49 protein-coding genes (1 of these 49 running past the window's edge) are annotated in these 57671 nt (G+C 58.8%); 32 read left to right on the plus strand and 17 right to left on the minus strand.

All coding sequences use genetic code 11. The features are described from left to right. Positions 1–65 precede the first annotated feature (65 nt). On the minus strand, positions 66–1391 hold the full coding sequence (locus ACW9IR_RS07770) for a sigma-54 dependent transcriptional regulator (RefSeq protein ID WP_016983762.1): 1326 nt from the start codon (positions 1389–1391) through the stop codon (positions 66–68). Positions 1392–1745: 354 nt separating this feature from the next. Here ACW9IR_RS07770 and ACW9IR_RS07775 point away from each other — a divergent pair, with 354 nt between their 5' ends. The 4 genes from ACW9IR_RS07775 (at position 1746) to nhaB (ending at position 6353) form a co-directional block, all read left to right on the plus strand. After that, a complete protein-coding gene (locus tag ACW9IR_RS07775; protein ID WP_095118783.1) occupies positions 1746–2012 on the plus strand; it encodes a hypothetical protein in 267 nt (88 codons plus the stop codon). Positions 2013–2290: 278 nt separating this feature from the next. Further along, complete coding sequence (locus ACW9IR_RS07780; protein ID WP_457462555.1) at positions 2291–3592, plus strand: hypothetical protein; 1302 nt, start codon at positions 2291–2293, stop codon at positions 3590–3592. A 143-nt stretch (positions 3593–3735) separates the two neighbouring features. Then, entirely contained in the window at positions 3736–4671 is a 936-nt protein-coding gene (locus ACW9IR_RS07785; protein WP_457462557.1) for a hypothetical protein, read from the plus strand. Between the two features lie 179 nt (positions 4672–4850). Continuing rightward, complete coding sequence (gene nhaB, locus ACW9IR_RS07790) at positions 4851–6353, plus strand: sodium/proton antiporter NhaB (RefSeq protein ID WP_102900986.1); 1503 nt, start codon at positions 4851–4853, stop codon at positions 6351–6353. Between the two features lie 124 nt (positions 6354–6477). Here nhaB and ACW9IR_RS07795 read toward each other — a convergent pair whose 3' ends face one another. The 3 genes from ACW9IR_RS07795 to gnd are packed head-to-tail and all read right to left on the minus strand — an operon-like array spanning position 6478 to position 9796. Continuing rightward, positions 6478–7299, minus strand: a complete 822-nt coding sequence (locus ACW9IR_RS07795; protein WP_102900985.1) for an HAD family hydrolase — start codon at positions 7297–7299, stop codon at positions 6478–6480. Next, a complete protein-coding gene (gene zwf / locus ACW9IR_RS07800; RefSeq protein ID WP_457462560.1) occupies positions 7296–8819 on the minus strand; it encodes a glucose-6-phosphate dehydrogenase in 1524 nt (507 codons plus the stop codon). Before zwf ends, ACW9IR_RS07795 begins: the two co-directional genes overlap by 4 nt. Further along, positions 8816–9796, minus strand: a complete 981-nt coding sequence (gnd, locus tag ACW9IR_RS07805; RefSeq protein WP_095118777.1) for a phosphogluconate dehydrogenase (NAD(+)-dependent, decarboxylating) — start codon at positions 9794–9796, stop codon at positions 8816–8818. Before gnd ends, zwf begins: the two co-directional genes overlap by 4 nt. A 272-nt stretch (positions 9797–10068) precedes the next feature. Between gnd and ACW9IR_RS07810 the strand changes: the two genes are divergently transcribed. The 3 genes from ACW9IR_RS07810 to ACW9IR_RS07820 all read left to right on the plus strand — a co-directional run bounded on the left by ACW9IR_RS07810 (position 10069) and on the right by ACW9IR_RS07820 (position 15051). After that, positions 10069–10251 (plus strand): DUF6026 family protein, encoded by a 183-nt coding sequence (locus tag ACW9IR_RS07810; protein WP_016983768.1) that lies wholly within the window; start codon positions 10069–10071, stop codon positions 10249–10251. 209 nt (positions 10252–10460) lie between these two features. Then, complete coding sequence (locus ACW9IR_RS07815; protein WP_110718580.1) at positions 10461–12209, plus strand: phosphoethanolamine transferase CptA; 1749 nt, start codon at positions 10461–10463, stop codon at positions 12207–12209. Positions 12210–12465: 256 nt separating this feature from the next. Then, a complete protein-coding gene (locus ACW9IR_RS07820; RefSeq protein WP_457462563.1) occupies positions 12466–15051 on the plus strand; it encodes a carbohydrate binding domain-containing protein in 2586 nt (861 codons plus the stop codon). Positions 15052–15074: 23 nt separating this feature from the next. On the opposite strand, the gene ACW9IR_RS07825 is transcribed toward ACW9IR_RS07820, so the two are convergent. Continuing rightward, the gene (locus ACW9IR_RS07825; protein WP_102900977.1) at positions 15075–15284 is read right to left on the minus strand and encodes a hypothetical protein; all 210 of its coding nucleotides are present in this window, start codon (positions 15282–15284) and stop codon (positions 15075–15077) included. Between the two features lie 192 nt (positions 15285–15476). Here ACW9IR_RS07825 and ACW9IR_RS07830 point away from each other — a divergent pair, with 192 nt between their 5' ends. The 5 genes from ACW9IR_RS07830 to ACW9IR_RS07850 all read left to right on the plus strand — a co-directional run bounded on the left by ACW9IR_RS07830 (position 15477) and on the right by ACW9IR_RS07850 (position 22045). Continuing rightward, entirely contained in the window at positions 15477–18176 is a 2700-nt protein-coding gene (locus ACW9IR_RS07830; RefSeq protein ID WP_457462565.1) for a hypothetical protein, read from the plus strand. Between the two features lie 485 nt (positions 18177–18661). Beyond that, positions 18662–18937, plus strand: a complete 276-nt coding sequence (locus ACW9IR_RS07835; RefSeq protein WP_457462567.1) for a DUF3077 domain-containing protein — start codon at positions 18662–18664, stop codon at positions 18935–18937. After that, positions 18934–19200: a short-chain dehydrogenase gene (locus ACW9IR_RS07840; protein ID WP_457462569.1), complete on the plus strand. Its 267-nt coding sequence runs from the start codon at positions 18934–18936 to the stop codon at positions 19198–19200. The genes ACW9IR_RS07835 and ACW9IR_RS07840 overlap by 4 nt, the downstream gene beginning before the upstream one ends. Before the next feature lie 220 nt (positions 19201–19420). Then, entirely contained in the window at positions 19421–21649 is a 2229-nt protein-coding gene (locus tag ACW9IR_RS07845) for a TonB-dependent siderophore receptor (protein WP_457462571.1), read from the plus strand. 186 nt (positions 21650–21835) lie between these two features. Beyond that, positions 21836–22045, plus strand: coding sequence for a hypothetical protein (locus tag ACW9IR_RS07850; protein WP_457462573.1), 210 nt, complete (start codon positions 21836–21838; stop codon positions 22043–22045). Between the two features lie 427 nt (positions 22046–22472). Here the strand turns inward: ACW9IR_RS07850 and ACW9IR_RS07855 are convergent, their stop codons facing one another. The 5 genes from ACW9IR_RS07855 to ACW9IR_RS07875 form a co-directional block, all read right to left on the minus strand. Continuing rightward, a complete protein-coding gene (locus tag ACW9IR_RS07855) occupies positions 22473–22970 on the minus strand; it encodes a GNAT family N-acetyltransferase (RefSeq protein ID WP_110718584.1) in 498 nt (165 codons plus the stop codon). A gap of 116 nt (positions 22971–23086) precedes the next feature. Next, positions 23087–23668 carry a DinB family protein gene (locus tag ACW9IR_RS07860; RefSeq protein ID WP_110718707.1) on the minus strand — a complete coding sequence of 194 codons (582 nt, stop codon included), beginning with the start codon at positions 23666–23668 and terminating at the stop codon, positions 23087–23089. A 17-nt stretch (positions 23669–23685) separates the two neighbouring features. Next, on the minus strand, positions 23686–24801 hold the full coding sequence (zapE, locus tag ACW9IR_RS07865) for a cell division protein ZapE (protein WP_457462575.1): 1116 nt from the start codon (positions 24799–24801) through the stop codon (positions 23686–23688). Between the two features lie 22 nt (positions 24802–24823). Continuing rightward, on the minus strand, positions 24824–25165 hold the full coding sequence (locus tag ACW9IR_RS07870; RefSeq protein ID WP_457462577.1) for a nuclear transport factor 2 family protein: 342 nt from the start codon (positions 25163–25165) through the stop codon (positions 24824–24826). A gap of 51 nt (positions 25166–25216) precedes the next feature. Continuing rightward, positions 25217–25933 (minus strand): helix-turn-helix transcriptional regulator, encoded by a 717-nt coding sequence (locus ACW9IR_RS07875; protein WP_457462579.1) that lies wholly within the window; start codon positions 25931–25933, stop codon positions 25217–25219. 201 nt (positions 25934–26134) lie between these two features. Between ACW9IR_RS07875 and ACW9IR_RS07880 the strand changes: the two genes are divergently transcribed. The 4 genes from ACW9IR_RS07880 (at position 26135) to ACW9IR_RS07895 (ending at position 30055) form a co-directional block, all read left to right on the plus strand. Continuing rightward, positions 26135–27187 carry an aldo/keto reductase gene (locus ACW9IR_RS07880; RefSeq protein ID WP_150708804.1) on the plus strand — a complete coding sequence of 351 codons (1053 nt, stop codon included), beginning with the start codon at positions 26135–26137 and terminating at the stop codon, positions 27185–27187. A 263-nt stretch (positions 27188–27450) separates the two neighbouring features. Beyond that, positions 27451–28917, plus strand: coding sequence for a nucleobase:cation symporter-2 family protein (locus ACW9IR_RS07885; RefSeq protein WP_016982855.1), 1467 nt, complete (start codon positions 27451–27453; stop codon positions 28915–28917). 65 nt (positions 28918–28982) lie between these two features. After that, positions 28983–29456, plus strand: a complete 474-nt coding sequence (locus ACW9IR_RS07890) for an LEA type 2 family protein (protein ID WP_102900966.1) — start codon at positions 28983–28985, stop codon at positions 29454–29456. 53 nt (positions 29457–29509) lie between these two features. Further along, positions 29510–30055: a GNAT family N-acetyltransferase gene (locus tag ACW9IR_RS07895; RefSeq protein ID WP_457462582.1), complete on the plus strand. Its 546-nt coding sequence runs from the start codon at positions 29510–29512 to the stop codon at positions 30053–30055. A gap of 136 nt (positions 30056–30191) precedes the next feature. Here the strand turns inward: ACW9IR_RS07895 and ACW9IR_RS07900 are convergent, their stop codons facing one another. Then, the gene (locus tag ACW9IR_RS07900) at positions 30192–31115 is read right to left on the minus strand and encodes a carbon-nitrogen hydrolase family protein (RefSeq protein WP_102900964.1); all 924 of its coding nucleotides are present in this window, start codon (positions 31113–31115) and stop codon (positions 30192–30194) included. Between the two features lie 84 nt (positions 31116–31199). On the opposite strand from ACW9IR_RS07900, the gene ACW9IR_RS07905 reads away from it, so the two are divergent. After that, complete coding sequence (locus tag ACW9IR_RS07905) at positions 31200–32108, plus strand: LysR family transcriptional regulator (protein WP_457462585.1); 909 nt, start codon at positions 31200–31202, stop codon at positions 32106–32108. A 4-nt stretch (positions 32109–32112) separates the two neighbouring features. Here the strand turns inward: ACW9IR_RS07905 and ACW9IR_RS07910 are convergent, their stop codons facing one another. Further along, the gene (locus ACW9IR_RS07910) at positions 32113–32367 is read right to left on the minus strand and encodes a hypothetical protein (RefSeq protein WP_007917411.1); all 255 of its coding nucleotides are present in this window, start codon (positions 32365–32367) and stop codon (positions 32113–32115) included. Positions 32368–32521: 154 nt separating this feature from the next. On the opposite strand from ACW9IR_RS07910, the gene ACW9IR_RS07915 reads away from it, so the two are divergent. Continuing rightward, the gene (locus ACW9IR_RS07915; protein WP_007917413.1) at positions 32522–32839 is read left to right on the plus strand and encodes a DUF883 family protein; all 318 of its coding nucleotides are present in this window, start codon (positions 32522–32524) and stop codon (positions 32837–32839) included. 173 nt (positions 32840–33012) lie between these two features. On the opposite strand, the gene ACW9IR_RS07920 is transcribed toward ACW9IR_RS07915, so the two are convergent. Beyond that, positions 33013–34071, minus strand: a complete 1059-nt coding sequence (locus ACW9IR_RS07920; protein ID WP_095118758.1) for an Ldh family oxidoreductase — start codon at positions 34069–34071, stop codon at positions 33013–33015. Positions 34072–34277: 206 nt separating this feature from the next. Between ACW9IR_RS07920 and ACW9IR_RS07925 the strand changes: the two genes are divergently transcribed. Further along, positions 34278–39149 carry a dermonecrotic toxin domain-containing protein gene (locus ACW9IR_RS07925; protein WP_457462588.1) on the plus strand — a complete coding sequence of 1624 codons (4872 nt, stop codon included), beginning with the start codon at positions 34278–34280 and terminating at the stop codon, positions 39147–39149. 55 nt (positions 39150–39204) lie between these two features. On the opposite strand, the gene ACW9IR_RS07930 is transcribed toward ACW9IR_RS07925, so the two are convergent. Then, positions 39205–39474 (minus strand): PepSY domain-containing protein, encoded by a 270-nt coding sequence (locus ACW9IR_RS07930; RefSeq protein WP_102900961.1) that lies wholly within the window; start codon positions 39472–39474, stop codon positions 39205–39207. A 152-nt stretch (positions 39475–39626) separates the two neighbouring features. Between ACW9IR_RS07930 and ACW9IR_RS07935 the strand changes: the two genes are divergently transcribed. Next, positions 39627–40628 (plus strand): FecR family protein, encoded by a 1002-nt coding sequence (locus ACW9IR_RS07935; RefSeq protein WP_102900960.1) that lies wholly within the window; start codon positions 39627–39629, stop codon positions 40626–40628. 56 nt (positions 40629–40684) lie between these two features. On the opposite strand, the gene pvdQ is transcribed toward ACW9IR_RS07935, so the two are convergent. Further along, complete coding sequence (gene pvdQ / locus ACW9IR_RS07940; protein WP_258014184.1) at positions 40685–43039, minus strand: bifunctional acylase PvdQ; 2355 nt, start codon at positions 43037–43039, stop codon at positions 40685–40687. Between the two features lie 251 nt (positions 43040–43290). Here pvdQ and ACW9IR_RS07945 point away from each other — a divergent pair, with 251 nt between their 5' ends. After that, positions 43291–43668 carry a fe2+ zn2+ uptake regulation protein gene (locus ACW9IR_RS07945; protein WP_095118754.1) on the plus strand — a complete coding sequence of 126 codons (378 nt, stop codon included), beginning with the start codon at positions 43291–43293 and terminating at the stop codon, positions 43666–43668. A gap of 18 nt (positions 43669–43686) precedes the next feature. Here ACW9IR_RS07945 and ACW9IR_RS07950 read toward each other — a convergent pair whose 3' ends face one another. Then, positions 43687–43875, minus strand: a complete 189-nt coding sequence (locus ACW9IR_RS07950) for a hypothetical protein (protein WP_016985231.1) — start codon at positions 43873–43875, stop codon at positions 43687–43689. Between the two features lie 157 nt (positions 43876–44032). Here ACW9IR_RS07950 and ACW9IR_RS07955 point away from each other — a divergent pair, with 157 nt between their 5' ends. The 6 genes from ACW9IR_RS07955 to ACW9IR_RS07980 all read left to right on the plus strand — a co-directional run bounded on the left by ACW9IR_RS07955 (position 44033) and on the right by ACW9IR_RS07980 (position 51495). Continuing rightward, complete coding sequence (locus ACW9IR_RS07955) at positions 44033–44173, plus strand: hypothetical protein (RefSeq protein WP_016985230.1); 141 nt, start codon at positions 44033–44035, stop codon at positions 44171–44173. A gap of 262 nt (positions 44174–44435) precedes the next feature. Next, positions 44436–45683, plus strand: coding sequence for an MFS transporter (locus ACW9IR_RS07960; protein ID WP_457462592.1), 1248 nt, complete (start codon positions 44436–44438; stop codon positions 45681–45683). Between the two features lie 10 nt (positions 45684–45693). Further along, the gene (locus ACW9IR_RS07965; protein ID WP_457462594.1) at positions 45694–46824 is read left to right on the plus strand and encodes a LuxE/PaaK family acyltransferase; all 1131 of its coding nucleotides are present in this window, start codon (positions 45694–45696) and stop codon (positions 46822–46824) included. Position 46825: 1 nt separating this feature from the next. After that, positions 46826–49228, plus strand: a complete 2403-nt coding sequence (locus ACW9IR_RS07970) for an aldehyde dehydrogenase family protein (RefSeq protein ID WP_457462596.1) — start codon at positions 46826–46828, stop codon at positions 49226–49228. Between the two features lie 43 nt (positions 49229–49271). Further along, positions 49272–50582, plus strand: coding sequence for a phenylacetate--CoA ligase family protein (locus ACW9IR_RS07975; protein WP_102900956.1), 1311 nt, complete (start codon positions 49272–49274; stop codon positions 50580–50582). Continuing rightward, the gene (locus tag ACW9IR_RS07980) at positions 50560–51495 is read left to right on the plus strand and encodes a GNAT family N-acetyltransferase (protein ID WP_102900955.1); all 936 of its coding nucleotides are present in this window, start codon (positions 50560–50562) and stop codon (positions 51493–51495) included. Before ACW9IR_RS07975 ends, ACW9IR_RS07980 begins: the two co-directional genes overlap by 23 nt. 64 nt (positions 51496–51559) lie before the next feature. On the opposite strand, the gene ACW9IR_RS07985 is transcribed toward ACW9IR_RS07980, so the two are convergent. Beyond that, positions 51560–52087: a hypothetical protein gene (locus ACW9IR_RS07985; protein ID WP_102900954.1), complete on the minus strand. Its 528-nt coding sequence runs from the start codon at positions 52085–52087 to the stop codon at positions 51560–51562. Between the two features lie 378 nt (positions 52088–52465). Here ACW9IR_RS07985 and ACW9IR_RS07990 point away from each other — a divergent pair, with 378 nt between their 5' ends. From ACW9IR_RS07990 to ACW9IR_RS08010, 5 genes are all read left to right on the plus strand, one after another. After that, entirely contained in the window at positions 52466–54457 is a 1992-nt protein-coding gene (locus tag ACW9IR_RS07990; protein WP_457462599.1) for a methyl-accepting chemotaxis protein, read from the plus strand. Positions 54458–54696: 239 nt separating this feature from the next. After that, positions 54697–55143 carry a DUF411 domain-containing protein gene (locus tag ACW9IR_RS07995; RefSeq protein WP_077572718.1) on the plus strand — a complete coding sequence of 149 codons (447 nt, stop codon included), beginning with the start codon at positions 54697–54699 and terminating at the stop codon, positions 55141–55143. After that, positions 55143–55577, plus strand: a complete 435-nt coding sequence (locus ACW9IR_RS08000) for a YqaA family protein (protein ID WP_095119026.1) — start codon at positions 55143–55145, stop codon at positions 55575–55577. Before ACW9IR_RS07995 ends, ACW9IR_RS08000 begins: the two co-directional genes overlap by 1 nt. An 87-nt stretch (positions 55578–55664) precedes the next feature. Beyond that, positions 55665–56714 (plus strand): alpha/beta fold hydrolase, encoded by a 1050-nt coding sequence (locus tag ACW9IR_RS08005; RefSeq protein ID WP_102900952.1) that lies wholly within the window; start codon positions 55665–55667, stop codon positions 56712–56714. A 13-nt stretch (positions 56715–56727) separates the two neighbouring features. After that, a protein-coding gene (locus tag ACW9IR_RS08010; RefSeq protein WP_457462602.1) for a D-2-hydroxyacid dehydrogenase family protein crosses the window boundary here: on the plus strand, positions 56728–57671 show its 5' portion. It continues 10 nt past the right edge of the window; the window shows 944 of its 954 coding nt (coding positions 1–944); the start codon lies at positions 56728–56730; its stop codon lies off the right edge, out of view.

A 57671-nucleotide genomic window follows, 5' to 3' on the forward strand; every position in this document is an offset into this window, starting at 1 on the left:
TACAGGGATTACCCAAATCCGATGTAGGAGCTGCCGAAGGCTGCGATCTTTTGATCTTCAGGTATCTAGCGGATCTGGTGCTTGTGCAGCAAACGGTAAAACGTCGGCCGCGACACGCCGAGTACTTTGGCTGCAACACTGAGGTTATCGCTGTGCCGGTTCAGCACATCGCACAGTGCCTGGCGCTCGGCGCGGGTCTTGTAGTCTTCCAGCGTGCCCATGGGTGTCGCGATCGAGTGCTGGCTGATCAGCCCCAGGTCTCGGGCCTCGATCTGCCGCCCTTCGGCCAGCACCAGTCCGCGCCTTACACGGTTGGCCAGTTCCCGGACATTGCCCGGCCAGTCGTGTTTGCCCATGGCAATCAGCGCATCTTCGCTGAAACTGCGTGGGCGTCGGCCGGTTTCATGGCTGTAGAAATGGGAAAAGTGGTTGGCCAGCATCGAGAGATCACCATGGCGTTCACGCAACGGCGCAGTGACCACCTGCAGGACGTTGAGCCGGTAATACAGGTCTTCGCGAAAACGCTTCTTCTCGATGGCCGCCTCAAGGTCGACGTGGGTCGCCGCCAGCACACGTACATCCACCGGAATCGGCTGACTGCCGCCGACGCGCTCGATGTGTTTTTCCTGCAGAAAGCGCAACAGATTGGCTTGCAGTTCCAGCGGCAGATCACCGATCTCATCGAGAAACAGCGTGCCGCCATTGGCCGCTTCAATGCGCCCGACCTTGCGCTGATGCGCGCCGGTGAACGCACCCTTCTCGTGACCGAACAGCTCGGATTGAATCAAATGCTCGGGAATCGCCCCGCAGTTGATTGCCACAAACGGTTTGCTGTGGCGCTGGGATTGCCGGTGCAGCGTGCGCGCAACGAGTTCTTTACCGGTACCGCTTTCGCCGCGGATCAACACAGGCGATTCGGTGGGTGCCAGTTTGCTGAGTAACTTGCGCAGTTCACGGATCGGTTTGCTGTCGCCGAGCAGTTCATGTTCCGGCTGATCGACGTGAATCGTGCCCTGCCCGCGCAAACGCGCCATGCCGAATGCGCGGCCGAGGGTGACCTGCACCCGCGATACGTCGAACGGCAAGGTGTGGAAATCAAAAAACCATTCGCAGACGAAATCGCCGACGTTTTGTAGACGCAGGACTTCCTGATTGAGTACGGCGATCCATTCGGTGCCGCTACGGCTGATCAGTTCCTTCACGGCTTCGGGTCGTTCGAGGTGAAACGGTTGCAATCGCAACAAGCCGACATCACAACTTCGATCGGCGGCATTTTCCAGGGTACAGCTATCAACATCCCAACCTACGGCGCGTAATCCGGGCAATAAGCGGTGGCAGTCGTCGCAAGGATCGACCACCAATAAACGTCGTAACGCAGGCGCTTCGCTCATGACTGTTCCTTGGCGCCAAATTATTAGAAATGATTGTAAAAACAGTCATTTGGCAGACCCGACTGTAACATTAGCAAGATTTTGACAGGGCCTTGTATCGATTGCTTATAGGTGTACAAGCAAACACGTTATAAGAACAGAAGTTGTTAGTAAGCTATCGACTAATCCCAGCCTTAACCTTTCAGAAAGCTTTCAAAAACCTGTCGGTAAAGCAAAGCCATGAAAGAAAGTTGAAATTTCTTTGTTTCCTGTGTGACCTGCCTACGGGTTCGGTGCATCAGTACAAGTACCAGCCGAACGGTAAGCCCAACCGACGGCACATCACTTGATTGGGCACGACAGAGAGAAAACCCCATGACCGCCCCGCTCCGTATCAACGAAGCTGTTTTGATTGCCAACCATGCGTTCAAACCGTTCCAGTGCGTGGCCTGGGCGCCACAAGACGGCAATGGCGAGCTCAGCCTGACCGTAATCGACCGGACCAATTCGCACATCGGTCGCAAACAGATCCCGAGCAGCGCCTACTCCGATCCAGCGCAACTCGAGCAACTGCTGCAGCAGGCTCGCGCTGAACTCAGCGAAGAAGGCTACAGCCTGCAATCCTGGTCGATGCCACACTAACAGCCGGGCGATGCGGATGACGTTCAGGTCATCCGCCCTACTCTGTTAGTTCTAATCTTTTAACTCTTCGTACTTTTGTACAACTATTTGCAACTTGTTCAGGCTTAACTGCTTGGGCGGCTTGCTATTGGTTCAAAAAGACACTGTTCTGGCACAGTGCGACCCTCCACCTGTTAGTTCTTACAGTTGTACTTCTCCCGGTTCAGGGATTGAATGTTTCGCTCATGCAGTTACCCCTCCGGTTTCCGGTAAAGGTCAACTCGCAAGGAGATGCGTGCATGTCCACCCTGAACACTTTTGCGCTGCCGGCATTACCGACGACGTTGTCGAATCAGGCCGGTCAACTCGACAGAACGTTTGCCGCCACCGGCGTCGCCCAAGTGTATTTCGCGGGCAGCGTGTCCAGCCTGACGGAAGATATCTCGCTCGATGCTCAGGGGCGGATCCTTGTCGCCGCCAAAGTCGGCACCGCCGCCGGCAGCCGTTTCGGCCTGGCCCGCATGCTCGCCGATGGCTCGGCCGACCTGGCCTTTGGCGATCAAGGCAGCGTGATCGATACCTTCGCCCCGGGCTTCGAAGCCACCGCCGGCAAAGTCCAGGCACTGCCCGACGGGCGCATCCTGCTCGCCGGCCTGCATTATGAAAACACGCATCGCACCTTGCCCGCGCTGGCCTTGTTCGATGCACAGGGCAAACCGGACCAGAGCTTCGGTGACAACGGTCGTCAGGTGGTGCGCCTGCCGGGCGATCTGTCCATGGGCAGCCGTGACTCATGGCTGCCACCGGGCGTACCCGGCGCCGAAGCCTGCGACTTTGTCGTCCAGGACGACGGGCATATTCTGTTGATCGCCAATCACCACTTCGAACTCGCCGACCATGCCGGCATGCTGATTCGCCTCAAGCCTGACGGCAGCCTCGATGAAACCTTCAACGGCCGCGGCTTCGTGATGATTCGCCACTTGCTGCTTAACACCTGGCTCAGCAGCCTGCTGTTGCAGAAGGATGGGCGGATTGTGGTGGCCGGTTCCATCGATTTTCCGCAGGAAGGTCTGTTGGCGCGCTACCTGCCCGACGGCCACCTCGACGAGCGTTTCGCCGTGGATGGATTCATGGCCTTCAAGGCACACGGCAAAAGCGCTCTGGTCAGTCAGGTCCTTGAGTCCGCCGACGCGCTGCACTGTTTCGGCAGCAGTCGCGACCCGATTCGTTGCATGGCCTACAGCGTGCACACCAATGGCCGCCCGAACCTGCACAACCATGGCGGGCAACCACAGCTGCTGGAAATCGGCCCCAGCGGCTGTCAATGGAGCGCCGCCCAACGCATGGCGGACGGCCGCATCATCGCAGTCGGTGCAACCATTGGCGGGATCGAAGCGGATTTTATTGTTGCCCGCTACCTGAGTGACGGCAGCCTGGATCACAGCTTCGGCGATGGCAAAGGCTGGCTGCGCACGCGCCTGGGTCGCAGCCTGGATACGGCCAACTCGCTGGCCGTGGAAGCGGATGGCGCCATCCTCGTTGGCGGTTATTCGCTCGATTGCAACTACCGGGCAATGGTGGCGCGGTATTTCAATCACTAGTCAAACGAAGGGCCGCAGCGCTGCCACTCATCGGATTTAGCCCTGGACCTGTAATTTCTGACAGTAGACGCAGCCATTGATCGGCGCTCAGATAGCGACACGCGCAGATGGCTGCGCGTTGAACCTGAAAAAGGAATTTTTGAATGACTGACCAACAGAAACTATCTGGACAACTGACGCAAGTTGAAGCCTCGAGCACGCGTGCTAGCAAGATCGAACCGCGGATCCTCGAACTCACCGATCTGGATGGGAATTACATCGAACCCGACAGTGTTGTCACGGTTAGCGACTTTTTTATCAAAGGCGTGGCCACTCCGGCGAGACCGGCGGACATTCTGGATAGCCGAACCCCGATTGCCGCTGTTCATGTAGACGCGACTGGCCACTTTACAACAGAACTTTTTAACCAGTCGCTCGGTACTCATGTATACACCGTGCTAGACGAGTCTGGACAAGAATCATCGCCCTGGGTGGTTACTATTGCTGCACTAGATCAGCTATTAATCGAATCTATAAAAGGGCCGGACGACCAGCCCATCGGAAACGGTTCAAGTACAGTTCATACCGACCTGAGGTTTATCGGCAAGGGCGTACCTGGCCAGGTGGTGGATCTTGTGGATAACGGTATTGTGCTTCGCTTGCTCAATGTCGATAACAGCGGGCACTGGAGCGCCCACCTCACAGGCCTTAAGCCAGGCAAGCATAATTTCGTCGCTCGAGAGTTAAACGGCAAAGAATCAGCCCCCTGGCATGTAGAGATCGAAAAACCGGCATTGTTGAGTATTCAATTTGGATACGGCCTGGGAAATTATCAGCCCATCAAAGATGGCGAAACCACGACGCAGACAGCAGTAGTTCTGATTGGCACGGCCAAGCCGCACGAATTTGGCCGGATCCTCAGTGATGCCCATGAAGGGGTTGTCTTCGACGCAAATGAATACGGGGTTTTCATTACCCCTATTAAGGACTTACTCCCCGGCAATAGTTATACGTTCATCTGCCGATCTGAATCCGAACCGGATCGCCACTCGGAACCTTGGATGATCCATGTAGCGTCTGAGAAACTGCCGCAACGGTAGTTCTGTTTCATCGTCAACATGACCCGTCGAGCGATAACTCGGCGGGTCTTGTTGTTTGCCCCGCGAATCGTCTAAAAAAACCTGCATCAACGTCGACGACGCGGATTAAATCGACGAGCAGCTTGATCTTCCCCGACACATCCGGCAACTTTCGCGCTTCTTAATAAAAGGAGCTGCCGATGTCCGGTTCAATGGCCCAGGCGTTCGCGCATAATTTTCTCGGGCACTCGCCACGCTGGTACAAGGCGACCATTGTCGGTTTCCTCATCCTCAATGCGCTGGTGCTGTTCACCGTTGGCCCGGTCGCGGCCGGCTGGTTGCTGGTGATCGAATTCATCTTCACTCTGGCCATGGCGCTCAAGTGTTATCCGCTGATGCCCGGCGGCTTGCTGTTGATCGAAGCCTTGCTGTTGAAGATGACCACCCCGCAAGCACTTTACGATGAACTGGTGCACAACTTCCCGGTGATCCTGTTGCTGATGTTCATGGTGGCGGGCATCTATTTCATGAAAGACCTGCTGCTATTTCTGTTCTCGCGCCTGTTGTTGGGCGTGCGCTCCAAAGCGGCGTTGGCCTTGATGTTCTGCTTCCTCTCGGCATTTTTGTCGGCGTTTCTCGATGCCTTGACGGTAACCGCCGTGATCATCAGTGCAGCGGTAGGTTTCTATTCCGTTTATCACCGTGTCGCTTCCGGCAATGATCCGCGCCAGGACAGCGAGTTTGCTGACGACGAGAACCTGCCGAAACTGCATCACGAAGACCTGGAACAATTCCGCGCTTTCCTGCGCAGTCTGTTGATGCACGGCGCTGTCGGTACGGCGTTGGGCGGCGTGTGCACACTGGTGGGCGAACCGCAGAACCTGTTGATCGGCCACGAAATGGGCTGGCACTTCGGCGAGTTCTTCCAGAAAGTCGCGCCGGTTTCGCTGCCGGTGCTGGCGGCAGGTCTGGTCACCTGCGTGCTGCTGGAAAAGCTGCGCTGGTTCGGCTACGGCACGCTGCTGCCGGACAATGTTCGCGCCGTGTTGGCTAACTACGCCGCTGAAGACAATGCTGAACGCACGGCGCGCCAACGCGCAGCACTGCTGGTGCAAGGCGCTGCGGCATTGATCCTGATTGGCTGCCTGGCTTTTCACATCGCCGAAGTCGGCCTGATCGGGTTGATGGTGATTGTGTTGATCACCGCGTTTACCGGCATCACCGACGAGCATCGTCTGGGCAGTGCATTCAAGGACGCCATGCCGTTCACGGCATTGCTGGTGGTGTTTTTTGCCGTGGTGGCGGTGATTCACGATCAACAGCTGTTTGCGCCGTTGATTCAATGGGTGCTCGCCCTGCCGGTCGAGCAACAACCGGGCATGTTGTTTATTGCCAACGGCCTGCTGTCGGCGATCAGTGACAATGTGTTTGTCGCGACGATTTACATCACCGAAGTGAAACAGGCGTTCCTTGCCGGGCACATGAGCCGTGAGCATTTCGAGACATTGGCGATCGCGATCAATACAGGTACGAATTTGCCGAGTGTCGCGACGCCGAATGGCCAGGCCGCGTTCCTGTTCCTGCTGACTTCGGCGATTGCACCGCTGGTGCGTTTGTCGTACGGGCGCATGGTGTGGATGGCGTTGCCGTACACCTTCGTGATGGGGCTGTTGGGCTGGTATGCCGTCAGCTACTGGCTCTAACAAACACCGCGTAAAAACTGTAGGAGTGAGCCTGCTCGCGATAGCGGTGTGTCAGCCCAGGAAATGCTGACTGATACATTGCTATCGCGAGCAGGCTCACTCCTACATTTGGTCTTGGGTGGTGTCAGTGAGGCAGGATGTATTTCTCGATCGCCTGGGCCACGCCATCCTCGGTGTTCGGCGCGGTGACCACGTCGGCTTGGCGCTTTACCGCCTCCTCCGCCTGCCCCATGGCAATCGACAGGCCTGCGCAATGGAACATCGCCGGGTCGTTGCCGCCATCGCCGATGGCCGCTGTCTGCTCCAATGGAATACCGAGATGTTCGGCCAGAGTTGCCAGCGCCGTGCCTTTGTTGGCCTCCAGCGCCGTGACGTCGAGATACACCGGTTGCGAGCGTGACACTTGTGCCATGCCGTTGACCTTGGTCAACAGGCGCGCCTCAAGCTCGATCAACAGCTCAGTGTTGTTGCTGGTCGCGACAATCTTGTCGATGCGCTGCAGATACGGCTCGAAGCTTTCGACCACCACCGGCGGATAACCGAGGCCATGCTGCTCGCGCGGCACCATCGGCCCGTGCGGATCCTTGAGCAGCCAGTCACCGCCGCTGAACACCCAGATTTCCACATCCGGCTGATCGGCAAACGTTGCCAGCGCAATCAGCGCGGTGCTCGCCGGCAGGTAATGCGCGACCAACAAACTGCCATCCGGATTGACGATGGTTCCACCGTTAAACGCCGCTGTCGGCAGATCAACGCCCAGGGCTTCGATCTGCTGCAGCATGGCTTTCGGTGGTCGCCCCGTGGCGAGGCTGAACAACACGCCCGCCTCACGCAGCGAACGCACCGCGTCAATGGTGCGTTGACTCAGCGTGTGATCCGGCAGCAACAGTGTGCCGTCCATGTCGCTGAGCAGAAAACGGATAGGTTGTTTCGGCAAGTCACTCATCCGAGGCCATGCCAGACGCGACCATCGCGAGTCAGCAGATCTTCGGCGGCCTGCGGGCCGTCTTCACCGGCGGCATAAGTCTGCACGCTCGCGTCCTGCTGCCAGGCGTCGAGGAACGGTTGCACGGCGCGCCAGCCGTTCTCGATGTTGTCGGCGCGCTGGAACAGCGTCTGGTCACCGGTCAGGCAGTCGTAGATCAGCGTTTCGTAACCGGTCGACGGCTGCATCTCGAAAAAGTCTTTGTAGGCAAAACCCAGCTCGATGTTGGCCATGTTCAACGCCGGTCCCGGCCGCTTGGCCAGCAGGTCGAACCACATGCCTTCGTTGGGCTGTATCTGGATGCGCAGGTAAGTCGGCTGCAATTCATCGACTTCGGTGTCGCGGAATTGCGCATACGGCGCCGGTTTGAAGCAGATGACGATCTCGGTGTCGCGCACGCTCATACGCTTGCCGGTGCGCAGATAGAACGGCACGCCGACCCAACGCCAGTTGTCGATCATCACTTTCAGCGCAACGTAGGTTTCAGTGGTGCTGTCCGGCGAGACATTGGGCTCTTGACGATAACCGTTCAGTGGTTTGCCACCGACTTCGCCGGCGCTGTATTGGCCGCGAACCGAGTTGGCCCGTGCCTCTTCAGTGGTCCACGGGCGGATCGCGCCGACCACCTTGGCCTTCTCGCCGCGCACCGCATCGGCGCCGAACGCCGCCGGCGGTTCCATCGCCACCATGGCGAGCAACTGGAACAGGTGATTGGGCACCATGTCACGCAGTGCGCCGGTGTGTTCGTAAAAACTGCCACGGGTTTCGACGCCGACGGTTTCGGCGGCGGTGATCTGCACGTGGTCGATGTAATGATTGTTCCAGAACGCTTCAAACAGGCTGTTGGAAAACCGGCTGACCAGAATGTTCTGCACGGTTTCCTTGCCCAGATAATGGTCGATCCGATAGATCTGCTTTTCGGACATCACCTTGAGCAAACAGGCGTTCAATGCTTCGGCGGTTTGCAGATCGGAGCCGAACGGCTTCTCGATCACCACCCTTCTGAACGCTTCCGGAGTTTCTTCAAGCAAACCGGCGCTGCCCAGTCGGCGCACCACTTCGCTGAAAAAGCGTGGCGCGGTGGCCAGGTAGAACACCGCATTGCCAGTGCCGCTGTCGGCGATTTTCGCCGCCAGCGCGGAATAAGTGCTGTCGTCCAGGAAGTCGCCCTGGACGTAGCTGATACCTTTGGCGAGCTTGGCCCACAAGGCCGGATCAAGCATCTGATCGCCCTTGCCGACCTTCGCCGCCACTTCGGTGCGGATGAAGTCTTCGAGCTTCTGTGCGAAGGCTTCATCGGTAATGGCGTTGTGGTCAACGCCCACGATCCGCAGATTTTCGTCAAGCAAGCCGTCGCGACTGAGGTTATACAGCGCCGGCATCAGCAAGCGCTTGACCAGGTCGCCGTGGGCACCGAACAGAAACAGCGTGGTCGGTGGTGCGGGTTCTGCCTTGGATTTTCTGCGGATCGTATGGGTCATTTCTTCGGTGTCTCCACGTGGCCGCCGAAGCCGAAGCGCTGGGCCGAAAGAATCTTGTCGCCAAACGTGCCCTGACCGCGCGAGCGGTAACGCGAGAACAGCGAGTTCGACAGCACCGGTACCGGCACCGCTTGTTCCATGGCCGCTTCGATGGTCCATTGACCTTCGCCACTGTCGGCTACGGAGCCGGAGAAGCCGTCAAGCTTCGGATCGCTGGCCAACGCGTCGGCGGTCAGATCGAGCAACCACGACGACACCACGCTGCCACGACGCCACACTTCAGCGATGTCGGCGACGTTCAGATCAAAACGCTGATCTTCCGGCAGGCGCTCGCTGGACTTGGTCTTGAGGATGTCGAAGCCCTCGGCGAACGCGGCCATCATGCCGTACTCGATGCCGTTGTGAATCATCTTCACAAAGTGCCCGGCACCGGCAGGACCGGCGTGGATATAGCCGTGTTCGGCGCGCTGGTCCTCGGACTTGCGGTCCTTGGTGCGCGGGATATCACCCATGCCTGGAGCAAGTGCGGCGAACAGCGGGTCGAGGCGCTGCACGGTTTCTGCGTCGCCGCCGATCATCATGCAATAGCCGCGCTCCAGGCCCCAGACGCCGCCGGAGGTGCCGACGTCGATGTAGTGCAGGCCTTTTTCGGCCAAAGTCTTGGCCCGGCGAATGTCATCCTTATAGTTGGTGTTGCCGCCGTCGATGATGGTGTCGCCGGCTTCGAGCAAAGTGCTCAGGGTGTTGATGGTGTCTTCGGTGGGTGCGCCGGCCGGCAGCATGACCCAGACCGCACGCGGTTTGGCCAGGCCGGCAACCAGTGCCGGCAAATCGGCGACGCCAGTGGAGCCCTCGGCGACCAGGTTATCGATGAAAGCGGTATTGCGGTCGTAAACAACGGTGGTATGACCGTTGAGCATCAGACGTCGCGCAATATTGCCGCCCATGCGGCCCAGTCCAATAATCCCGAGTTGCATGTGCTGATGCTCCTTACTACAAATAAATGTGTGTCATTGGTTATAGCCCAACGCGACTGATGGAGGTTAGTCCAGAGCGTTGCGATGAAGTTTCCGGGCATTGTGCCCGATCCAGACTGATAACGCCCCGAATCATGCAGAAGACACACCGACCATGAAAAATAAAAAAGTTCCATTCACAGGCAAAAGAAATCAAAATCGGCGCCGATAGTAGATCTGTACCGCAAGCCGGGACGACCTACAGTTGATGCACGCCATTTGCGAGGTGAGCAATGGGCACAGTACACACAGCAATGCCGCCACAAACCCTGTACGTGACGATTCGTCGCGATGAATTGCGTCAGTTGAAAGACGAACGCGACCAGTTGAAGCAGGAGCTGGCGCAACTGCGCCTGTTGACCCAGGGTGCGCAACCGCAGCCTTTGCCGGTCGTTCAGCGTCATCCCCACGCCTGATCCCCCGCCTGATTCGGGAACGGCAGCGGCTGTTCCCGACACGCTACCCTCTGGCCGCATGCCCCACGGCAAAAGCGCCGCTTAACAAAACTTTCACATTCTCTTCGTAATACTCCGCCCCATTCTGGCCGTACCTGCGTGTACGGCCTCCGTTCGTCGGCTTCATGGATGTTCCGGCGGTGGTTGTAACGAGTGAGCTGGAGCGCCGAATGGCATTGTTCAAACGCAGCAAAACGACTGCGACAGGTTTCGATTGGGCCGGTTTTCTCTGGCTGTTTGTATTCTTCTGGTACTTCTCGGGTATCACCCAACTGCTGATCCAGCTGACCGGTACCTCCGGCTTCACCGGGTTCCGTCAGGCGTTCGTCATGAGCGCGATCTGGCTGGCGCCGATGCTGCTGTTCCCCAAACGCACCAAACTGCTCGCCGCCATCATCGGCGTAGTGTTGTGGGCCTGCTCGATGGCCAGCCTGGGTTACTTCTTCATCTATGAGCAGGAGTTCTCCCAGAGCGTGATCTTCATCATGTTCGAGTCGAACGTGTCCGAAGCCGGCGAGTACATGACCCAGTACTTTGCCTGGTGGATGGTGCCGGCGTTCCTCGCGCACACCGCGTTCGCTTACTTCCTGTGGACTCGCCTGCGCCCGGTGTACATGCCCCGTGGCCGCGCATTCGTCGCGGCGATGGCCATTCTGATTGCGGTGATCGGTTATCCGCTGGTCAAACAAACCATGCGCATGGGCACCTTCGCCCAAGGCTTCGAGAAATTCGAAACCCGCATCGAGCCGGCGGTGCCATGGCAGATGGTCGTGGCCTATCACCGTTACCAGGAAACCCTCGCCGACATGCAGGGCATGCTGCACAACGTGAGCAAAATCCCGCCGCTGAAAAACCTCAAGGACGCCTCGGCCGATCAGCCAAAAACCCTGGTGCTGGTGATCGGCGAATCGACCAACCGTCAGCGCATGAGTCTTTATGGCTATCAGCGCAACACCACGCCGGAACTGGACAAGCTCAAGGATCAACTGGCGGTGTTCGACAACGTCGTCACTCCACGTCCGTACACCATCGAGGCGCTGCAGCAGGTCCTGACCTTTGCCGACGAGGAAAACCCGGATCTGTATCTGTCCACGCCGTCGCTGGTCAGCATGATGAAGCAGGCCGGCTACAAAACCTTCTGGATCACCAACCAGCAGACCATGACCAAGCGCAACACCATGCTCACCACGTTCTCCGAACAGGCCGACGAGCAGGTATACCTGAACAACAACCGCAACCAGAACGCCGCGCAATACGATGGCGACGTCATCGAGCCCTTTAACAAGGCCCTGACTGATGCGGCACCGCGCAAACTGATCGTTGTGCATTTGCTCGGCACGCACATGAGCTACCAGTACCGCTATCCGCCGACGTTCGACAAGTTCCAGGACCGCAACGGCGTGCCGCCCGGCGTGCGTGACGACCAGGTACCGACCTACAACAGCTATGACAACGCCGTGCTGTACAACGACTTCGTCGTGTCGAGCCTGATCAAGGATTACGCCAAATCCGATCCGAACGGCTTCCTGCTGTACCTTTCGGATCACGGTGAAGACGTGTTCGACTCGGTGGGCCACAAGACCCTGGGCCGCAACGAAAACAAACCGACCGCGCCGATGTACACCATTCCGTTCATGGCCTGGGCGTCGCCGAAGTGGAAGGCCAACCACGACTGGAACTTCGCCGGCGACCTCGATCGCCCGTACAGCAGCTCGCACCTGATCCACACCTGGGCCGACCTCGCCGGTTTGAGTTTCGATGAACTCGACCGCAGCAAGAGCCTCGTCAGCGACAGCTTCAAGGTACGGCCACTGCTGATCGGCGATCCGTACCAGACCGACCAGCGCGCGCTGATCGACTTCAGTTTGATGAAGCCGAAGAAACCGACACCAACCGTCGCGGATGCGGTGGAGCAGTAAAGTCGCGTTGGGATGTGCAGGTATGAGTGCAACTGAATTGATCTCTGCCTGATCCCTTGAAAAGCTCTGTATCGAAAGATGCAGGGCTTTTTTGTTAAAGGCTCCGGAAACATAAGGGTTTGAGAAGGGTGATCATTGGCTCGAATACCCTACCGCACGTCGGATTTCAATCCGCACCTGTCAGATCTGACAGGTGCGCAACCTGGCTTTTAGCCGTTCAATTACTCCGTCAATTTCCGCCACGGAGTTCCCTCCCATGTCCGCTAAAAACCAGCCTGAAAACGACCCACTGATCCTCAATGAACTCAAGATCCCCGGCCGTACCGGGCCAGTGTCCGAAACGCCCAAGGTCTGGGGCATCAACCGCGCCGCGGCGCTGGACAATTTTCCGCGTCAGGGTCTGTTGTGCCAGGCCGGCCCTTGGGCGCCCATGAATCCCCACGACAGGCTGGTGATCTACAAGAACAAGACCCAGGAAATATTGCGCGAAATCGTCAATAGCGGCGAGGTCAACACCGAGCTGCAAATGTTCGTGGAGGCACGGCATATCACCGAGGACACATACACCTTGTCCTACAGCGTTACCCGGCTGGGCGGAGTGGCCGAGGATTCGCTAGAGACGCAGGTGCTGGTCAAGCTCACCCGCCCTGGTGGCGAGGACCATAGCGAAGAGCCGGGGCATCCGAATCTGGTCATGACCATCCCTGAGGAGATTCTCAAGGGGGGTATCGACGAGGATAACGTCGCCAGCGGCGTGCCAATCACAATCGGCAAACCCGATGACAAGCCACCCTACCCGTTCGCCGCGGCCGGCGATGTGATCCGGGTTAGCTGGGGCGGCGTGTTTGTACTCAGCGCCCCGTTGACTCAGGCGCAAGCTGATGGCACGGAGTCAATCATCGTGAAAATCGACGCAGCCACCATCCGCAATGCCGGCGACTCCGACGACTCGGGTCTGGCTGTAGTTTTCGAGGTTTACGATCTGGTCGACAATCGATCCTCGGACTGGAGTGTCGAGCAACGGGTGTTGGTGGCGGTGGACAAAACGCGCTTGGTCGCGCCATTGCTCAAGGAGGCGCAGAACAATGTGCTGGACGTCGACAAACTGGGCGACGCCGACGGCACAGCGCAGGTCTGGGTGTCAGGCGCCTCGTTCAAGGTCGGCGATATCCCCATCCTGAAAATCAGGGGAACACCACAAGAAGGCCCGCCGGTTGATATTGAAGTGCCGGGTGACCCCTTGGTCAGCGTGCCTACCACCCATGAAACCAAAATCGACAATCGCATCCTGCGCCAATTGGCAAAAAGCCAGATCGCCCTGTCCTATCGCCTGGAAAAGGCCGACGGCTCTGCTGATCTACCGGCCAAAACCCAGTTCATCAGCGTCATCGGCGAGGTGCAGCGGCTGGAGGCGCCCGTGGCACTGGACGCGAAGCAAGGTGCACTGGATCCGCTACTGCCACAAGTGCGCATCGAAGTTCCGTTCGACGCCTCGTTCGCCGCCGGTCAGGTCATCAACCTGTTCTGGCTCGGCACCCGCCCTGACCTGGAAGCCTACCTGCCTACCCTGCCGCCGCGGCTGATTACCCAAGGCGATTACGACGCCAAGGAGCCGCTGCTGATTATCGTCGACAAGAAGCACCTGACACCGATCATTGGCGGAAAACTGGAGCTGTATTACCAGTTGCTCATTGAAGATTCGGTGTTCAACCAGATGGATCGGTTCCAGCAGACCCGCGCCATCCGCGAGTCGAAACACGCCGATATCCTGCAAATCGGCGAAGCACGCAAAGAGTTGCCGGAGCCGACAGTGGACGGAGTGGTCGACGGCGTGCTGCCAGCCGATACCAGCAGCACCACGCTGACCGTGAACTACCTCAAGACGCTCAAGGACGACATCGTCACCCGTTTCTGGGAAGGATCGATCACTGGCGTAAACAACGACTGGGTCAAACTGAGCGCCATCACCGCCGGCAAGCCTGTGCCGTTCACCATCAAGGCCGAACTGATCAAGGGCAATGAAGGCGGGACAGTGAAGGCGTATTACCAGATCGAGCGCGCGGCAGGCGGGACGAGTTATTCGGATACGCTGGAGTTCAGTGTCGCCGTGACGCAAACCGTAGCGCCTACCATCGCCAACATCACCGACGCCAATGGCATCGTTGCCCCGAATGGCACCACCCTCGAAACCAGCGTCACCGTCACAGGCGATGCCAGCCCTGACCAGACCGTACAGCTTTACGACAACGACACGGCGTTGACACCGGTTGTACCAGTCGACGCCAATGGCGAATGGAGCAGGGTAATCAGCGGACTGAGTAAAGGCGCGCACCCTATCAAAGCCAAAGCTCTCTACAGTGAACAACCGGTGTCGGAGGTGCGCAGTTTTTCTGTCGCCTCAGGCCTGAAAAGAGACTTCACTAGTTTTACTGGTGGAAACTGGAACGGCTGGGTCGCCGGACCGAATGTGCATCCAACTGATCTGAGATTCAAAACATATGACGGCAATTGGGTATTAGAAAACATCACCAGCACAGATCAATCCGACGGGATAATCATCCAAAAGACATTCTCCAATGTGCAGCCGCGCTACCAATACCGTTTTTCTATCAAAGCTATCCGGTCGAACAGTAAATACACGGCGCCATCATTATCGATCCGAGCCGCTGGTACGATCATCGCTGGCCCTACCGAAATCAGTTCCTCATCCCAGTGGATAACCCTATCAGGCAATTTTATCCCTACAACCACCGACATCACGGTGGACGTTTACAGTCATGTCTCGACGACTAACGGCAACGACTATCGAATCGACGATATTGAAATCGTGCTCATTGATTGATCAACCGAACCACTCTCACCCAGCTAACGGTGATACGGCGACGGATCAAGTCGTGACGAGGTACGGCCACTGCTGATCGGCGATCCGTACCAGACCGACCAGCGTGCGTTGATCGACTTCAGTTTGATGAAGCCGAAGAAACCCGACACCGCGCCGGCGGATGTCGCACAAAAGTAAAGCCGCTGTGGATCTACCGAGGTGATGGCAACCGCAGAGCGCTTTGCCTGATCCATTGAAAAGCTCTGTATCGAAAGATGCAGAGCTTTTTTTTACTTCAGAAATCCGGATCGTTCGGTGAATGATCCGTTCTGCAAACGCCAACCGCACGTCGGATTTCGGCCCTTACCTGTCAGATCTGACAGGTGCGAAATCCCGCCAATGCGCTTTCAATCACTCCGTTACCTCACCGAACGGAGCACGCCCCCATGTCCAACCCAACACCGGATGCGCTGAAGTCCCTCTACTTCCCTGCCCTGAACCCACTCGCCCCAACGGAAGACTACGATGGCGGCATCCCCATTCGTGGCGTGGAAAACGGTTTGCAAGGCACTGTGCCTGCCTGGCTCTCCATGAGCATCGGCGACCGGGTCGATGTTTTTTGGAACAACTCTACGCAGGCAGTGTGGAGCAAGACCATTCAATACGAGTCCGAACTCAATCGGGATGTGATCTTCACCCTGGCCAAGGATTTTGTGCTCGACGGTGATGCCACCAACGTTTACTACAAGATTTCCGGCAAGAACTACCCCGGCGAAGAATCCAGGCCCCGCTTGAAACTGCTGGTCAAACTCACCCGCCCCGGCGAGTACGACGACATCCCCGGTGATGACGGCCACTCCGACCTCAACTTTTCCCTCGACCGCTACGAGGTCGACCAGGATTTTCCGCAAAACGGCGTGGTGACGATGCGCATCGTTCCCTACCGCAACCTGACCCGCTACGACCGCATCCACGCCCGCTGGGGCAGCCAGCAAGTGATGCATCTCGTCAGCCCGGAACAGGCGGCGGATCCGCTGAAAAACCCGATCGACATCACTTTCGATTACGACCTGATCAAGGCCGCCGGCGATGGCTCCGCGGTGGCGGTGGCGTTTCAGGTGGTCGACCGCTGCGGCAACTACCCGGACGAGCGCGCCCCGTGGTCGGCCCTACAGCGGGTGCTGGTGGACATGAACGGTGACCGCCTGGACGCACCGCTGGTGCTGGTCAAAGGCCAGCCCACCGATCGTGTGGACCTCGACACGCTGGGTGACGACGACGTCACCGTTCGCGTATACACCACTGCCAAAGACTTCGCCGTGAAGGATGAAGTGCTCCTGACCTGGACCGGCACCCCCGCGCAAGGCCCGCAAATCATCGTCGGCCCGTTATCGATGACGGTGGAATTCGTGCCCTTTCAGCTCGACTTCATCATCCCCAACGAAGCCGTACGTGCCATCGCCAAGGGCAGTGCGTCGGTGGGCTTTGTTCGGCGCCGCGAGGGTGAGACCGACCGCCCCTCGAAAAACGCCAGCGTCAGCGTCGTGGGCGATATCAGCCGATTGCTCGCACCTGGCGTCGTCGAGGCACCGGGCGGGACGTTGCCAGTCGACACTAAGTGGGCGACGGTGAGTGTTCCGTGGTACGTCGGTCGCAAAGGCAGTGATCTGCTGAATGTGATCTGGGAGGCAAAGGCGCCCAGCGGCGACCCTGTTTACTACGAGGACCCGCGCCAGGTCGGCAACGTAGCGGATGGCGATCCCGTCTTGCGCGCCGTTGCCCAGAGCGATATCCAGCGTTTCGATGGCCTGAGCGTCAAGGTCTACTACGTCGTCACCAACAGAGACAACCTGCTGCTGAGCGTGCGCGAATCGCTGCCGTTCATGATGCAGGTGGGCGTCGCGAAGCCAATATTTGATCGCCCGGAAGTCGAAGAAGCAGACGATAACGACGTGCTGAATCCGGAAAACGTGCCGCCGACCGGCGCAACACTGGTCGTGCCCTTCCTCGGCACCCAGGACAAGGACCGCGTGACCTACCGCTGGCGCGGCTCGGCCAGCGGCGGCAGCACCAGCGACTATCTGGACATGATCCCGGCCACGGTGGGTAAACCGGTGAAGTTCACGGTGGGCAAGGCATTCGTGACTGCCAATCTTAACGGCACGGTGGTGGCGGATTACAGTATTCAGCGGGGGGGAGAAACGCTGGGGCATTCGCAGGAGTTGACGTTGGGAGTTGGCCAGGCAACTGCTCCAACTATCGATGCGGTGATAGGCTCTCCCAGCGGTGTTGAAATCCCTCATGGCGGGGAAACGGAGGAAACTGCCGCAACCCTGAGCGGTGTCGCGGCCAAAGGCCAGAAAGTCGAAATCTTTGACGGCGCTGTTTCCAAAGGTCCGGCAACTGCAGATCCCACAACCGGTGTCTGGACGTTGCTCGTCAGTGCCCTGGCTGTGGCTGCACACAGCTTTACCGCCAAGGCGTTGTACGGTTCCGGTGCCGTGTCTGCCGCCAGAACATTGACCGTCACCGCCGCCCCCGACCTGATTGTGGATCCCACTCCGGTCAACCTGTCCGGGCCAAATATCGTCCTGCATGAAGAAGAGAATTCCACGTGGCTCCGGACTGGCAGAGTTCTTCCTGGGACGTCCCATACACGAACACCAAGCAGCGGTGCTGAACCTTACAAGTATTTATCTGCTGATGAAGATATAGCCATCGTGGACAACACAGGTACCGTACAGAGCACGGGCAATGGAACAGTGCTGATCACTGTCATTGACGCTAATAATCAAGAGGCAAGCTATACAGTGACCTGCAGTAATGTAGCCATACTGTTATTAAGTGATAGAACCTTCAAAACTTATACACCTTCAAACCCAGTAGGAGAGCGAGCCGAATATGAGGCTTGGATCTCCTCTGTGGGAGGGGCATATATAGAGCTGATTCATTTTCTTCCAGGTCAAAGTTGGCTCGACATGATCAACCTCAAATATTTCGACCGAAACTCACATTCTTATTACCTGATTAAAAGCAGCGCTTGGACCTGGATCGTAAAATTCTATGATGCTTTCGTTAGAGAGATAGGAAGTGGCGCAGATGGTCGCGGGATGTGTGTAATTGCGAGGCGCCCCAATAAAGTTTGACCAACTTGGGGAAATAAACGGTAATAAACGGGGACAGACCACGTTATCTGCATTTCTGATCGAAGATCGCAGTCGTCAGTAACTCCTAAGCGATTCATTGTAGGAACTGCTGCAGGCTGCGAACTCTTTTGTCAGGAGGAGCCTGACAGATTGTCAAAGCCCGTAGCCTTTCCCCTACAACGAATCCCGCCAAACTCCGGCAGAGTGCAGCGGTTGACTGACCTGCTCTCACTCCCTATCCTCGCGCCTGTCACGACTCATTCGTGATCGGGTTTGACGGCTCGGACTTCCTTACTACGCGCATAGCCTTTCTCTGCTCGTGCACTTTTGTGCCCGCTCATTGCCTATGGTGACTGTGTGTGGGGCATCTTCGGATGCGCCGGGTTTGTGAGGACCGGTCCGTCAACCTGCGCACAGTTGCCACCCATTCGTTTGACGGCGATCAAGTGGCAGCTCTCTTTAACTCTGAAAGAGATACCTCACTTATGAAGCAAGCAAACACAACCTCGACTCCCTGCGACCAAGTCGCTCATCACCCTTTCCGCGTCCGTCCCGACATCTCGCTCCTCGACGCCCTCGAACACGCGGCCGTTTACCTCAACTGCGCCGAAGTCCTCGCTCACCAAGCCCCTAGCGTCGCTCGCCCGGATCACAGCAGCTCACTGCGTTGGGCCAGCCAGCAAATGCTCGCCAACGCCCGCGCACTGGTCCTGGCTTCCATCGCCAGTCAGCACACCGCTCAGACCAGAGGTGGCGTATGAAAGCGCACCTTTCGATGACCCACAACGAAGACAACATTCCGGTTTTATTGATCTCGACTGAAGCCCCGCTAGATGTTCTGCACAGCAGCGCGGCCAGTCGCTTTCTGGCGGTGACGCAGATGATGGAAAGTCTGGCCAGTCTGGATATCTCGTCTGCCAAGGGCGCTGATGTGCAGCAACTGGCCCATGCGGCGGCGATGTTGTTGCGTGATGGCTGTGATGTGATGGATGTGTTGGGCCGGCAGATTCGTTTGCGCGTCTGATACCCGCAAAGTCAAAAGATCGCAGCCTTTGCCAGCGCGCCTATATCGATCAATGTAGGCGCTGGCGAAGGCTGCGATCTTTTGCTTTTCAAGCGAGGTCGAGTCAAACCTCCGAAACACTTTCAAATAATAATATTTCTCGTTTGATACTAAATCCCAGCTGCACCCTTCGTCTTTGAACAAACGGAATTTTTCCCTCGAAGACAAGGAGTCGGCTGCGATGTTCGCGCCCATTACCCGTTCCATGACCCTCACCCTAGGCCTGTGCGGCGCTGCGTTCAGCGCCGATCTGCTGGCTGAAACCGAAGCTGAAAAATCGCCGCAGCCCGGTAATCCGGCGCTGGAGCTGGCCGCGACCAACGTCAGCGCGCAAGGCCTGGGCACCACTACCGAGAACACCGAGTCCTACACCACCGGTGCGATGAGTACCGCGACGCGGCTGAACCTGTCGATCAAGGAAACCCCGCAATCGGTGTCGGTGATCACGCGCCAGCAGATGGATGATTTCAAGCTCGGTACATTGTCCGAGGCCATGCGCCAGACCACCGGTGTGGTGGTGCAGCATCTGGATTCGGATCGGGTCAGCTATTCATCGCGTGGTTATGCGATCAACAACTTCCAGATTGACGGGATGCTCAACACCTTCGATCGCATGAAGTCCGACTCCGACACGATCATTTACGACCGTATCGAGGTGGTGCGTGGTGCCACCGGGTTGACCACGGGTGCGGGTGATCCGTCGGCGACGATCAACATGGTGCGCAAGCGTCCGACCGCGCAGTGGCAGGCGCTGGCCGGGGTCAGTGGCGGCAGCTACGACAATTACTACAGCTACGTCGACGTCGGCGGGCCGCTGGCGTTCGACGGGCGCTTGCGTGGGCGCACGGTGTTGGCGTATCGCGACAACCAGTCGATCAAGGACAAATACGCGCTGCAACGGGAGGTCGGTTATAGCGTGCTTGAGGCGGATCTGAGCGATTCCACCGTGCTGGCGGTCGGTTACGACTATCAGAACAAGCATGTGCAAGGTTCATCCTGGGGCACCGTGCCCTACTGGAATGCCGATGGCAGCAAGGCCGGTCTCGGCCGTTCGACCAACATGGCGACGTCGTGGAGTTCCTGGCCGCTGCAAGACAAAACCGCATTCGCAACCCTCGATCAGCAACTGGCCGGCGGCTGGCGCCTGAAGGCCGCGTACACCCATCGCGAGAGCAACACCGACGGCAAGGTCTATTACGGTGGTGCCGGTTTTCCCGCAGCGGACCGCAGCGGCATGATCGCCTACACCTCGCACATGATCGGCACGCAGAAAATGCAGGCGTATGACTTCAATGTCTCCGGCCCCTACTCGCTGCTGGGCCGTGAGCACGAAATGATGTTCGGCTACGGTGAGGCCGTGCGCCGCTCGAACTCCCCGTACACCATTGCCGGTGCGCGTCCCAAGGACTATGGGACCATCCGCGACTGGAAATACATGGGCGACATCGCCAAGTTCAGCGACACCGTCACCGACCTCACCGGCTCGAAGGACGATACCCGGCAGAAAGCCGGCTACATCGCCACGCGCCTGAGCCTGACTGATGATCTGCACGCCGTACTCGGCAGCCGATATGGCAGTTGGCAAGCGTCCAGTACCAGCAACAGTTACGACGCCAATCGGCAACTGACCGAGGTCGATTACACCAGCCAGAAACAGAACGACGTCTGGACGCCTTACGCCGGCCTGCTGTATGACCTGACCCCGGAATACACGGCGTACGTGAGTTACACCGACATCTTCAAACCCCAGGGCAACCGCGACAAGAATCGCAAATACATCGACCCGGTGGTTGGCAAAAACTATGAAGTGGGCATCAAGGGCAGTCTGCTCGAGGAGCGCCTGAACCTCTCCACGGCGGTGTTCTGGAGCAAGCAGGATAACGTCGCCGAACTCGATAACTCGGTACCGGCGGATCCGGTTACCCGCGAGCAGTTCTACAAATCCGGCGGCAAGGGCAACAAGGTCAACGGCTTTGAAGCTGAAGTGTCCGGGGAAATCCTTCAGGGCTGGAACATGACCGCCGGTTACACCTACACCCACTCGGTCAACGGCGACAGCGAGCGCACCAATACCAATCAGCCGATGAACCTGTTGCGTGTCTCCACGGCGTACCGTCTGCCGGGTGAATGGCAGGCGTTGACCGTGGGTGGCGCGGTGAACTGGCAAAGCGATGTGTATGGCACCTCGAGCCGACCGGTTGGCGGCGACACCGAACAAGCGCGAATCGCCCAGAGCGCCTATACCGTGGTCAATCTGATGTCGCGCTACGAGTTCGACCGGCACCTGTCGGCGTCACTGAACGTCAACAACCTGTTCGACAAGAAGTATTACGACAACGTCGGCTTCTATAACGGCGTGTACTGGGGTGACCCGCGCACCGTCACTCTGAGTCTCGACTGGAAGCTCTGACCCCCGCCTCTCGGGTGCGGCGCACCTGTGCTTGATGTGCGCCGCGTCTGTCTGAAATTGCCCCGCAACATGCTGCAAAACCTACACTGAACCGGCGTTAACCCCGTGTTAATTCATGCCACCCAGACTCTCTTCCGAGATCTGCTTCATGGACGAACAGCTCCCACTTGTTCAGTAGGAGGCACCATGAAAATCACTACCGCAATCCTTGCCGGGCTGTTTGCCCTGGGTCCTGCCAGCGTCTTCGCCGAGGGCGGCGCTGAGCGCATGCGTTATTACTACGACAACTTCCCGGTTCAGCACGCCCAGAGCGAGCAGAAGAGCGACGCCAACGCGAAAGAAATTCGCGTTCCCGCCGACCAGACCGCGCAAGTGACCGAGTCCTATCGCGACTGAGATTTAGCGAGCAACCGATGGACCTCCCGTGGCTCCGCTCTGGCCTGGGAGAAGACAGTTTGGCGCCCTGATTGGGGCGCCTTTTTTTATGGGCATTGAGCGGGGTGTTCGACCTTATGCTGTCGCGAGTTCGCAGATTGGGTTGGGTCAGCAAGATCCAACCCCCTCACCCCAGCCCTCTCCCCAAAGGGGCGAGGGGGAAAGGGAGCCGATTTTCATGCTTTTCAAAACCTACGTTCGGCTCGATGTTTCAGGTCGGCGTACCTTGCCCAAACACCTCGGCCAGTCCCCTCGCCCGAGGGAGAGGGAGCTGATTTGTGGGCTTTCCAAAACCTGAGTTCGGCTCAATATCTCAGGTCGGCGTACCTTGCCCAAACACCTCGGTCAGTCCCCTCTCCCTCTGGGAGAGGGTTAGGGTGAGGGGCTTCTAGGCCTGCAAACTCTTGATCCAGAACTGCATCCGCCCGTGATCCGGGTCGAACATGCCCGGCGCGAAGCCGAACTTGCGGTAGGAACCCTGCGCCACGGCGTTACCTTCAAGCACTTCAAGGGTGATCTTGCAGCAACCGCGCTGACGAGAAATTTCCTCGACTTTCTGCAGCATTTTCTGGCTCAGACCGAGACCGCGAAACTTGCCCACCACCGCCACGTCGTGGACGTTGACCAACGGTTTGCAGGCAAACGTGGAAAACCCTTCAAAGCAGTTCACCAGCCCCGCCGGTTCACCACCGACAAAGGCCAGCACGCTGAACGCATACGGGCGCCGGGCCAGTTCTTCGGGCAGCCGACGCAACAGGTCAGGGTCAAGCGAATGACCGCCGCCCATCGGGTCTTCTGCGTAATGATTGAGCACGAAACCGATGGCCTCGGCGTGCGTTGGATTGCTGTAGCTGGCTTGAAGCACAAGAATCTCTGCGGAATCCATTTCCATCCCCAAACACAAAAGCCCCGGCGCGCAAAGTGCGTACTGAAAGGCTGACTGACCTTAGCGCGGGGGTGATCGGGCGGGCAACCCGCAAATGCACAAGATCTTTGGCTTTTTCAGTGGCCCCAGATCAACTCTTCAGTCCAGCCCAGTTCGGCGAAATCCCCGGCGCGCAGGCCACTCTCGCCGACACAGAAAAACTCATCCAGTTGCGGCGGTTTCACCACGGTATCGCTGAGCATCGCATGCACCTGCCCGCGGTGATGAAGCTGATGTTCAAACAGGTGCGAAAGCATACGCAAACGACTCTCGTGCTGCGGCGTGTCACGGGCGATGGTGACGATCCTGGTCAGATCGGCATCGCGCAGTTGCTCGCAATAAGCAATCAGCCGCCGATCAACGTGAGCCTGCTCCTCGCGCAGCTGCGCGCCCTCGGTAAACGGTTCGTCCGCGTTGAAAAACACATAACAGTCAGGATGCGGCTCGGCCCCGCGCAGCTCGCGCTCCAGCGCATCGACGTAGAACCAGTCGCAGGTGAGGATGTGATTGAGAGTCAGACGAATGCTCGGAAAAAAACTCACCCGAGGCGCCGCCAGATCCGTCGCACTAAGCTGCGTCCAGGCTTTGGCCAGCCGATGATTGGCCCAGGCATTCTGGTAAGCCATGGTCAGCAGATGATGGGATAACGCTTGGCTCATGTCGGCGCCCTCTTCACTCAAGCTTCGGCAAAACGCTGCAGCTGCATCTCCTGCAAGCGACTGAGGGTACGGCGGAACGGGAATTCCAGATAACCCTCGGTGTACAGCGCATCCATCGGCACTTGCGCCTCGATGTACAGCGGCACCTTGCGGTCGTAGCACTCGTCGACCAGCGCGATGAAACGCCGCACACCGTCATCGTGAACCGACAATTGCGGCAACTCACGGTCACCGGCCACGACCCGTTGCGCGCCATCTTCAGTGCCGCGCGCGATGCGCCCCTCACGTTTCTGTGCGCTCAGATTCGGCACTTCGCTCAACAGAATAGCCGTGTAGCGGTCGCACAGCGCGATGAAATCCATGGCGGCGAACGGTTGCTCGCACAGATCCGCATAGCGACACCACACCACCGTTTCACTGGCCTGCACCACGTTCAACCGGCGATGCCCGACCGACACCGGTTCGCTGCTGGCCGCTTGCCCGGCGGTCAGTGTCTGAAAAACTTCGTCCAGCGCACTGACCCCGGATGTGGCCACAAAGTAGCGTTGCAACCCCGCCCCCGGATGCAGACGATGATCCTCGGCGCCATTCACTGCCACCACCTGCATATGCGCTTTGATCGCGGCAATTGCCGGCACAAAGCGATCGCGGTTGAAGCCATCGGCGTACAGATCGTCCGGCGGTAGATTGGACGTGCACACGATCACCACGCCTTCGTCGAACATCACCTGAAACAGCCGACCGAGAATGATCGCGTCACCGATGTCGTTCACGAACAATTCATCGAAGCACAGCACCCGCACCTCGGCCGCCAGCTCCTTGGCCAGCGCGCGCAACGGATCGGCGATCCCGGTCAACTGGAACGAGCGCTGATGCACCCAGCCCATGAAGTGATGAAAGTGTTGACGTCGCGCCGGCACCCGCAGGCTCTGATAGAACTGATCCATCAGCCAGGTCTTGCCACGCCCGACCGGCCCCCACAGATAAACGCCGCTGACCGAACGGGCACCGGCGTGCAGGGCTTCATGGCATTTTTGCAGTGCCCAGACCGCGTGTTCCTGGGCTTCATCCTGGATGAAACCCTTGTGTTGCACGGCGTGTTGCCAGGCGCTGAGGGGGGAGTCGAAATTCATGCGCGGCAGTATGCCACGCCGATTACAGGGAAATATCCAGTCGGGCGATTTTCCCCTGATCGTTCAACCGAAACGTGTAGCGCAGTTGCGCCGGGCTGCCGGGAAAGGTTCCGGAAATCAGCCCGTGCACCAGCACCTTGCCGGTGCGCTGCTGCACGTCCAGCACTTCGACCCGTGGCTGATAGCGTTGCCCGGTGTCTTGCATCCATTGTGCGATGGCTTGCGGGCCGACCTGATGCTGGCCTTCGTCGAACACGTTGGCATCCTCGGCAAAAAAACTGCCGACCTTGGAGGTATCGCGTGCGTTGGCCGCATCGATATACGCAGCGATCGCCGGGGCCAGCGCAGAGACGGGATGGGACATGGTTGCAGCTCCTTTTGTTTGGTTCTGCGAGCATCCTAAAACAGTGTTGCGTCAGTTTTTGTCAGGAGTGAAGCGCCCGCTTTCATCCAGTTGCATCTGCTCGCGCCAAGTGCGCAAAAGGTCGCTGCGCCGTCCCGGATAACCCTCGCCCTGGTGGGTGGCAGCGCTGATCCGGTCGGTGCGAAACGTGCGGTAGGCGCCGCGCAATTCGCACCACGCGACGATGATCCGCACCTCATTGAGAAAGCCCAGCGCCAAGGGCCAGATCAGTCGCTGACTGGACACCTGTTGCGCGTCGGCGTACGCGATGTGCAGTTTGGCCTGGTCGCGGATGGCATGGCGGAATACGTTCAACGGCACGGCGTTTTGCGGAAAACCATAGCCCGGTGGGCCCGGCATCACCGTGGGATTGCGCAGCGCTTCCCGCGCCTGCGGATCGAGCACAGCGGCAATTTTCGCCAGCGCATCCGCCGCCGCTTTGCCGAGGACTTCGTCACCGCGCTGATCGACGTAGCGCAAACCGAGAACAATGGCTTCGGTCTCATCGGCATTGAGCATCAGTGGCGGCAGAAACAGGCCGCTGCGCAGCACATAACCGATCCCCGCCTCGCCATGGATCGGCGCGCCGAGCGCGGTCAGCTCAGCGATATCGCGATAGAGCGTGCGCTCGGACACTTCCAGCTCGGCAGCCAGAGTCGCCGCCGTGACCGGGCGCTTCTTGCCGCGCAGCACTTGCAGCAAAGTCAAAAGACGAGTGGTACGTGACACGATGTGCAGACTCTGGAGGGAAAAGATTCCGGAGCTTAGCAGAGGCTAGTGTCAGAAAATGGCAGGAGCCGAACGACTGTAATGACAGGCCTGACCGTTGAGCGGCAAGCGTCTTGACAGCCAATATTACCGGCATCATATTGGCGCAATATTTCGATCGTAATTTTTTATATCAAGCGAATTTCCATCGAGGGCGTTGCCATGCATTACAAGGTTTTTGGCCGCAAGACCGGTCTGCGTGTTTCTGAACTGGCGTTGGGCGCCGGCAATTTTGGCACCGGTTGGGGTCACGGCGCCGAACGTGACGAAGCCAAGCGGATCTTTGATGGTTTTCTCGATGCTGGCGGCAACTTCATTGATACCGCCAATGGCTATCAGGGCGGGCAATCGGAGTCGATGCTCAGCGAATTCATTGCGCCGGAACGTGATCGGCTGGTGATCGCCACCAAGTACAGCATGGGCACAACCCCGGCCGACGGTATTTCCCACACCGGCAACAGCCGTAAAAACATGGTTCGCGCGGTTGAGGAAAGTCTCAAACGCCTGAACACCGATCACATTGATCTGTTCTGGGCGCACGTGACCGATGGCGTGACCCCCATGGAAGAAATCCTCCGCGGTTTTGATGACCTGGTGCGCGCCGGCAAGATTCACTATGCCGGCCTATCCAACTTCCCGGCATGGCGCATTTCCCGCGCCGACGTACTGGCGGAACTGCGCGGCTTCGCGCCAATTGCAGCGATTCAGGTCGAGTACAGCCTCGCCGAGCGCACTGCCGAGCGCGAATTGCTGCCGATGGCCGAAGCGCTGGGGCTGGCGGCGACCCTGTGGTCGCCACTGGCCGGTGGTTTCCTCACTGGCAAGTATCGCGGTGGCGATGACAACAACCGTGCGAGCAAACTCGGCATGCTCGTGCACGCGGAAAAAAGCGCCCGCGAAACCGCCCTGCTCGATACGTTGCTGGCCGTAGCCGCAGAAATCGACGCCAGCCCAACTCACGTCGCCATCGCTTGGCTTCGCGAAAAAGCCCGGCGCTCGACGACCGCGCTGATTCCGATCCTCGGCTCGCGCACCCGCGAACAACTCGACGCCACACTCGGCGCACTCGAGGTGCAACTGAGCGAACAGCAAATGGCTCGGCTGGAAGACAGCAGCAGCGTGCCGGCCGGTGTTCCGCACGAGACGATTGCCAGTGCCACACCTCGCTTTACCGGCCCGCAGACGTTGGACCTGCCGATCATCCCGGTGGCCTGACCCGGCTCGCTCCCATAGGGATTTACCAGGTGCCTTCAACTCCCTGTAGGAGCTGCCGCAGGCTGCGATCTTTTGATTCTGCTTTTCAAGATCAAAAGATCGCAGCCTCGTTTCACTCGACAGCTCCTACAAGGCTTTTGCCGATAGCGGCCAATAAAACCTGACCTTTCAGGCAGTTATTGCTCGTTGCCCTCGCCGCCCTCTTCCGGCATCCTGCGCCTCCATTTTCTGACCCGGCCCCGCCTCGCGGCGCGTAAATCATCATGACCGCCTCTGAAAAAGCCCCGCGCAACAACGACCTGATCTACGGCCTCAACGACCGCCCGCACCTGACTGCCACCGTATTTGCCGCGCTGCAACATGTGTTGGCCAGTTTCGTCGGCATCATTACTCCCACGTTGATCATGGGCGGCGCCCTCGGTCTGCAAAGCGAAATCCCCTACCTGATCAGCATGGCGCTGTTCGTCTCCGGGCTCGGCACGTTCGTTCAGGCCAAGCGCTTTGGCCCGGTCGGTTCGGGATTGTTGTGCCTGCAAGGCACCAGTTTTTCCTTTATCAGCGTGATTCTCAGTGCCGGGTTCATGGTCAAGGCGCGCGGTGGCGGCACCGATGAAATCCTCTCGACGATCTTTGGCGTGTGCTTTTTCGCAGCCTTCATCGAGGTGGTGCTGAGCCAGTTCATCGGCAAGCTGCGCATGCTGATCACCCCGGTGGTCACCGGCACCATCATCACCCTGATGGGCCTGTCGCTGATCAAAGTGGCGATGACTGACATCGCCGGCGGTTTCGGCGCGCCTGATCTGGGTGCAGCCAGCCACATCTTCCTCGCAGCGTTGGTGATCGGCACCATCGTTGTGCTGAACCGTGTCGACGTGCCGTTTCTGCGCTTGGGCGCGATCGTTATCGGCCTGACCCTCGGTTACGTGGTCGCGTGGCTGATGGGCACGGTGGATTTCGCCTCCATGCCTGAAGTGCCGCTGGTCAGCGTGCCGGTGCCGTTCAAGTACGGCTTCAACTTCGACTGGGTGGCGTTCGTGCCGGTCGCGGTGATTTTCCTCGTGTCGCCGCTGGAGGCTGCGGGTGATCTGACCGCCAACTCGATGATCTCCCGGCAACCGGTCAAAGGCCCGCTGTACATCCGCCGGATCAAATCCGGCCTGCTCGCCGACGGCCTCAACTCGGCCATGGCTGCGGTGTTCAACAGCATGCCGATGGTGACCTTCGCGCAGAACAACGGCGTGATTCAGCTGACCGGCGTGGCCAGCCGTTACGTGGCTTTCTTCATTGCCGGTTTGCTGGTGCTGCTGGGGCTGTTCCCGATGATTGGCGCGGTGCTGCAACTGATGCCGAAACCGGTGCTTGGCGGCGCTGAACTGGTGATGTTCGGCACCGTCGCGGTGGCCGGGATCAAGATCCTCGCCGAGGCCGGCCTGCATCGGCGCAATATGCTGATCGTGGCGATTTCGCTGGGCATGGGCCTGGGCATCGCGGCGGTGCCGGAAGTCCTGCGCGAACTGCCGCAAGCGCTGCGCAACATCTTCGAATCGCCGATCACCGTCGGCGCGTTGTGCGCTATCGTGCTGAACATCTTCCTGCCCGAAGAATTCATCGAGCTGGAGGAAGACGATTTCGACCCGGAAGCTTCTATTCTTCAGGTCATGGAAAACCCGGACATGCCGGCCAAAGGTGAACCTGCCCCAGCGGCGGCTGTCGCACAGTTGAACCGCTGACGTCTGGCCTTTAACAGAAAGGGCTGAGCCAGCAACGGTTCAGCCCTTTTTTTGAGAGACCGTTTATGCGCCGCGTCCAAGCCGTCATTCTGTCGTTACTGCTGCTGTCCCTCAGCGCTTGTGCGCTGTTCCCCAACCGAGACCCGGTGAACATCAACGTGGTCGGCCTCGAACCATTGCCGAGCCAGGATCTGGAAGTACGTTTCGCCATCAAGTTACGCGTACAGAACCCCAATGAGACGGCCATCGACTACAACGGCATCGCTTTGGATCTTGAGGTCAACGGCCATTCACTGGCCTCCGGTGTCAGCGATCAAAGCGGCTCGATCCCACGCTTTTCCGAAAGCATCGTCACGGTCCCCGTGAGCATCTCGGCGTTCTCGGTCCTGCGTCAGACGCTGGGCCTGAGTCAGACGCAAACCCTCGACAACCTGCCTTACGTGCTGCGCGGCAAACTTGCCGGTGGCTTGTTCGGCACCATGCGTTTCGTCGACAGCGGCAAGCTCAGTTTGCCCAAGGCCAGTGCCGCGACCTGGTAAAAATGCGTTAGCCTGCTTCGTCCCTTAAAGACATTCATGGAGGCTGCAGGTTTATGGAAGACACACCGACGCTGTACACCGAACGACTGATCCTGCGCCCATTGCAACTGGCCGACGCCGAAGCCGTGCAACGCGAATTTCCGCATTGGGACGTGGTGCGCTATCTGAACGCGGCCGTGCCATGGCCGTACCCGGACGATGGCGCCCTAACCTATCTGCGCGACATTGCCTTGCCGGCGGTCGCGGCGGGCAAGGAATGGCACTGGACGATTCGCCTGAAATCGGCACCGGAGCAATTGATCGGCAAGATCAGCCTGATGGATCAGACGGATAACCACCGTGGATTCTGGCTGGCGCCGGCGTGGCAAGGTCAGGGATTGATGACTGAAGCCTGCGCAGTGGTGACCGATTACTGGTTCAACGTTCTGCAACGCCCGTTGATGCGCGTGCCGAAAGCGGCGCCGAACATTGGCTCGCGCAGGCTTTCGGAGCGTGCGGGGATGCGCTTGATTCGTAGCGATGAAGATGATTTTGTCGGTGGGCGTTTTCCACGGGAGATTTGGGAGATCACCCGCGAAGAGTGGCTGAAGCGCCACTGATTTCCAGACACACCACCGATCCATTGTAGGAGTGAGCCTGCTCGAGATAGCAATCTGTCAGTTAACGATTATGGTGTCTGGCAGACCGCTATCGCGAGCAGGCTCACTCCTACAGGGTTCGGTGTCAGGCAGTACCCTATGTGTTGAAGCGCACACCCGGTTTGGCCCGCTCATCCACACTTAACTCAAACACATCCGGCCGCGCATAGTGGCCGACCACGTCGTAGTCATAGCGCGCCCGCACCAGCTCATCGGTGTCGATCTCAGCCGTGAGCAACCCCGCCTCCCCGCGCAACGGCCCCGCCAGCACATCGCCCATCGGCCCGACAATCACGCTGCCACCGGCAATCAACGGCCGATCCGCCGGCCAATTGGCGACTTCAACGCCCAACGCCTGAGGCGAAGCCTGCACCTGACACGCACTGACCACAAAGCAACGGCCCTCATGGGCGATATGACGCATGCTGACCTGCCACATCTCGCGCTCATCGACGGTCGGCGCGCACCAGACTTCAATGCCCTTGGCGTACATCGCCGTGCGCAGCAGCGGCATCATGTTTTCCCAGCACACCACCGCGCCGAGCTTGCCGACCTGGGTGTCAAACACCGGCAAGGTCGATCCGTCGCCCTTGCCCCAGATCAGCCGTTCGGTGCCGGTCGGCATCAGTTTACGGTGTTTGCCGACAAGCCCGCCCTGCGGGTCGAAATACAGCGCCGTGCAATACAACGTGCTGCCTCCGCGTTCGATCACACCGATTACCAGGTTTGCCCCGGTTCGCGCCGACATTGCCGCCAGCGCTTGTGTTTCGGCGCCCGGCACATCGATCGCGTTGGCGAAGTATCGGGCATAGGCTTCGCGCCCTTCTGGCAGGCGATAACCCAGTTGCGTACCGAAACCCTCGCCTTTCGGATAACCGCCCAGCAGTGCTTCGGGCATCACCACCAGCGCCGCGCCGGATTCGATGATCGCGCCTTCCCAACTCAGAATCTGTTCAAGGGTGGCGTCTTTGCCTTCGGGCAAAGCGCCGATTTGCAGCGCAGCAACAATAGATTTGGCCATTGCGGTGATTCCATCAGGTTCGGATGTTGCTGATTCTGCGGCGCCACGCGATCATGAATAAAGCCCCATTTGCTGCTGAATGATATGAGCCAAATGAATATCGCCACCATCGACCTCAACCTGCTGAAAGTCTTCGAAGCCCTGCATGAAGAATCCAGCGCCAGCCGCGCAGCGCTGCGTCTGGGCGTAACGCAATCGGCGGTCAGTGCGGCGCTGCGTCGGTTGCGCGATGTCTATGGCGATCAATTGTTCGTGCGTACCGGGCGCGGGTTGGCACCGACACTCAAGGCCAATCAATTGAAACCGGTGGTCAGTGAAGCGCTGAACAAGTGTCGGCAAAGCCTGGCAATGGTCGACCCGGCAGCCAATCAATACGATGGCCGTTCGGTCACCGTGGGGCTGTCGGACGACTTCGAGATTGCCTACGGTCGCCGGCTGATCGGGGAAATCGCTCGCAGCGCACCGAAGTTGCGCCTGATCTTTCGCCAGACCCACAGCCAGATCGTCGCTCGCGCCTTGACGGATCGCAGCATCGACCTGGCGATCACCGCCGGTGGTTTTGCCGAACGGTTGCTCAGTCGTCAGGTGTTGGGCGAAGGTGGCTATGCGTGTCTGGTCGATCCGGCGAGCCTGGCGCCCGGCCAGCAGCAGATCGATCTTGAGGAGTTCGTCGCCCGCGAGCACATTCTGGTGTCGTCCGGCGGTTTTATCGGGATCACCGATGAGGGCTTGGCGGCGTTGGGCCTGAGTCGCCGGGTGTGCGCGTCGACCACGCATTTCGCCGCGCTGCCGTACCTGCTCAAGGGCAGTCGCGCGGTGGCGACAATTCCGACGCATGCTGCCGAAAGTATCGCCGCGCTCAGTGGCCTGGCACTGTTGCCCTGCCCGCTGCAGCTGCCGCGTTACCCGATCGAACTGGGCTGGCGCACCAGCACGCAGATCGATCCGGTGGTGGTCAAAGTGCGCGAGGCGATCGCCGCGACGTTCACCTGAGGTGTTACTTGTTGGCGGCCATCAGGCGATTGACTTCACTGCGCACCATGTTGGCGAACTCCGGCGGCGACATGCCGTCCAGTTCGGCGCGGACCCACTCGGCCCATTTGCCTTTGCGCTTGCCGCGCTCACCGAACAAACGCGCGGCTTCGCCTTTGGCTTTGCCCAGATTGTTCTGCCAGAGTTCGAACAGACGGGATTTCTCGTCTTCCAGCGCAGCGCGCTCTGCGAGGGATTTGTCGGCCAGATTGAAACTCATGGGGAATTATCCTGCTGCGTAAAATGGCGACATCTTACACGCTCGACGGAAATCTCCCGCGCAGGTTTTTGTTTCTGACCTAAATTCAGTGCAACTTTTTACTCAGCGCCACACTCCATTGATCACTGTCCATTCAACTGCAAGGAGTCACCCAATGGCCCGCAAATCCGCCGTGCAAGCCGCCGAAGATCAAATCAAGGATCAGGCCTTCAGCGAACTTCAGGCTCTGATTCAAGAGTCGGACAAACTGCTCAAGAGCAGCGCCTCACTGGTCGGCGAAGAAGCGGAAACGCTGCGCGGACAAATCGCCCTGAAACTGCAGCAGGCGCTGGACTCGGTCTCGAGCGTACGTGATCGCACCAAACCGGCGGTCGATGCCACCGAAAGCTACATCGGCGGTCATCCATGGCAGACCGTGGCGATCTCCGCCGGTTTCGGTCTGGTGGTCGGTTTGCTGCTCGGCCGTCGCTGAGTCAAACGCACACAAAAAAGGCGAACCCGCGGGGTTCGCCTTTTTTATGCCTGCATTTTTTTGCCGGTTTTGAACCAGTTCTGGGCCTTCAAAACCCGAGTTCAGCTCGATCTCTCACGTCGGCGCACATCTCCCATTCACCTCGGTCAGTCCCCTCTCCCTCCGGGAGAGGGTTAGGGTGAGGGCCTTTCGATCTCCCCCGCCAACTCACGCAACTGCGCCAACGTCTGCGCATCCAGCACAATACCCTCAGCCAACGATTTGCTGCGCTGCCAATGCCGACGATCGCCCGGCAACCGCTTGAGCCCAACGCCGTGCATCTGCCGCACCAGTTCGCCACTGCGTTCGGCAAAACTCTGCCCGGCAGCCTTGCTCGGGTCGATGACGATCAACAACTGCCCGGTCCATGGCGTTTTCGCCCCGGGATGATTGGACCAGTCGAACTCGAATGAAAAATTGCCCCCCGTCAGCGCTGCCGCCAACAACTCGACCATCATCGACAACGCCGAACCTTTATGGCCACCGAACGGCAACAACGCACCGCCTTCGAGAATCGCTTGCGGATCCTGGGTCGGCTGCCCAAGGCTGTCTACGCCCATTCCGGCCGCTAGCCGTTCGCCCTTGCGCGCGGCGATCTGCACATCGCCATGGGCAATGGCGCTGGTGGCCAAATCGAAGACAATCGGCGCGGCACCGGCCCGCGGCGCAGCAAAGGCAATCGGATTGGTGCCGAACAATGGCCGGTCGGCGCCGTGTGGCACCACGCAGGTCATGCTGTTGACCACGCTGAGCGCCACCAGCCCCTCATCGGCAAACGGCTCGACATCCGGCCACAGCGCGGCGAAATGATGGGAGTTGCGAATCGCCAAGACGGCGATCCCGGCGTCACGGGCCTTTTCCACCAGCAACGACCGTGCAGCCGCCAGTGCAGGCTGAGCAAACCCGTTGCCGGCGTCCACCCGCACAAATCCACTGGCGACATCTTCGACTTGCGGCACGGCGTGGCCGTTGACCCAACCACTTTTCAGAGTCGAGACGTAACCGGGGATACGGAACACTCCGTGACTGTGCGCGCCATCTCGCTCAGCTCCGGCGCAGTTGGCGGCCAACACCCGAGCGACCTCGACAGAGGTGCCGTGGCGCAAAAAAATCGTTTCAAGCAGTTGCGTCAATGCTTCAAGTGATAACACCGACGAAGCGGCGGCAGAGACATGATCGTGTGGCGCAGACATCTGAAGCTCCAGAGTAATTATTGGAGGGAACACCAGCGTACGAACAAATTGCCCAGCGATTAACCACGCCCCCCCTGCTCTCTGTCAACCCTTGGCCGACTGCAAAAAACTGCGAGCGATAACTATCTACCACCTGAGCGCCGTCCCTTGCGCCTAGCCTTGAGCCTCATTTCTGGCGCCCATCGCGCTATTACCGAGACTCGAAAATGCCTGAGCCCGCTGCCCCGCTCCTGTTCCCCGAAACCCTGAACTTCCCCGGTCTCTGGAAAGAACTGGGCAAAACCCACAGCCTCAACAGCAAGGACTTCGACTGGCTGGCTCATGTAAAGCTGAGCACTCACGCGCTACGCAATCAACAATCCCCACCGATGCTCGCGCAAAGCATTTACATCGAAGTCGGCGCGGCAAAGCCCATACCGCTGGCCGGCAGTTTTATCCTCAGCGAACCCCCAGACGACAAAGGTGCGATCCTGTACACGCCGTACGACGGCATCAAAAAATACGAAAGCCTTGCGATCCTGAAGACACTGCTTGAGAAACGCCTGCAGGTGGCCGAGGAAGAGGACCCGCTGCTGGCGTTTCTTTCGCTCGCTCAACGCCGCAAAGTCAGCGAGCAGACGCACCGCACGCTGACGTATGAAACGATCAGAGGCGACATCTTCGAAAGCCAGAAAAACCACATTCTCGCGGCCCAGCAAGTAAACGCCGTGGCCATGCTTGATGAGTTGAAGCGGCTGCCGGCGCTCACACCCCTGGTGGAAAAAATCCTCGATGATCTGTTGCGCGTCCGTTTACCCAACATCAATCAGGCGCTGACTCGCGTCAACTTCTACACCCATGCGCCCGTTGACGGCAGCGCCCCCGTGGCGGCGGCCAGGTCGGCCAGACACTGGCACGATTCAGTAAGCCTGAGTGAAGCGGTGCTGATGTATTACCGCAACCAGGATTGGCCAGCGGGCCAGCTGCATGAATTTGCCAATTCCCAGCGTGCTCCGTTCGATAACGATCAGGGCGTTTGGGAAGATGCCGTCAAACAGGCCGCAAACAAATTGCGGGTCCTGCTGTTTCGCGAGATGGAGCGCTATTGGGACGCGCCTTCTGCCACGGGGGCGCCAAGGCGCAAATTCTTTGGTGAGGCGCTTGAGGAACAGGCCCGTGCCGAACTGATGATCAAGCGCGAAACCAACATCATCGACGCCAGCCAGTTTGCCACCCTGCATCAGATGATTCGTCCGGCAGCCTATCCGACCCGGCGCCCGACCATCGAAAACGTGCGTCTGTGGGAGTACGAACCCAACTATGTCGAGCTTGCAGGTTCATTGATGATCAGTCACGCCAACGCCTTCCTGTACACGCCGACCATGGGTCTGCAGGTACTCAAGGATTACCAGGATCTGAAGGACACCGTATTGAGCAAGTTCCATGCGGCCGGGCACGAGGACGAACTGTACGGGTTGTTGAACCTTGAAGAACGCCAACGCTTTATCGGCTTTGACCGGCCTCATGTCACTGGAGAAAGCGTCGGCGGCGAGATCTTCAATGTGTTGTTCGAGGCCATTATCACCAAGCAGCGGCAGAACATCGAATACGCTTTGCAGGTGTCCCGTCACAGCGATGGCAGCGTGGATATCCATGCCCTGTTCGACAAAGCCCTGGATATCCGCGCCATGCTTCATCAGCGATTGCTGGAAATGGAAACCGCGGCACGCTGGTCTACGCGGCCGGTGCTGACCGGTGTTCAACAGCCATCGCAGGTTCGCGCGCAGAAAGCCGCCGCCGTGGCGAAAACCTGCCAGGACATCGAGCCCTTGATCGCCAGTTCCTTCAAAGTTCAGCCTGTTACTCACGTCGAAGAGCAACGCCACTATCTGGAAAACATGAAATCACGGTTGGCCCACTCACTCTTTCTCGGCGTGACCGCAGAAGCGGCATTGCGAGTGCTCAGTGGCTCGTTGAAATCTGCCGAGCAGATGATCGTCGACACCGTGATCAATCCCGATCACACCAGACGCGACAATCGGCACTCACTCAACGGCTTTCGACCCGATGCCTGGTCACTCACGCTGAAAACCCCTGAGGCGAAAGCGCCTTTGTCGCTGGCCCACTGCTTCTTGCTGACCGAACGCGGCGGCCTCGACGACTTGCACTCGGGCAGAGTGATGGTCTGGACTCCGGCACTGGGCCTGGAAGCCTTCGAGAGCATTCGCGCTGCCCGGTTGGCACTGGGTCAGCGGCTCGAAGACCGGATTGGACGCCTGTCATTGCTGGAAAATCTTTTGCCTCAGGAGCGCCAGTACCATCGGCAATACACGCTGGGCACCTTGCGCTTGATTGAAGACAGTGTTCTGGATAACCGCGTGCAGTCCGGCATTGAACACTTCATCGCACGCTGTGAAGAAGTTCGTGCGCGATTCAAAGGTCGGGCCGGATTGACCTCGGCGCTTGCTTACCTGACAAAAACGGCCTTCGATACCAATCTGCTGCGCACTATTCATCTGGCCAACGCTATCGATCAACAACAGTCACTTCCGGCCTGGCTGGGCATGGCACCGGTGGAGGAGCAACAGTTGCACCTCGAACTGCTTGAGCAATGGCGTCGCAGTGTTGTCGACCATAAGGACTATCTCAGCGGTTTGCCTACGCTGGCCGACTACGTACATCAGAGGTTGAAGGCGCTGCTTGACAATCGATTTGCAGGCAGCCGGGTCGATCCGAATGACATCCAGATCATTCCTGACCTCGCCCTGGCCGGTCCTGCCCGCGCGCTGCCCGAGTTTGCGCTCAACCATATCAATATCGCTCAGGGCACCGGTTTCAAAGTCGCCTCCAGGACCACTACCCCGCTACCGGCCAATCTGGATCCGGCGACGGTCAGACAACTGCTGTTGTCACTGGAGATCCCCACGACATTTGCACAAAAAATCACCGCTGCCCTCTCTGCGGACGATGCCGAGGCCACGCAGCGCAAGCAGCGCTTCTTGCGACAGCTGCCCTGGCAATTGCTGCAGCACGCTCATGGTTTGAAACTGCAACAACAATTGTCTGCCAGCGCATTCGACTGCATATGCCAAGTGCTGGACATCCCGGATGGCATCGCACGCAAGACGGTCGAAGGCGCCCACGCCATCGTGTATCCGTTGTCGCTGATCAAAACCGCGGGCTCGACTGCGGTCGAAGCACTGGGCCTGTATATGATCGGCCCGGGCAGCGGGCATCCGGGGCCGCTGGTGCTGTATGCCCCGTACGCAGAAGACGTGTTTCGCGAGTTTGTCGACGAAGCGAGTGTTATCGCGGCCATCAATACGCCAGGCATTTTTCAGGACTTGCTGATTCGTCGATTGCCGTCGGCACAGCAATCGGTATTTCGAGGGTTGTTGCAGTCGAGCGCTGGCGAGGTCAGCGAAATGATACTTGCGGGTAACACCATCACCGGCAACCTGTTGCATAGGTTTTTCAGCGACAACCTCAAGTTGTTGCCGCAATTGCTCAAGGGCCAGTCGTCAGCCAGCGCTCAAAGCGACTGGGAAGCAGCCAAAAACCTGTTCGGCAAAGGCACCAGTCTGATCTCGGGTCTGCTGCCCGGCAAACTTTCGTACGTGACATTTCTGTGGCAGGCCTACAAGGACTTCAAGGATTCGGCAGAAAATCTGCAGGATCATCATTGGACGCAAGCACTGCAGTCATTTATCGCCGGTGCGGTGCAAATGATAAGCCTGGGGCGCCTGACGGCAGAGGCATCGGCAGCAACGCAAGCCACGCCCCCGAGAACGGCACAAACCGCGACTGAAACACTGCCAATCACTCGAGTCACTGACGAAGACGCCAGCGCGGTCGAAAGCTCGCCCGCGCTGGTCGCGCCAAGCTGGTCACAGATCAGGATGACCTCACCCTCGCGCACCGAGTTGCAGCCTTTTGAAACGTCGGCCGTGGCACTTGAAGACCTCAAGCGTGACGCGAAGAACGGCACCTACGAAAATCCGATCAATAAACGCCTTTATACGGCCATTGCCGGCAAGGTTCATCAGGTCGACCAACCGGGCGCCGTCTGGCAGATCTTCGGCGATGAGAAGCCCGGGCCGTCATTACGATTGAGTGGCTCGCGGCTCTTGCTCGCGCCAGAGCGCTACGCGGTTCACTACGGCAAAGCGATATCGAAACTGCACCAGCGATACGCCGTGGAGCCCATCCGCCGAGCCTTGCTTGAAATCGAAGCCATTGGCATGAACGAGATTCGCCGCCGCCATCCCGATAAAGCCTTGCAAATCCAGCAAGCGGTCGACATGGCCCGTTTCTATGCCTTCAACAGCCTGCATAATCTGGCCCAGCTGAAAGCCAATGTTCCGGGCACCCGTCTGGACGGTTTTCTCAGGTTGTTTTTCGGCGTTGATCACATCGACAAAGCGTTACTGGCCAAGCTTCACAAGGCCATCGTGCCGATCTGTAATGCCCTGGTCGACCCCAGCGATGACCTGATGGACACCGAACGCTTTGTGGTTGGGTCCAATACCGCCATGTCCTCCGCCATCGCGTTCGTGCTGGTCAATGACCGGCGCAAAATGGTGCACTTCACCGAGCACTTCTTCGATCAGAAACTCGGTTTTTACAAGGGCAACCTGACGATACCCTTCGATGTCGATGGCCACGCTCAGGCGGCAACACTGATCCACGAGTTGTCCCATCAATTCGCCGCCACCGAGGATTTCGCCGTTGTGGAAGCGCGCCGGCCGTTTTCTGATCTGATCAACACGCTCACCGCCTATGGGCGGGATATGAGGGATGTACTGGAAGATTTTCAGAACAAGGCGCTGTCGCTGAATACGCCCAAAGATCAGTTGTTCGCGCGCTGGAGCAAGAAACGCGGCTCGTACGTCGATCTGGACAAATTTCCCGCGGCTGAGGATATGAGCAAAAAACTGCTCGCACTCACCGGCAGCCCGACCATTGATGACGCACGCAACGCGTTTTTTGATCGGCTTTCGCCCAATGCACGTATCGACGTCATCCTGCACAACGCCGACTCGATCGCGCGTCTGATCTGCGAGATGGGCCGGCAACTCGATCCGGTAGTTACGCCCTGACAAACACAAAAAAAGGCGCAGGTCGTGACCTGCGCCTTTTCTGCGGCCCTGGGAATCAGTCTTTCTGATCGCGCAGTACATTGCCCGATGCACCGTCGATGCGGAATTCGTAAACCACGCCGTCGGCTTTGCGCCCTTCACCTTTCCAGTAACCGTCGTTGTCGGCTTGTATTTCGTAGACTTCGACGTACCCGGCCTTGGTTTTCACGATTTCGATGGCTTTCTCGATGGTGACCCAGCCAGCCCCGGGTTTGTCGGCGAATGCAGCACCGGCGCTTAGCAAACTGGCAGTGGCAATCAGTGCAGCAAACGTGTTTTTGATCATTTTTTCACTCCATTTATGGATAGTAGTCATTGGCGTCCTGCTTTTTGGGTGCTTGAGCGAAAAATAAGTTCCACTTTGATGGGTAAATGCCATGACTGTTGTTCTCGGCAACTTCCCGCAAAGGTTAGAATGTGCGAAATCAGGACGACTCAATGACCCAAGACACTCTCTCGGAAGCCGAATACGATGCGATCACCGATGCCGCTGCGCACTGGTGCATGCGTCTGCACGCCGCGGATTGCACGGAAGAAGAACGTCGCGCATTCACACAATGGCACGATGCTCATCCGCTGCATGCGTTCGAGTATGAAGCCATGCTGGAAATCTGGGACGTCGCCGAACATCTGCCACGCCCGGAATCCGCACCGCTTGTGCCGCTTCAGCAGCCGTCCCGTTCGTTGCGCCAGTACGCAATAGCGGCCGGTGTCTGCGCGCTCGCGTTACCGCTGGCGGCCTACACCGGATGGAATCTGGGCTGGGTACCCGACAGTTATGAGCACTTGAGTGCCACCGACAATGTGCGTCAGGTCACGCTGAGCGATGGCAGTCAGATCGAGTTGAATCTGAACACTGATTTGACCTTCAGCAATTACAAGGACGAACGACGAGTCACGTTGAAAAAAGGCGAGGTGTTCTTCAACGTCAGTCACGACGCCTCGCACCCGTTTGTCGTGCGTGCGGGCGAAGGCAACATTCGCGTGACCGGTACGCGCTTCAACGTATGGCTGTATGAAGACCAGGTACGTGTCAACCTGATCGAAGGTTCGGTGCTGGTGACGAGTAATCGCGCATTGCCAGGCGATGGCCTGCGTCTGGGGCCGTCCATGCAGGCGCGTTACAAACCGGGCGACTACATGCCGCAGATCAGCCAGACCTATCCCAACGATACCTCGCTGGCCTGGCGCAACGGCAAACTGGTGCTGGACAATCTGGCGCTCAATGAAGCCCTGCCTCTGATCAACCGCTACCTCGACAGACCGTTGATGCTCGCCGACAACAGCACAGGCTCGATCAGAGTGGGCGGCATCTACAACATCAAAGAGTTGAACAACCTGGCCAACTCCCTGCCCAAAGTCTTGCCCGTCTACCTGACGCGCAACAAGGAAGGCAACCCAGTGATCAACCCGATGCCACAACAACCGCCAAAAAGCTGAAGGCCGCGCCCCTTGCGGGATGCGGCCTTCAGTTTGTTCTCAGGTCACGCAGCAGTTCACTGCGCGGCTACTTTCCCCGCCTTGTCCAGCGTCTCGCGAATGGTCTGCACCTGATACTGCGGATCGGCCTTGATCTGCTGCTCGGTGAAGGGCAACACACTCCATTGTTTCTTCGAAAAGGCCTCGGTCTGATCCCGCGAATACTTCGATGCCGGATCGCTCGACAGCGAAAACGCCAGCAGGCCCTGCGCGTGCGGCCCTTTTTCATCGAACGTCACCACTTGCAGGTAGCTGGTACCGCTGACCACCTCAAGCTTGCCGTCCTCGCGGGGCACGCTCTGGATGGCGTTGTAGATCCCCAACTGACCCGGCCCGCCATGAATCGGTGTCTGTTGCCCGCCACTGCTGACCACCTGGATATCGCCCCAGCGGGTTTGCGGTTTGAGGCCCATCTTGTTCGTCGCTTCAACCGAAGCCAGCATCGCCTCTCGCAGCGACTGTGCCACGGCCGGCTGCTCGACCGCGAGACCGCGCGGGGTGTGTTGCGCGTCTTTCGGATCGAAAGCGACGCGCCAGATATCCGCTGAATGTTGCATTGCCTGCATGATGTTCTGGAAATGCACCAGACCCAGACCCGAGTCCAGATTGGCGCGACCGTCCCATTCCTTGAGGCTGGTGCAGACCGGTTTCAGAGTCCTGGCATCGGCGCCAAGGTCAGCGGCGCAGAACTTCAGCAGATCCGGTACGACCTGGGCCGCCAGATACACCTTATCGTCCATGACCATCTGCTGCAGGTCCTTCACTCGCAGCGGACCTTTTTTACTCAGGTTGCCCAGGCGATCCAGCGCAAACCGCGAACGCATGCCCAACGGTTGACCGTCCTGACTAATCAGTGGCGAGAAGCCGGTGAGCGGCTGTGCCGGGTTGACCAGCCACGCGGAATCGTTGGAGTGCTGGATAAAATCCTTGCGCAACAGTTGCGGCAGTTGGCTGGACGCATAAATGCCCTTCTGTGCAGCTTGCGGGTCGACGTCCCAGGCGCAGGCGCTGTTGGAACCGTCGAGCAGAATCATCTGCGTCCCGGCGCGCGGGTCGCTGCACTTGGCCAGTTTCTCGGCGTTGACGTTGGGCACCACCGACAGATTCATGTACAGCGTCTGGCCCTTGTCATCCACAGCGAGGGTATTGACCCACGGGATGCCCTGGATCTTGTGCACCGAGTCCTGCAGTTGCTCAAGCGAGGAAGCCTGGTTCATCGCATACCACTGCGTCAGCACGCGGTCATTGTCGAGGTTGGCATCGCGCAGGCTGTAAGCGAACTGATTATTCCAGTCGAGCTTGCCGGGCCATTGCACAACCGGGCCGAACTGCGAGCTGTAAATATCGTGCGCTACGGGCACTACCTGGCCATCGGCCTGCTTGACCTGGACAGTCACCGTCTGTTTGCTCATCGGCAAGGATTTGCCGTCGAGCAGATAACGCGTCGGATCTTTCGGGTCCAGTTGCAGACGATACAGCGTGAAGTGCTTCGAGGAATCGACCGTGTGGGTCCAGGCCAGATGCTGGTTAAAACCGATATTGATCATTGGCAGGCCCGGCAAGGCTGCGCCCATGACATCCAGCTTGCCGGGAATGGTCAGATGCATCTGATAGAAACGCATGGCGCCGACCCACGGAAAATGCGGGTTGGCCAGCAGCATGCCGCGACCGTTGAAAGAACGCTCGCTGCCCACCGCCAGGGCATTGCTGCCACGATCGAGGGCAAATCGCTGCTGACGTGTATCAGCCAGCTGAAAGGCCTGTGCATCCTGGACACGCTGCGCAGTCGCCTGCGGCGGTGTCGCGCCCGCCAAGGCTTCGGCGAACTGTCCGACACCACCTTCAACCAACAGTCGACGGGTCAACTTGACCAGGTCTGCCGAGGTGATATCGCGCACCCACTCACCCTGACATTGCTGCGGCAGGCCTTGCTGACGTCGCTCGGCGAGATAGTGGTTATAGCCGGCAGCGTAACCTTCGACCAGATCACGCACCTGGGCCGGTTGCGCCTGCCAGAAGGTGTTGACTGCTTCGGGGGGATTGAGCCAGGTGAAGAAGACATCGCTGACGCGGTTCGGGCGTGCTTCGACAGTCACCTGGTCCGGGCCGAAATAGCGCGAACGCAGGCCGTTGACCGTGACGATCTCGTTGGCCAACAGGCAGAGATTGTCCTGTGCATAGGCATACCCGATGCCAAAGCCCAGGCCTCGCTCATCCTGGGCGCGGATATGCGGTACGCCAAAACCGGTACGACGGATTTCGGTACCGGTCTCGGCCGATGAACTCGGGCTGAAGGCATAGGCCGACACGCTGAATCCAAGAAACACACCGGCGAAGGCCAGTCCGGTCAATCGTCTGGAAAGAATGGTCACTGTAACTCCTGATCGAATATCAAAACCTGAGGGCACAACGCATCCGTGCGCAGGGAGACTCCACAGGTAACGAAGATCAGGGAAAAAGATTTACCGCGACTCACGAAGATTTGTCTCGCAATCACGCAGAGAAGACAAATCGGCGACAAATTTTCTACATTTTTTCTTTCATGATTTGTCGTGCTCAAACGTCTTGTTTAGAGAGAGCAAGAAAACCCTTTCCCGATCAGGCTCTGAAAAGGAGTAATCGCATGTACAACTCGCACCTACCAATGGACGGTAGCCAGGCCCCCCAAGGAGCTTCCATGAGCCCACACGCGAGCGATTTCGGGCAACGCGGCGAACGTCACGGTAACGAACGCATTCGCCTGTTGCTGAAGAGTTTCGGTCTGCGCACCAGTCTGATTCGCCTGAAAGTCATCGACGCGCTGCTGGTGGCGGCGCAAAGCGACCGTCGCCTGGGGGTGCGCGGCGTCCACAGCCAATTGCTGGATCTGGATATTCCGCTGTCCTTCCTCAGCGTACGCGAAGTGCTCAAGCGTTTGTGCGCCGAAGGTGTGATCACCTTCAATGCGGACAAGAGCTACAGCCTGCATCCACAGGCTGCTGCCGTCCTCAACAACGATTGAAACGTGTAACGAACGCCGTCAGGGCTTGACCTTGCGGCGCATCACGCCGTTGATCACCACCACGACCACCGCCACACCGATGGCGATGTACTGAAAGGTCTTTTCATCGATCTTCCCGGCGTTTTGCAGCCAGGACAGACCGAGCATGATCGCCAGTACGGACACGGCGATCACAATCGAATAAATCAAGCGTTGCTTCTGGGTCATTACGGTTTCCTGAAACTTTGGAATGTATCCGGTTTGTATCCGCTTGCATGCCATGCGCTTACCGTTTTACGGGGATGCGCAGTGACAAACGGGGTCTCATGTTACAGCCGATGAAGAGTTTTGGCTTCATGACGGCATCACCATGAGGATTTTTCAAATGTTGCGTCGAATCACCTGGCTGATTCCCGTTCTAGCCCTGCTGACCCTGAGTGGATGCATCATCTTCCCCCACGGCGGTTGGCATGACGACCACCACCGTTACGACCGGGGAGGCCCTGGCTACTACCAGCATCGTTAGTGGTGAATACTTCGCCCTGCCCGCTCGCCCAAGATTCACCCTGCATTCACCTCGTTAGTTCACTCAAATAAACAATGCCCGCCCCTGTGCGGGCATTTTTCATTCCACCGACCTTCGAGCGTATTTATCTTCTGCTGTTTTTGGATCCAACTAATACGCTGCAAGCATTTGAAATTTAATGTCTTAGCAAACAACTAGGTCAGCCACTTGGCTAGCTCTAGTCTCTGCATGCCTTTTTCAACACACACAGACAAGGATGTGTATGCAGAGAACACTTATAACAATCGGGCCACGCCAGATTATCGGATTTTGTCTGGCACTGACTGCGTTTGAACTGCTGACGTATATGGCCAGTGACCTGGTCATGCCGGCCATGCTGGATGTCACGACAGAACTTCAGGCCGACATTCGACATGTTCCCAACGCCTTCAATCTCTATTTGCTGGGGGGTATCTGCCTGCAATGGCTGATGGGGCCACTCTCTGATCGTTGGGGGCGACGACGCCTGTTATTGATCGGATGTGCAATATTCGGTGTGGCCTGTTCGGCCGCTTTTGCCGCTCACAGCATTGAAGCTTTCAATCTGTTGCGCCTGCTACAGGGTATGGGACTGGGCTTCGTCATTTCGGTCAGTTATCCGGCACTGCAGGAGGTGTTCTGCGAGGCTGATGCCGTGCGTCTCATGGCCTTGCTCGGCAATGTCGCGCTGCTGTCACCGTTGCTGGGGCCGTTGCTGGGCAGCCTGCTTCTGCAATGGCTGAACTGGCGCGAGTTGTTCTTGGCGTTAGGCCTTGTCGCAGCGATGGTCTGGCTGGGGCTCTACGCCTGGATGCCGGAAACCGTGGGCGTCATACGTCGTGATGGGCAGCATCAGGCGCCGATACCTTTTTCCCTGAAACGCACGCGACAGCGCTACCTTGCCTTGCTCGGCAATCGCCGGTTCTTCGGTGCGAGCCTTGCATTAGGGCTGATGAGCCTCCCCCTGATCGCCTGGATCGGCCTGTCGCCGATACTGCTGATCCAGCTGTTGGGCCAGACGCCACTGGAATACGGGCTGTGGCAGATGCCGATTTTCTCCGCCGTCATCGTCGGCAACCTGATTCTCAACCGCTTACTGGTCACGCACGCCTTGCCCGAGTTGATCAGGATCGGCCTCTGGCCGCTGTGCATGGGGCTCGTGGCGTTGCTCGGTTGCGCATTATTGGCTGCCGGCCCCGTACCGGTGGTGGCCAGCCTGGCGCTCTACGGCGTCGGACTGGGCATCTGCAACGCCACTCTGTATCGACTGGCGCTGTTCTGTACCGAGGACAGCAAAGGGCTGGTCTCGGCCATGATCGGCATGATCTCCATCGCCGTCATGGGCCTCGGCGCCTCACTCATTGCCGCGATCGGCGGCGGCACACGCCTTGACTTCTTTGCGCTGTTGTCCGCCCTCGGTGGCCTGACATGCCTGCCCTTGCTGCACGGGTTCTTGCACGACGCCAAAGCCGCCTCTACCAAAGCTCAATAAAGGAATATTGATGATTCACTTACCCTCAAGCGACGCGCTCTGCGCATTGCCACGCCCTTACTGTCAAGACTCCGTACCGCCGGGGTTGTTCGACCGGGCCATGGCCGAGATCAGTCGGTTTCACTGCCAGCAAACACCCGGCTATGAAGCCTGGCTCAATGCCAACGGACTGCACCTCAATGATCTCGACAGTCTCGATGACTGGTCACGATTGCCCCCTGTCTTCGCCAACTTTTTCAAGCAGCGACTGTTGCTCAGCAGCGTCGGCGAGGACGCGCTGGAACTGACATCCTCCGGCACCAGCGGACAGAAAAGCCGTATGCGTTACGACGAACGCAGTCTGGCGGGTGCGCAATGGATGGTTGCGCAGATATTTCGGCATTACGGCTGGGACACCGCGGATATGCCCTGCAACTACTTGCTGCTGAGCTACGAGCCACAAGGCCGGATCAGCCTGGGCACCTCGTTCACCGATCAGTTCCTGTGCCGTTTCGCCCCGGTCAACCGTGTGGTCTACGCCCTGCGCAGCACTGGCGAAGGTCATCAGTTTGACGTTTTCGGCGTGATCAGTGCCTTACAGGCGTTTGCCGAAGAAGGTCTGCCGGTGCGAATCCTCGGCTTCCCGGCGTTTCTCTGGCAGGCCCTGCAACGCATGCAGGCCCTCTGCATGCCAGACCTTGAGCTGCCTGCAGAGTCGCTGGTGTTTTTCGGCGGCGGCTGGAAAACCCGGGCCGCCGATGAAATCCCCAAGCAGCAGTTGTACAGCGCCATCCATCGTCAGCTGGGCATTGAAATATCCCGATGCCGCGATGGCTATGGTGCCGTGGAGCACGCCGTGCCTTACATCGAATGTGCCCGGCATCGTTTCCATGTCCCGGTCTACTCAAAGGTGTTCGTACGCAATCCGATGGACTTCTGCGTTCAGCCTTATGGCCAGCAAGGCTTGCTCGGATTCGTCTCGCCCTACATTTCGTCCAGCCCTGCACACTCGGTGGTGATGAGCGATCTGGCAACGCTGCACCCTGGCACGAGTTGCGATTGTGGACTTGCCAGCGACTGGTTCGAACTCCATGGCCGGGCAGGCACCACGGCCGGCAGAAGCTGTGCCATGGCGGCTGCGCAATTGCTGGGGAGCCATTGATATGTACTTGATCAACGGCCAACTGCACGACGCTTTCAGCTTCGACGAAGCGCTTGCCTGCCTTCACGCCGATCTGGCGCAACACCTCGCTACCCCGCTGCAAAGCAGCACGGTCATCCACGCTGCCACTCACTTCGCAGAACGACTGCGCAGCGCCGATTCCGCACTGCCACTCGATGCCGAGCAACGCCAGGCATTGATCGACTTCTGCGAGCCGCAGGCGTTACACAGCAAACTGCTGCGCGAACTCGGCGCGCAGCCCGATTCATTGCGCCGTATCGATTATCGGCAAGCACGTTTCGAACGCTGGAGCCCGCTTGGCCTGGTGGTCCACATTACGCCGGGCAACGCGCCGTTGCTGGCGTTCTGCGCGGTGCTGGAAAGCCTGCTGGCCGGCAACGTCAACTGGTTGCGCCCCAGCAGCAGCGATGAAGGGCTGACCGCCCGCCTGCTCGGCGCCTTGCTGCACTGCGATCCGAGCGGCCAACTGGCTGGTTATATCGCCGTACTGCCGGTGAGTACGGCGCAAATCGCATCACTGTGCAAACACGCCAATGGCGTCGCGGCCTGGGGGGGTGAAGCGGCCCTGCAAGCGATTCGCCAACAGATTCCGGCCGGGTGTCGCTGGATCGACTGGGGGCACCGCATCAGCTTCGTCTATCTGACGCCCGATGCAGCCACCCCGGAGAATCTGGACGCCGTGGCTGACGAAGTCTGTCGGCTGGATCAGCAGGCCTGTTCCAGCCCGCAGTGGTTGCTGGTGGACAGCGACGATCCGCAGGTACTACGCAAGATCGGGGAACGCTTGTCTGCCGCCTTCGAACGCCGCGCCGGGCATTGGCCGGCACTGTTGCCGACGCTGCAGGAGGCCGCGCAAATCACCACGCACATGCAAATGGCACGGCTGGGGCACAGCTTCGCCGAGCAAACCGGGGATATCTGGCACGCACCCGGCTGGCAGGTGATCTGGACGCATGAACGTCAACTCACGCCTTCACCGCTGTTTCGCAGCGTACTGCTGCATCCGGTACCCCGGTCACTGATCACCGACACGTTGCTGCCATGGCGCAATGTCCTGCAAAGCTGTGCGCTGGTGTGCGGCGACCGCCAAATCAGCGAACTGGCACGTACATTGATCGCTGCGGGTGTCACGCGAATCACGCAGGTCGCTGGCATCCACGAGGGCTATGACGGCGAACCCCATGACGGCGTCTATGCGTTGCAGCGGCTTAGCCGACGCGTCTCGGCCAGCTTGCCCTGCGGTGTGCTTGCCAACCACGCCACCCTTGATCAGCCATCGCAGCCGATGACGTTGCACGGCCAGCCCATCATGGACAAGGCCGCCTTCACTGCCCAGCCGCTGAACGCTACGGCGCAATTGTATTTTCGCTCTGGAGGCAGCAGTGGCATGCCGGCGCTGTCGGTCTATAGCTACCAGGACTTTCACCGGCAGATGCGTGCCACGGCTGACGGCTTGTTCGCCGCCGGCCTGGATCCGGCGCGTGACCGGGTGATGAACCTGTTCTTTTGTGGGGGGCTGTACGGCGGGTTTCTCAGCTTTGCCAAAGTGCTCGAGTTGCTCGACATCACGCACCTGCCGATGGCCGCACCGTCCGATGACGACTACCGGGAAATCGCCGAGCTGATCGTCAGTCAGCGGGTGACGGTGTTGATCGGTATGCCCAGCACGCTGCATCGGCTGTTCCTTGACGAACGGCCACGGTTGCAAGCTTACGGCGGAGTCGAAAAGGTCTTTCTCGGAGGCGAGCATCTCAGTGAACACAGCCGCGACTTGCTGCTCAGTTGTGGGGTTTCCAGCATCCGCTCGGCGATTTACGGCAGTGTCGACGCCGGGCCGCTCGGCCACGCCTGCCAGGCCACGGGCGATGGTGTTTTTCATTTGATGAATGACACCCAGCATCTGGAAATCGTGGCCCTGGACAGCGATCAACCTGTGGCCGGCGATCAGGTCGGCCGCTTGCTCTTCACATCGACCGCACGCCAGGCCCAGACCGTTATGCGCTATGACATAGGCGACACCGGTCGCTGGTTGTCAGGCCCCTGCCCCTGCGGGCTGACATCGCCGCGCTTCGAGCTGCTGCAGCGCCACGGCAAGCTGATCCGCATCGGCACTGACTTCATTTCATTGAGCGAATTGGCGGTGCACCTGCAGGTGCCATTTCAACTGCGGCTGGATCATGCCGCCGATGGTCTCGAACGTATGCGCGTGTGTAGCGAACTGCAAGCGGCCGACGCGCAGGAACGGCTGTGCGGCTACTTGACCTTGGCGACCCTTGTCGAGACCGGTCTGTTGATCGTGGAGTTTGAAGTCTGCGCAATCGAAAACTTCATTCGAAACACACACAGCGGCAAGACGCCGATATTGATTGATTCACGGCGCTGACACTTTCTGCGTTCGATCTGACAACTATAAAAAGGGTGACCTATTGAAAACTTCTGAACCGCTGAACGAGTTGATCACTTTCGCTCGTCAGCATTCGCCGTTCTATGCGAAACATCTGGCAGATGTACCCCATCAAGTAACTTCACTGACGCAACTGCCGCTGATTGAGCCTCTTGCTTATTGGCAAAACAGTCAGTCACTGGATCATTGGCCGGTACTGACCGCGACCCGCGAGCGCGCACTGGTGTTCAAAACCGGCGGTTCGACCAGCGCCGGAAAACTCTCCGTGTATACCCAGCGCGAGTGGCGTCGTTTGGTAACCGAGTTCGGCACAAGCCTCAGCTCGCAGTTCAAACCGGGTGATCGGGTAGCCAATCTGTTCTTCGCCGGCGACTTGTATGCCAGCTTCCTGTTCATCCACGATTCATTGGCGCATGTCGCCGTGAATATCACCGAGTTTCCGTTCACCGGCGACGTCGACTCATGTGTTCTGGCGCAATCGATCGAGCAGCACCGGATCAATGTGCTGGCTGGGCTGCCCGCCCACCTGCTGACGTTCGCCGAATGGCTCAAACGCCGGGAGCAAACAATGCCCGGCATCGACACCCTTCTGTATGGCGGTGAAAGCCTGTTCGCGTCGCAGCGCGAACTGCTCGAACGAGCGTTCCCCGATGCGCGCATTGCGTCGATCGGTTACGCCAGCGTCGATGCGGGCTTCATCGGCAGCAGCCAGCGCGACTGTGAAGAAGACGAGCATCGCATGCATGAGCACCACGCCCTGCTGGAGATCATCGATGAACACTCCGGCGAAGTCATCGAGACCTGCGATCGTACCGGTTTGTTGGTGTTGACCAATCTTGACCGGCGCTTGATGCCGCTGATTCGCTACCCGGTTGGCGACCGGGCCTGTTGGCGAGAGCCCCCCGGCGCAGCGCAACGCAAATTCGCCCTGAAGGGCCGTAGCGCCAGCAGTCAACGCGTTCGCGTGGGGATTGTGTCACTGATACCAGACGACATCGGCCAGATGACCCGAAGCATCGCCGCCAGCGATGACTGGCAACTGGTCATTGAACAGTCCGGGCACAGGGATGTGCTGAAGCTGAGATGGGTGGCGACCGCGCAATCTCCTGCCACGACCGAAGTCGATCGGCAGCTGAGAACCGAGTTGATCGCGCATTACCCGTTGATCGCGCAACTGCAGACCGATCATCTGTTGGTCCTGCACATCGAGTGCTGCTCGCTTGAGGATCTGCCGCGCCACCCCCGCTCGGGCAAATGCCTGCGCGTGCTCGATCTGCGCTGCTATGGAACGAGGAACAAGGAGGTGCCGGATGGAACCGTTGATTCTGCGTAACTATCGCGACAGCGATGCCGAGGCCGTCAGTGTGCTGTTCCGTCAGGTGTATGGCGACCATTACGTGCAACCCCATGTCTACCTGCCGCACATGATCAGCCAGAACCACGCCGACAAACGCTGGCACTCGCTGGTCGCGGTGACCGGCGAACAGATCTGCGGGCACGCCACACTGTTTCGCGACACCCACTCACCTATCGCGGAACTGGCCCTGAGCGTGGTTCACCCTGATACCCGGGGACAAAACATTGCCACCCGCCTGGGCCAGCAACTGCTGACTCACGCACAGGCGCTGGGCTGTCACAACGTATCGATCAAGCAAGTGACTCATCATCCGTATACGCAGCGGATGGCCATCAACCTCGGTTTTCAAAACACCGGATTGCTGCCCGATTACGTCCCATCGCCATTCGGCAGCCCGGCGCCAGAGTCGATCGTTGTGGGTTGCCGCATGATTGACGGCTATCGCCGCCCGCTGCCCCGACAGACCTGGCCAGACAGTTGCCGGGACTTCATGCAGCATTTATGTCGGGCTTTCGGTACGCAGGAACGAACCAGTCGCTGGCATGGTGCAGCGATTCGTCTGGAACAACACGCTAATCGTTATGACATGTACCTCAAGCATCTGCGGCCCGCCCTGCTTGAACAGATACGCCAATTGCCCCGGCACTGGCTGATTTCGATCCGGCTCAGACTGTCACAGCAATTTGCCTGGGACCTGAGCAGGCTCGCAGCTGTCGGATTTGTCTTTACCGGGCTGGCACCCGCCGAAGGCAAGGAAGAGGGATGGCTGGCACTGTTTCACCGAGGTTACCGGCTGCGCGGGTTGACACTGCAATGCCCGCACATGCAGCAGTTACATGATCAGGCTCAGCAGCAACTCGCCCTGCACCTGAGCGAAACGCCGCGGTGACTTGAACGCATCGTGGGTCTTGCGAAATGACCCGCGCAATATGAGCGGGTCATTTTCTGTAGCCTCAAGCCTTGGCTTTGATGCCGTCTTTAGGGGGAAGCGGCGCGTTGCCTTCACCATAAGTCTTGAGGTTTTGCAGAACGTAGATCGCTTTTTTGAATTCAGGGATCAGGTTCTTGCCGTACGCGTTGCCATTGAGACCATTATTCTGGATCGCATCGAGTTGAGTCGCGAAATACTCCAGGGCGTTGAATTTGGCATCAATGTCTTTGGTCACGCCGAAACGGTCGAACTTGTCGCCGGCATTCATCAGCGTGAAAGAGGTGATCTCGGAGATCAGCCCTCGGCTGCGCAGCATGGCGCTGAGGTTGCCCATTTGCTTGACCGAGACGTTAGTCGGATCGAAGCCCTTGATATTCTTGCGCAGGCCTTGCTTGTCCATTTCGGCGACATTCAAGGCATTTGGATCGTTACCGACCATGGTGAGCATCTGCTGCACCTTGACACTTTGAGACACCTGTTTCTTCGCGCCGGTATTGCGCACCATCACGCCAGCCTTGCTCTCCCAACCGCCGACAATGCCGATTGTCATGAGAAAACTCCCTGTGAAATAAACATGAAATGTCCTTCGTTGAACCATTCGGATGCCGGGGAGTATCTACCGGCCACGTAATGGCACCAAACCTTTTCATGCATTTTTTTACAATTCTCGTACATTCTCGATACAAACCAGCAATGCCCATGGATGCTGGCTCGCGAGGCGCCCGTTACACGGTTTCGAAAAGATTTTGCGCGCTGACAGACGCGTGAGTCAGCTTCATGTATCAACGCCGATACTGACCAGTCGTCAGCGCGCGCCTTTTTAGTACGCCTGTACCTCAAGCTTCCCGATGTAGCGACGATACGTTAGGGACACCCGCACTGTTTTACCCCGCCCCTAATAAGAATCGCAGCTCAAGGACCGGTTTCCATGCCCGCATTCCGCACTATTCAGGCTCGTTACACGCTGTTTCTGGTTCTGTTCATCCTGTTGCTGTCGGTACTGACCGTGGTCGGCATCAGCCAACTGGTCGCCCCGAAACTGCGCCATACCGAAGAACAGGTAGTCCTCAACCGCATCGCCGAAGTGGCCGAGCAGATTCAGGGCGAGTTGAACAAAGTGCAGGCGCAACAGCGCAGCATCACCCAGACCATCCCGTTACTCGACAGCGCAGCCATCGACTCGGTGTTGCCGGGGCTGGTGGATCAGTACGGCGAGCTGAAAGTATTCGGCGGCGGGATCTGGCCGCTGCCGGGGCAGCGTGAGGCCGGGCGTAACAAATTCAGTACGTTCTGGCACCGCGACGCGTCGGGCAAACTGGCGGTGAACACATTCTGGAACAGCGACGCGGCGCCCAACTATTACGACCAGAGCTGGTACAAGGGTGGCATGGCCACGCCACGCGGTCAGTGCGCATGGGCAGCGGCTTACAAGGACGACGCCAGCGCCGAACCGCGCACCAACTGCGCCATGGCGATCCAGAAAAACGGTAACGCCTGGGGCGTATCGACCATTGACGTGACGCTAGGCTTCTTCAACGACCTGGTGGCTCGCAAGGAAAAAGACCTCAACGCCGAAATGCTCATCGTCGAGGCTGACGGCAAGATCATCAGTAACAGCTCGCGCATCAGTGGCCCGATCGTGCTGAAGAACATCAGCGAACTGGCCGGCACGTCGACGTTCGCCAGCCAGGTAAAAAACGGCCTGCAGAACCGTGATCAGGCGCAGCGCATCGAGTTCGACAACAACGGTGAAGCCAGCACCTTCTTCATGCGCCCGATTGAAGGTACGCCTTGGTTCCTCGCCACCGCCCTGCCGACGAAAATGCTCACGGCGCAGCGTGATGACGTCCTCAGCACCTTGAGCCTGTTGCAGATTCCGATGGTGATTTTGTTGGTGCTGCTGCAGGTGTATGCGATCCGTCAGTTGGTGCAGCGCATGAAAGCGTTGAAAGCCAACATTGATTTGCTGTCCAGCGGCGATGCCGATCTGACCCGACGCATCACCATCCGCGCCGAGGACGAACTCGGCGCGATCGGACACTCGGTCAATACCTTCATCGCCTACCTGCAAAACATGATCGGCGAAGTCACCCAGGCCACGGGGGCGATGGCGTCGAGCCTCGACAACCTGCAACGCACCTCGGCCCACACCAGCCAGATCCTGCTGCGTCACGCCTCGGAAACGGATCAGACCGTTACGGCAATTACCGAAATGAGTTCAACCGCCGAGAGCGTCGCGCAAAACGCCGCCGAGACCGCTGCGTTTACACAGCGCGCCAACGAGAACGCCGACCGTTCACGGGTGGTCGTGGGCGAGGCGACCAGCAGTGTGGTGGCGCTGATCGACGAAGTGGCCAGCGCCACACATAAAGTTGAAAACATGCAACAGGATGCGCAGCGCATCACCGAGATCCTCGGGGTGATCGGCGCGATTGCCGGCCAGACCAACCTGCTGGCCCTCAACGCGGCCATCGAAGCGGCTCGTGCCGGTGAACAAGGTCGAGGGTTTGCCGTGGTGGCCGACGAAGTCCGCGCCCTCGCCGCCCGGACCCAGGCCAGTACGTCCGAAATCAACGAAATGTTGACCCGCCTGACGCAGGGCGTGAGCTCGTCGGTCAGCGCCATGGAAAACACCCAGGCTAGCTGCCAGTCGGCCGCCGATGCCACCGCACGGGTCAACTCGGGTCTGGATGAAATGGCCGGTTCGGTCAGCCATATCAACAGCCTCAGCACGCAGATCGCCACCGCCGCCGAGCAACAAAGCGCCGTGACCGAAGAGATCAACCGCAGCATGGTGCAGATCCGCCACATGGTGGATGAACTGGTGCAGAGCGGCAAAGCCAGCGAGCTCAACACCCACCAACTGCTTGAGGCCAATAGCCGGGTGAGCGCGATCATGGGGCGTTTTAAAGTCCGTTGATCTCTGCTTCCCACAAGGGTTTTCTGCCCAACAGATAACCCTTGTGGGAGCGGGCCTGCTCGCGAAAGCAATCTTTCAGTCCCCGCTTCAGTGTTTGAGCTACCGCATTCGCGAGCAGGCTCGCTTCCACAGGTTGGTGCTGCGTTTTGCAACAACTGGAAACATTGCGTTGATGCCAGGCGGGAAAAACCGGTCAAAATGCGTTCTTTTCTGATCGTCAGCCGAGCCGAGAATCCGTTATGCGAACCCACCTGCGTCTGGTCGCCTTGAGCGCCCTGTTCATCTCCTCCCTGGCCCAGGCCGCCGATCTGATCCCGATCGAAGTCCATCGTGACGCCAATTGCGGCTGCTGCAAAAAATGGATCAGCCACCTCGAAGCCAACGGCTTCAAAGTCGAAGATCACGTCGAAAGCGACATGAGCAGCTTCAAGCAACAACATGGCGTTCCTCCGCGTCTGGCCTCGTGCCACACCGCAATCATCAACGGCAAATTCGTCGAAGGCCACGTGCCGGCGGAGCAGGTATTGGCCCTGAGCAAGCGTGACGATCTGCTCGGCGTCGCCGCACCGGGTATGCCGATGGGCTCGCCGGGCATGGAAATGGACGGCATGAGCGATGCCTATCAGGTCATCGGCCTGAAGAAGGATGGCGCTGACGTCGTCGTGGCGGATTACCCGGCCCATTGATCGGCGCCGCTTACTTCGGGCTGTTCTTTGCCGCGTTCGGTGCAGCGACCCTGTTGCCGCTGCAGTCCGAGGCAGTGCTGGTCGGTTTGATCGTCAGCGAGCGCTACTGGCTCTGGGGCCTGCTCGCGGTGGCGACGTTGGGCAACGTTCTCGGCTCGCTGGTCAACTGGTGGCTGGGCCGTGGCATCGAGCGCTTTCAGGATCGACGCTGGTTTCCGGTCAGTCCCGCTCATATGGCCAGGGCGCGCAAACACTATGAGCGCTACGGGCATTGGTCGTTGCTGCTGAGCTGGTTGCCGATCATTGGCGACCCGCTGACGCTGATTGCCGGCGTCATGCGCGAACCGCTCGGGCGCTTCCTGTTGATTGTCACTCTGGCCAAAGGTGCCCGTTATGGCGTGCTGGCCATGCTGACCCTGGGCTGGCTGGGTTGAACGTTCGGGCGCGGGCATTGCCTGTGTTTAACGTCGGCATAATCCAGCCGTTCCAGCATCGGCCAATTTCAAACGGAGTTTGACCTTATGTCTGTCACGTTTTCCCGTTGGCTTCCCTCCTTGCTCCTCTGCGCCGCCCTGCCCCTGTCGGCGCAGGCGGCCACGTCAACCGCAGCCGCGCCGGAAGGCCCGGCCTATGGCCCGGAGTTGCAAGGCTTCGAATACCCTTACACGCTTAAACACTTTGCCTTCCAGTCCCAGGGCAAATCCCTGCAGATGGGCTACATGGACGTCGCCGCCCACGGCAAGGCCAATGGCCGCACCGTGGTGCTGATGCACGGCAAGAATTTTTGCGCAGCCACCTGGGACAGTTCGATCAAGGCCTTGAGCGAGTCCGGTTACCGGGTGATCGCGCCGGATCAGATCGGCTTCTGCACCTCGAGCAAACCCGACAACTATCAATACAGCTTCCAGCAACTGGCGACCAACACGCAGCAATTGCTCAAAGCGCTGGGCATTCAGAAAGCCACGCTGCTCGGCCACTCCACCGGCGGCATGCTCGCCACCCGTTACGCCTTGCTGTTCCCCGAGCAGGTCGAACAATTGGCACTGGTCAATCCGATCGGCCTGGAAGACTGGAAAGCACTCGGTGTGCCCTACCGCACCGTGGATCAGTGGTATCAACGTGAGCTGAAAGTCAGCGCTCAAGGCATTCGCGATTACGAACGCACCACCTACTACGACGGCCGCTGGAAACCGGAATTCGATCGTTGGGTGGATATGCTCGCCGGCCTGAGCAAAGGCCCGGGCAAGACCCAGGTCGCGTGGAACTCGGCGCTGATCTACGACATGATTTTCACCCAGCCGGTGTACTACGAGTTCAAGGACCTGAAGATGCCGACCCTGCTGCTGATCGGCACCTCCGACACCACCGCCATCGGCAAGGACCTCGCACCGCCTGAGGTGAAAGCGAAAATCGGCCACTATGAGGTGCTCGGCAAACAAGTGGCCAAGCTGATCCCGCAGTCGACGCTGGTGGAATTTCCCGGCATGGGCCACGCGCCGCAAATGGAAGAACCGGCGCAGTTCCACAAGGCTCTGCTCGACTGGCTGAATACATCCAATCCCGTTCGTTGATGAGGTAAGGCTGATGGCGGTGCAGATTGCAGTGATCGATGACTGGCAGGAGGTGGCCCGCGATGTGGTCGACTGGTCGGTGCTCGATAGCCTCGGTGAAGTGACGTTCGAGCATGATTACCCGGCCGACATCGCGACACTGGCCGAGCGCCTGGGCCGCTATCAGGTGATTTGCGTGATGCGCGAGCGCACGCGGTTCGACGAAGACCTGCTCAAGCGCCTGCCCAATCTGAAACTGCTGGTTACCGGTGGCATGCGCAACGCCGCGCTGGACATGCAGGCCGCAGCAAAACTGGGGATCCAGGTCTGCGGCACCGACAGTTACAAGCACGCCGCGCCGGAATTGACCTGGGCGCTGATCATGGCGGCCACGCGCAATCTGCTGAATGAGGCTATTTCCTTGCGCGCCGGCCATTGGCAGCAAGGGCTTGGCGGCGACCTGCACGGTAAGACCCTCGGGATTCTTGGTCTGGGCAGCATCGGCCAGCGCGTGGCGCAGTTTGGCCAGGTGTTCGGCATGAAGGTGATCGCCTGGAGCGAAAACCTCACGGCCGAACGGGCTGAACAGGTTGGCGTGACGTACGTGAACAAGCAGCAACTGTTCGAGCAGGCCGATGTGCTGTCGGTGCATCTGGTGCTCAGCGAGCGCAGTCGCGGGCTGGTCGATGCGCAAGCGCTGGGCTGGATGAAGCCAACGGCACTGCTGGTCAACACCGCGCGCGGGCCGATTGTCGATGAAGCGGCACTGATCAAGGCCTTGCAGAAACAGCACATTGCCGGCGCGGCGCTGGATGTGTTCGAACAGGAGCCGCTGCCGGCCATGCACCCGTTTCGCACACTCGACAATGTGTTGGCGACCCCGCATGTGGGCTATGTCAGTCGGCAGAACTATGAACAGTTCTTTTCGCAGATGATCGAGGATATTCAGGCTTGGGCGGCGGGTAGTCCGATTCGTCT

It is taken from the genome of Pseudomonas sp. SDT291_1_S447, assembly GCF_054070155.1.

Bases quoted from the DNA above. Each gene is read 5' to 3' on its own strand.
- ACW9IR_RS07770 (WP_016983762.1), bottom strand. From the start codon at position 1,391: ATGAGCGAAGCGCCTGCGTTACGACGTTTATTGGTGGTCGATCCTTGC.
- ACW9IR_RS07775 (WP_095118783.1), top strand. From the start codon at position 1,746: ATGACCGCCCCGCTCCGTATCAACGAAGCTGTTTTGATTGCCAACCAT.
- ACW9IR_RS07780 (WP_457462555.1), top strand. From the start codon at position 2,291: ATGTCCACCCTGAACACTTTTGCGCTGCCGGCATTACCGACGACGTTG.
- ACW9IR_RS07785 (WP_457462557.1), top strand. From the start codon at position 3,736: ATGACTGACCAACAGAAACTATCTGGACAACTGACGCAAGTTGAAGCC.
- nhaB (WP_102900986.1), top strand. From the start codon at position 4,851: ATGTCCGGTTCAATGGCCCAGGCGTTCGCGCATAATTTTCTCGGGCAC.
- ACW9IR_RS07795 (WP_102900985.1), bottom strand. From the start codon at position 7,299: ATGAGTGACTTGCCGAAACAACCTATCCGTTTTCTGCTCAGCGACATG.
- zwf (WP_457462560.1), bottom strand. From the start codon at position 8,819: ATGACCCATACGATCCGCAGAAAATCCAAGGCAGAACCCGCACCACCG.
- gnd (WP_095118777.1), bottom strand. From the start codon at position 9,796: ATGCAACTCGGGATTATTGGACTGGGCCGCATGGGCGGCAATATTGCG.
- ACW9IR_RS07810 (WP_016983768.1), top strand. From the start codon at position 10,069: ATGGGCACAGTACACACAGCAATGCCGCCACAAACCCTGTACGTGACG.
- ACW9IR_RS07815 (WP_110718580.1), top strand. From the start codon at position 10,461: ATGGCATTGTTCAAACGCAGCAAAACGACTGCGACAGGTTTCGATTGG.
- ACW9IR_RS07820 (WP_457462563.1), top strand. From the start codon at position 12,466: ATGTCCGCTAAAAACCAGCCTGAAAACGACCCACTGATCCTCAATGAA.
- ACW9IR_RS07825 (WP_102900977.1), bottom strand. From the start codon at position 15,284: ATGGATCAGGCAAAGCGCTCTGCGGTTGCCATCACCTCGGTAGATCCA.
- ACW9IR_RS07830 (WP_457462565.1), top strand. From the start codon at position 15,477: ATGTCCAACCCAACACCGGATGCGCTGAAGTCCCTCTACTTCCCTGCC.
- ACW9IR_RS07835 (WP_457462567.1), top strand. From the start codon at position 18,662: ATGAAGCAAGCAAACACAACCTCGACTCCCTGCGACCAAGTCGCTCAT.
- ACW9IR_RS07840 (WP_457462569.1), top strand. From the start codon at position 18,934: ATGAAAGCGCACCTTTCGATGACCCACAACGAAGACAACATTCCGGTT.
- ACW9IR_RS07845 (WP_457462571.1), top strand. From the start codon at position 19,421: ATGTTCGCGCCCATTACCCGTTCCATGACCCTCACCCTAGGCCTGTGC.
- ACW9IR_RS07850 (WP_457462573.1), top strand. From the start codon at position 21,836: ATGAAAATCACTACCGCAATCCTTGCCGGGCTGTTTGCCCTGGGTCCT.
- ACW9IR_RS07855 (WP_110718584.1), bottom strand. From the start codon at position 22,970: ATGGATTCCGCAGAGATTCTTGTGCTTCAAGCCAGCTACAGCAATCCA.
- ACW9IR_RS07860 (WP_110718707.1), bottom strand. From the start codon at position 23,668: ATGAGCCAAGCGTTATCCCATCATCTGCTGACCATGGCTTACCAGAAT.
- zapE (WP_457462575.1), bottom strand. From the start codon at position 24,801: ATGAATTTCGACTCCCCCCTCAGCGCCTGGCAACACGCCGTGCAACAC.
- ACW9IR_RS07870 (WP_457462577.1), bottom strand. From the start codon at position 25,165: ATGTCCCATCCCGTCTCTGCGCTGGCCCCGGCGATCGCTGCGTATATC.
- ACW9IR_RS07880 (WP_150708804.1), top strand. From the start codon at position 26,135: ATGCATTACAAGGTTTTTGGCCGCAAGACCGGTCTGCGTGTTTCTGAA.
- ACW9IR_RS07885 (WP_016982855.1), top strand. From the start codon at position 27,451: ATGACCGCCTCTGAAAAAGCCCCGCGCAACAACGACCTGATCTACGGC.
- ACW9IR_RS07890 (WP_102900966.1), top strand. From the start codon at position 28,983: ATGCGCCGCGTCCAAGCCGTCATTCTGTCGTTACTGCTGCTGTCCCTC.
- ACW9IR_RS07895 (WP_457462582.1), top strand. From the start codon at position 29,510: ATGGAAGACACACCGACGCTGTACACCGAACGACTGATCCTGCGCCCA.
- ACW9IR_RS07900 (WP_102900964.1), bottom strand. From the start codon at position 31,115: ATGGCCAAATCTATTGTTGCTGCGCTGCAAATCGGCGCTTTGCCCGAA.
- ACW9IR_RS07905 (WP_457462585.1), top strand. From the start codon at position 31,200: ATGAGCCAAATGAATATCGCCACCATCGACCTCAACCTGCTGAAAGTC.
- ACW9IR_RS07910 (WP_007917411.1), bottom strand. From the start codon at position 32,367: ATGAGTTTCAATCTGGCCGACAAATCCCTCGCAGAGCGCGCTGCGCTG.
- ACW9IR_RS07915 (WP_007917413.1), top strand. From the start codon at position 32,522: ATGGCCCGCAAATCCGCCGTGCAAGCCGCCGAAGATCAAATCAAGGAT.
- ACW9IR_RS07920 (WP_095118758.1), bottom strand. From the start codon at position 34,071: ATGTCTGCGCCACACGATCATGTCTCTGCCGCCGCTTCGTCGGTGTTA.
- ACW9IR_RS07925 (WP_457462588.1), top strand. From the start codon at position 34,278: ATGCCTGAGCCCGCTGCCCCGCTCCTGTTCCCCGAAACCCTGAACTTC.
- ACW9IR_RS07930 (WP_102900961.1), bottom strand. From the start codon at position 39,474: ATGATCAAAAACACGTTTGCTGCACTGATTGCCACTGCCAGTTTGCTA.
- ACW9IR_RS07935 (WP_102900960.1), top strand. From the start codon at position 39,627: ATGACCCAAGACACTCTCTCGGAAGCCGAATACGATGCGATCACCGAT.
- ACW9IR_RS07945 (WP_095118754.1), top strand. From the start codon at position 43,291: ATGTACAACTCGCACCTACCAATGGACGGTAGCCAGGCCCCCCAAGGA.
- ACW9IR_RS07950 (WP_016985231.1), bottom strand. From the start codon at position 43,875: ATGACCCAGAAGCAACGCTTGATTTATTCGATTGTGATCGCCGTGTCC.
- ACW9IR_RS07955 (WP_016985230.1), top strand. From the start codon at position 44,033: ATGTTGCGTCGAATCACCTGGCTGATTCCCGTTCTAGCCCTGCTGACC.
- ACW9IR_RS07960 (WP_457462592.1), top strand. From the start codon at position 44,436: ATGCAGAGAACACTTATAACAATCGGGCCACGCCAGATTATCGGATTT.
- ACW9IR_RS07965 (WP_457462594.1), top strand. From the start codon at position 45,694: ATGATTCACTTACCCTCAAGCGACGCGCTCTGCGCATTGCCACGCCCT.
- ACW9IR_RS07970 (WP_457462596.1), top strand. From the start codon at position 46,826: ATGTACTTGATCAACGGCCAACTGCACGACGCTTTCAGCTTCGACGAA.
- ACW9IR_RS07980 (WP_102900955.1), top strand. From the start codon at position 50,560: ATGGAACCGTTGATTCTGCGTAACTATCGCGACAGCGATGCCGAGGCC.
- ACW9IR_RS07985 (WP_102900954.1), bottom strand. From the start codon at position 52,087: ATGACAATCGGCATTGTCGGCGGTTGGGAGAGCAAGGCTGGCGTGATG.
- ACW9IR_RS07990 (WP_457462599.1), top strand. From the start codon at position 52,466: ATGCCCGCATTCCGCACTATTCAGGCTCGTTACACGCTGTTTCTGGTT.
- ACW9IR_RS07995 (WP_077572718.1), top strand. From the start codon at position 54,697: ATGCGAACCCACCTGCGTCTGGTCGCCTTGAGCGCCCTGTTCATCTCC.
- ACW9IR_RS08005 (WP_102900952.1), top strand. From the start codon at position 55,665: ATGTCTGTCACGTTTTCCCGTTGGCTTCCCTCCTTGCTCCTCTGCGCC.